This is a genomic window from Micromonospora sp. WMMD1082, from assembly GCF_029626175.1.
Lineage (GTDB): Bacteria > Actinomycetota > Actinomycetes > Mycobacteriales > Micromonosporaceae > Micromonospora.
In genome coordinates this window covers 1-57286 of sequence record NZ_JARUBM010000002.1, presented here as the reverse complement: position 1 = coordinate 57286, position 57286 = coordinate 1, and the positions used below count along the sequence as shown (strand labels likewise).

53 protein-coding genes (1 of these 53 cut by a window edge) are annotated in these 57286 nt (G+C 72.2%); 24 read left to right on the top strand and 29 right to left on the bottom strand.

Features of this window, described 5'->3' with window-relative positions:
- Positions 1–777: the 3' portion of a hypothetical protein gene (locus tag O7615_RS00320; protein WP_278175089.1), read on the top strand. The gene continues 1047 nt to the left of window position 1, outside the view; the window shows 777 of its 1824 coding nt (coding positions 1048–1824); the start codon falls outside the window, past its left edge; the stop codon is at positions 775–777.
- 38 nt (positions 778–815) lie between these two features.
- On the opposite strand, the gene O7615_RS00315 is transcribed toward O7615_RS00320, so the two are convergent.
- Entirely contained in the window at positions 816–2690 is a 1875-nt protein-coding gene (locus tag O7615_RS00315) for a hypothetical protein (RefSeq protein ID WP_278175088.1), read from the bottom strand.
- A gap of 78 nt (positions 2691–2768) precedes the next feature.
- Between O7615_RS00315 and O7615_RS00310 the strand changes: the two genes are divergently transcribed.
- From O7615_RS00310 to O7615_RS00295, 4 genes are all read left to right on the top strand, one after another.
- Complete coding sequence (locus O7615_RS00310; protein WP_278175087.1) at positions 2769–4100, top strand: PQQ-binding-like beta-propeller repeat protein; 1332 nt, start codon at positions 2769–2771, stop codon at positions 4098–4100.
- Between the two features lie 94 nt (positions 4101–4194).
- Positions 4195–4863 carry a response regulator transcription factor gene (locus O7615_RS00305; RefSeq protein WP_278175085.1) on the top strand — a complete coding sequence of 223 codons (669 nt, stop codon included), beginning with the start codon at positions 4195–4197 and terminating at the stop codon, positions 4861–4863.
- Between the two features lie 26 nt (positions 4864–4889).
- Positions 4890–6077 carry a HAMP domain-containing sensor histidine kinase gene (locus tag O7615_RS00300; protein ID WP_278181924.1) on the top strand — a complete coding sequence of 396 codons (1188 nt, stop codon included), beginning with the start codon at positions 4890–4892 and terminating at the stop codon, positions 6075–6077.
- 129 nt (positions 6078–6206) lie between these two features.
- On the top strand, positions 6207–6602 hold the full coding sequence (locus tag O7615_RS00295; protein ID WP_278175084.1) for a VOC family protein: 396 nt from the start codon (positions 6207–6209) through the stop codon (positions 6600–6602).
- Between the two features lie 72 nt (positions 6603–6674).
- Here O7615_RS00295 and O7615_RS00290 read toward each other — a convergent pair whose 3' ends face one another.
- From O7615_RS00290 to O7615_RS00275, 4 genes are all read right to left on the bottom strand, one after another.
- The gene (locus O7615_RS00290) at positions 6675–8744 is read right to left on the bottom strand and encodes a 3-hydroxyacyl-CoA dehydrogenase NAD-binding domain-containing protein (protein WP_278175083.1); all 2070 of its coding nucleotides are present in this window, start codon (positions 8742–8744) and stop codon (positions 6675–6677) included.
- Positions 8741–9961 (bottom strand): thiolase family protein, encoded by a 1221-nt coding sequence (locus O7615_RS00285; protein WP_278175082.1) that lies wholly within the window; start codon positions 9959–9961, stop codon positions 8741–8743. Before O7615_RS00285 ends, O7615_RS00290 begins: the two co-directional genes overlap by 4 nt.
- Before the next feature lie 223 nt (positions 9962–10184).
- The gene (locus O7615_RS00280; RefSeq protein WP_278175081.1) at positions 10185–11504 is read right to left on the bottom strand and encodes a ribonuclease D; all 1320 of its coding nucleotides are present in this window, start codon (positions 11502–11504) and stop codon (positions 10185–10187) included.
- 75 nt (positions 11505–11579) lie between these two features.
- The gene (locus O7615_RS00275; protein ID WP_278175079.1) at positions 11580–12152 is read right to left on the bottom strand and encodes a DUF3000 domain-containing protein; all 573 of its coding nucleotides are present in this window, start codon (positions 12150–12152) and stop codon (positions 11580–11582) included.
- A 149-nt stretch (positions 12153–12301) separates the two neighbouring features.
- On the opposite strand from O7615_RS00275, the gene hemE reads away from it, so the two are divergent.
- The 4 genes from hemE (at position 12302) to O7615_RS00255 (ending at position 17155) form a co-directional block, all read left to right on the top strand.
- Entirely contained in the window at positions 12302–13396 is a 1095-nt protein-coding gene (hemE, locus tag O7615_RS00270; protein WP_278175078.1) for a uroporphyrinogen decarboxylase, read from the top strand.
- Between the two features lie 5 nt (positions 13397–13401).
- Positions 13402–14808, top strand: a complete 1407-nt coding sequence (hemG, locus tag O7615_RS00265) for a protoporphyrinogen oxidase (protein ID WP_278175077.1) — start codon at positions 13402–13404, stop codon at positions 14806–14808.
- Positions 14805–15506 (top strand): hydrogen peroxide-dependent heme synthase, encoded by a 702-nt coding sequence (gene hemQ / locus O7615_RS00260; protein WP_278175076.1) that lies wholly within the window; start codon positions 14805–14807, stop codon positions 15504–15506. Before hemG ends, hemQ begins: the two co-directional genes overlap by 4 nt.
- Before the next feature lie 254 nt (positions 15507–15760).
- Complete coding sequence (locus O7615_RS00255; protein ID WP_278175075.1) at positions 15761–17155, top strand: family 43 glycosylhydrolase; 1395 nt, start codon at positions 15761–15763, stop codon at positions 17153–17155.
- Positions 17156–17260: 105 nt separating this feature from the next.
- On the opposite strand, the gene O7615_RS00250 is transcribed toward O7615_RS00255, so the two are convergent.
- From O7615_RS00250 to O7615_RS00240, 3 genes are all read right to left on the bottom strand, one after another.
- Positions 17261–18370 (bottom strand): lytic polysaccharide monooxygenase, encoded by a 1110-nt coding sequence (locus tag O7615_RS00250; protein ID WP_278175074.1) that lies wholly within the window; start codon positions 18368–18370, stop codon positions 17261–17263.
- Between the two features lie 174 nt (positions 18371–18544).
- Positions 18545–18985 (bottom strand): GNAT family N-acetyltransferase, encoded by a 441-nt coding sequence (locus O7615_RS00245; RefSeq protein WP_278175073.1) that lies wholly within the window; start codon positions 18983–18985, stop codon positions 18545–18547.
- Between the two features lie 57 nt (positions 18986–19042).
- Positions 19043–19303, bottom strand: coding sequence for a Prokaryotic metallothionein (locus O7615_RS00240; RefSeq protein WP_278175072.1), 261 nt, complete (start codon positions 19301–19303; stop codon positions 19043–19045).
- Between the two features lie 196 nt (positions 19304–19499).
- On the opposite strand from O7615_RS00240, the gene O7615_RS00235 reads away from it, so the two are divergent.
- Positions 19500–20246, top strand: coding sequence for a lytic polysaccharide monooxygenase (locus tag O7615_RS00235; protein WP_278175071.1), 747 nt, complete (start codon positions 19500–19502; stop codon positions 20244–20246).
- Entirely contained in the window at positions 20231–20908 is a 678-nt protein-coding gene (locus O7615_RS00230) for a DUF305 domain-containing protein (protein WP_278175070.1), read from the top strand. The genes O7615_RS00235 and O7615_RS00230 overlap by 16 nt, the downstream gene beginning before the upstream one ends.
- A gap of 27 nt (positions 20909–20935) precedes the next feature.
- On the opposite strand, the gene msrB is transcribed toward O7615_RS00230, so the two are convergent.
- A complete protein-coding gene (gene msrB, locus O7615_RS00225) occupies positions 20936–21346 on the bottom strand; it encodes a peptide-methionine (R)-S-oxide reductase MsrB (protein ID WP_278175069.1) in 411 nt (136 codons plus the stop codon).
- A gap of 47 nt (positions 21347–21393) precedes the next feature.
- Here msrB and ligD point away from each other — a divergent pair, with 47 nt between their 5' ends.
- A complete protein-coding gene (gene ligD / locus O7615_RS00220; RefSeq protein WP_278175068.1) occupies positions 21394–22419 on the top strand; it encodes a non-homologous end-joining DNA ligase in 1026 nt (341 codons plus the stop codon).
- A 33-nt stretch (positions 22420–22452) separates the two neighbouring features.
- On the opposite strand, the gene O7615_RS00215 is transcribed toward ligD, so the two are convergent.
- Together O7615_RS00215 and O7615_RS00210 are read right to left on the bottom strand one after the other, a co-directional pair.
- On the bottom strand, positions 22453–22650 hold the full coding sequence (locus O7615_RS00215) for a DUF397 domain-containing protein (RefSeq protein WP_278175067.1): 198 nt from the start codon (positions 22648–22650) through the stop codon (positions 22453–22455).
- On the bottom strand, positions 22643–23509 hold the full coding sequence (locus tag O7615_RS00210; RefSeq protein WP_278175066.1) for a helix-turn-helix transcriptional regulator: 867 nt from the start codon (positions 23507–23509) through the stop codon (positions 22643–22645). Before O7615_RS00210 ends, O7615_RS00215 begins: the two co-directional genes overlap by 8 nt.
- A 249-nt stretch (positions 23510–23758) precedes the next feature.
- Here O7615_RS00210 and O7615_RS00205 point away from each other — a divergent pair, with 249 nt between their 5' ends.
- A complete protein-coding gene (locus O7615_RS00205; RefSeq protein ID WP_278175065.1) occupies positions 23759–24046 on the top strand; it encodes a hypothetical protein in 288 nt (95 codons plus the stop codon).
- Here the strand turns inward: O7615_RS00205 and O7615_RS00200 are convergent.
- Positions 24036–24488 carry a GNAT family N-acetyltransferase gene (locus O7615_RS00200; RefSeq protein WP_278175064.1) on the bottom strand — a complete coding sequence of 151 codons (453 nt, stop codon included), beginning with the start codon at positions 24486–24488 and terminating at the stop codon, positions 24036–24038. The two genes, O7615_RS00205 and O7615_RS00200, sit on opposite strands and share 11 nt — an antisense overlap.
- Positions 24489–24606: 118 nt before the next feature.
- On the opposite strand from O7615_RS00200, the gene O7615_RS00195 reads away from it, so the two are divergent.
- Positions 24607–24870 carry a hypothetical protein gene (locus O7615_RS00195; protein WP_278175063.1) on the top strand — a complete coding sequence of 88 codons (264 nt, stop codon included), beginning with the start codon at positions 24607–24609 and terminating at the stop codon, positions 24868–24870.
- A gap of 47 nt (positions 24871–24917) precedes the next feature.
- Here O7615_RS00195 and O7615_RS00190 read toward each other — a convergent pair whose 3' ends face one another.
- The 3 genes from O7615_RS00190 to O7615_RS00180 all read right to left on the bottom strand — a co-directional run bounded on the left by O7615_RS00190 (position 24918) and on the right by O7615_RS00180 (position 29045).
- Positions 24918–26159: an ATP-binding protein gene (locus O7615_RS00190; RefSeq protein ID WP_278175062.1), complete on the bottom strand. Its 1242-nt coding sequence runs from the start codon at positions 26157–26159 to the stop codon at positions 24918–24920.
- A gap of 156 nt (positions 26160–26315) precedes the next feature.
- Entirely contained in the window at positions 26316–27899 is a 1584-nt protein-coding gene (locus tag O7615_RS00185; protein ID WP_278175061.1) for an alpha/beta hydrolase, read from the bottom strand.
- A gap of 33 nt (positions 27900–27932) precedes the next feature.
- The gene (locus O7615_RS00180) at positions 27933–29045 is read right to left on the bottom strand and encodes an ATP-dependent DNA ligase (RefSeq protein ID WP_278175060.1); all 1113 of its coding nucleotides are present in this window, start codon (positions 29043–29045) and stop codon (positions 27933–27935) included.
- Positions 29046–29181: 136 nt separating this feature from the next.
- On the opposite strand from O7615_RS00180, the gene O7615_RS00175 reads away from it, so the two are divergent.
- A complete protein-coding gene (locus O7615_RS00175; RefSeq protein ID WP_278175059.1) occupies positions 29182–29394 on the top strand; it encodes a hypothetical protein in 213 nt (70 codons plus the stop codon).
- Between the two features lie 30 nt (positions 29395–29424).
- Here O7615_RS00175 and O7615_RS00170 read toward each other — a convergent pair whose 3' ends face one another.
- The 11 genes from O7615_RS00170 to O7615_RS00120 all read right to left on the bottom strand — a co-directional run bounded on the left by O7615_RS00170 (position 29425) and on the right by O7615_RS00120 (position 43458).
- On the bottom strand, positions 29425–30342 hold the full coding sequence (locus O7615_RS00170) for a DNA-3-methyladenine glycosylase 2 family protein (RefSeq protein ID WP_278175058.1): 918 nt from the start codon (positions 30340–30342) through the stop codon (positions 29425–29427).
- 90 nt (positions 30343–30432) lie between these two features.
- The gene (locus tag O7615_RS00165; RefSeq protein WP_278181923.1) at positions 30433–31089 is read right to left on the bottom strand and encodes a hypothetical protein; all 657 of its coding nucleotides are present in this window, start codon (positions 31087–31089) and stop codon (positions 30433–30435) included.
- Between the two features lie 235 nt (positions 31090–31324).
- Positions 31325–32104: a zf-HC2 domain-containing protein gene (locus O7615_RS00160; RefSeq protein ID WP_278175057.1), complete on the bottom strand. Its 780-nt coding sequence runs from the start codon at positions 32102–32104 to the stop codon at positions 31325–31327.
- Positions 32101–32793, bottom strand: a complete 693-nt coding sequence (locus tag O7615_RS00155; RefSeq protein WP_278175056.1) for a sigma-70 family RNA polymerase sigma factor — start codon at positions 32791–32793, stop codon at positions 32101–32103. Before O7615_RS00155 ends, O7615_RS00160 begins: the two co-directional genes overlap by 4 nt.
- An 82-nt stretch (positions 32794–32875) precedes the next feature.
- Positions 32876–33733 (bottom strand): fused MFS/spermidine synthase, encoded by an 858-nt coding sequence (locus O7615_RS00150; RefSeq protein ID WP_278175055.1) that lies wholly within the window; start codon positions 33731–33733, stop codon positions 32876–32878.
- On the bottom strand, positions 33733–34701 hold the full coding sequence (locus tag O7615_RS00145; RefSeq protein ID WP_278175054.1) for a hypothetical protein: 969 nt from the start codon (positions 34699–34701) through the stop codon (positions 33733–33735). Before O7615_RS00145 ends, O7615_RS00150 begins: the two co-directional genes overlap by 1 nt.
- A complete protein-coding gene (locus tag O7615_RS00140; RefSeq protein ID WP_278175053.1) occupies positions 34698–37172 on the bottom strand; it encodes an SMC family ATPase in 2475 nt (824 codons plus the stop codon). The genes O7615_RS00145 and O7615_RS00140 overlap by 4 nt, the downstream gene beginning before the upstream one ends.
- Positions 37172–38320 carry an exonuclease SbcCD subunit D gene (locus O7615_RS00135; RefSeq protein ID WP_278175052.1) on the bottom strand — a complete coding sequence of 383 codons (1149 nt, stop codon included), beginning with the start codon at positions 38318–38320 and terminating at the stop codon, positions 37172–37174. The genes O7615_RS00140 and O7615_RS00135 overlap by 1 nt, the downstream gene beginning before the upstream one ends.
- A gap of 12 nt (positions 38321–38332) precedes the next feature.
- Entirely contained in the window at positions 38333–40108 is a 1776-nt protein-coding gene (locus O7615_RS00130) for an ATP-binding protein (protein WP_278175051.1), read from the bottom strand.
- Between the two features lie 176 nt (positions 40109–40284).
- Positions 40285–42567 (bottom strand): hypothetical protein, encoded by a 2283-nt coding sequence (locus O7615_RS00125; RefSeq protein WP_278175050.1) that lies wholly within the window; start codon positions 42565–42567, stop codon positions 40285–40287.
- A 144-nt stretch (positions 42568–42711) separates the two neighbouring features.
- A complete protein-coding gene (locus O7615_RS00120) occupies positions 42712–43458 on the bottom strand; it encodes a pyrimidine reductase family protein (protein WP_278175049.1) in 747 nt (248 codons plus the stop codon).
- A gap of 151 nt (positions 43459–43609) precedes the next feature.
- On the opposite strand from O7615_RS00120, the gene O7615_RS00115 reads away from it, so the two are divergent.
- From O7615_RS00115 to O7615_RS00075, 9 genes are all read left to right on the top strand, one after another.
- Complete coding sequence (locus tag O7615_RS00115; protein ID WP_278175048.1) at positions 43610–44155, top strand: plasmid pRiA4b ORF-3 family protein; 546 nt, start codon at positions 43610–43612, stop codon at positions 44153–44155.
- A gap of 272 nt (positions 44156–44427) precedes the next feature.
- Positions 44428–45714, top strand: a complete 1287-nt coding sequence (locus tag O7615_RS00110) for an extracellular solute-binding protein (protein ID WP_278175046.1) — start codon at positions 44428–44430, stop codon at positions 45712–45714.
- Positions 45715–45823: 109 nt separating this feature from the next.
- Complete coding sequence (locus O7615_RS00105) at positions 45824–46792, top strand: sugar ABC transporter permease (RefSeq protein WP_278175045.1); 969 nt, start codon at positions 45824–45826, stop codon at positions 46790–46792.
- A 10-nt stretch (positions 46793–46802) separates the two neighbouring features.
- Complete coding sequence (locus tag O7615_RS00100) at positions 46803–47645, top strand: carbohydrate ABC transporter permease (protein ID WP_278175044.1); 843 nt, start codon at positions 46803–46805, stop codon at positions 47643–47645.
- Positions 47642–49075, top strand: coding sequence for a GH1 family beta-glucosidase (locus O7615_RS00095; RefSeq protein ID WP_278175043.1), 1434 nt, complete (start codon positions 47642–47644; stop codon positions 49073–49075). Before O7615_RS00100 ends, O7615_RS00095 begins: the two co-directional genes overlap by 4 nt.
- A gap of 82 nt (positions 49076–49157) precedes the next feature.
- Positions 49158–50204 carry a LacI family DNA-binding transcriptional regulator gene (locus O7615_RS00090; RefSeq protein ID WP_278175042.1) on the top strand — a complete coding sequence of 349 codons (1047 nt, stop codon included), beginning with the start codon at positions 49158–49160 and terminating at the stop codon, positions 50202–50204.
- A 224-nt stretch (positions 50205–50428) separates the two neighbouring features.
- Positions 50429–51130: an amino acid-binding protein gene (locus O7615_RS00085; protein WP_278175041.1), complete on the top strand. Its 702-nt coding sequence runs from the start codon at positions 50429–50431 to the stop codon at positions 51128–51130.
- 108 nt (positions 51131–51238) lie between these two features.
- Entirely contained in the window at positions 51239–52300 is a 1062-nt protein-coding gene (locus tag O7615_RS00080; RefSeq protein ID WP_278175040.1) for a GNAT family N-acetyltransferase, read from the top strand.
- A 477-nt stretch (positions 52301–52777) separates the two neighbouring features.
- Positions 52778–55852 (top strand): glycoside hydrolase family 9 protein, encoded by a 3075-nt coding sequence (locus O7615_RS00075; protein WP_278175039.1) that lies wholly within the window; start codon positions 52778–52780, stop codon positions 55850–55852.
- Between the two features lie 34 nt (positions 55853–55886).
- On the opposite strand, the gene O7615_RS00070 is transcribed toward O7615_RS00075, so the two are convergent.
- The 3 genes from O7615_RS00070 to bioB all read right to left on the bottom strand — a co-directional run.
- Complete coding sequence (locus tag O7615_RS00070) at positions 55887–56390, bottom strand: GNAT family protein (protein WP_278175038.1); 504 nt, start codon at positions 56388–56390, stop codon at positions 55887–55889.
- Positions 56391–56395: 5 nt separating this feature from the next.
- Complete coding sequence (locus tag O7615_RS00065) at positions 56396–56614, bottom strand: hypothetical protein (RefSeq protein ID WP_278175037.1); 219 nt, start codon at positions 56612–56614, stop codon at positions 56396–56398.
- A partial coding sequence (gene bioB, locus O7615_RS00060) for a biotin synthase BioB (RefSeq protein WP_278175047.1) occupies positions 56614–57286 on the bottom strand: 673 nt, incomplete at its 5' end. The genes O7615_RS00065 and bioB, both read right to left, overlap by 1 nt.

Sequence of the window (57286 nt, the reverse complement as noted above, 5' to 3'; positions counted from 1 at the left end):
TGGCATCGCCCACTGGTGCGGGCGCTTGCCGCGTGCGGGGTGGTGTTCGCCCTGCTCTCCCTCGGTGCGCGGGTACGCCTCGACGGCGCGGTGACCGACCTGCCCGGACCGTACCGGCTGGTCGCCGGGCTGCCGCTGCTCGACCACGTGGTGCCGGCCCGGTTCTCGCTGGTCTGTGTACCGGTGCTGGGCATCCTGGTCGCGCTCGGCGTCGACCGGGTCCGCCGGCAACCGGCCACCGGCACGGCGGTGCGGCTGCTGCTGGCCGGGGCGGTGGCCGCCGCGCTGCTGCCGCTGGCGCCGACACCGATCCGCACCGTCCCGGCCTGGCCGGTGCCGGCGTTCGTCGCCGACGGGACCTGGCGGGCGTACGTGCCGGCGGGGCGGACGCTGGTGCCGGTGCCGCCGGTGACCAACGCGGGCCGCAGCCCGGCGATGCTCTGGTCGGCCCGCACCGGGCTGGCCTTCACCGCCCCGGGCGGCTTCTTCATCGGCCCCCGCGCCCCGGACGACCCCCGGGCGCGCTGGGGTGCCCCGGACCGGCCCACGTCGCTGCTGCTGCGGCGGGTGGCCGAGACCGGCGAGATGCCGCCGATCAGCGACGTCGACCGCCGGCAGGCCGTGGCCGACCTGCGGCACTGGCGCGCTGCCGTGGTGGTGGTCCAGGGTGGACTGCCGCACGGTGAACCGGTGCGGCGCACCGTCGAGGCGCTGCTCGGTCCGGCCCGGGAGATCGACGGAACGCTCGTCTGGGACGTACGTCCGTTGGTCGGCTGAGCCACCGCCGGCAACGGTCCGTCGATCACGCCCGCGCGTCACACCCGGTCGCGCACGTCCCAGAGCCAGACGTCGTCCACCCGCTGCGGGTCGCCGAGGAGCGCGGTCAGCAGCTCGCGCAGCACGGGCTCGCGGGGATGGGCGCCGAGCACCACCACCGACGCCCGCCAGAAGCGCAGGTCCTCCACCGCCTGCCGGCGGTTCTCGTCGGTCAGCTCGTCGGGCAGGTGCCCGGCGTCCATGGTGCGGTAGATGAGCGTGCTGGTGGGCCGGTTCGGTGCCCCGAAGACGCCCTCGCCGTCGAGGTTGGGGCCGATGAAGTAGCCGGCCGGGATCGGGAACTCGTGCCCGGTCAGTGCGCTCCACCGCAGCGTGGACAACCCGTGCACGTTGCTGGGGATGGGCACCGGCACCAGCGTGCGCCCCTGCGGCACGTACGGCCGCCAGGCGCCGGAGGTGATGAAGGTCGGCGGCGGGTCGATCGGCTCGGCCGGCAGCGGGCTGGGCAGCAGCGGCAGCACGGCGAGCGTGATCGCGGCGTACCCGATCGGGCGTTGCCAGCGGTGCCGCAGCCGGGTGGCGCTGCCCGGTGTGCCGGCCGTGCCCGGCGCCTCGGCGGTGCGCTGCGCCGGCACCGGCGGCCGCTGGTTGCCGGCCACCGTGTCCCAGGCCAGCGCGAGCAGGACGCCGAGCGCGGCGGTGGTCACCAGGGTCAGCCGGGTCGGCATCATCATCTCGACCAGCGGCAGGTCCTCCGGGATGTACGACCACGGGCCGGCGATGCCGGTCAGCTCGCCGTCGAACCGGATCTCCGGGCCGAGCGATGCCACCGAGAAGACCACCGCCAGCACGGCGAGGATCCGGGCCACCAGCGAGCGGCGTACCAGCAACGCCAGGGCCACCACGGACAGCAGCACCAGCGGCCAGCCGAACCAGGTGTTCTGCTCGGTCCGCCCGATGGTCGCCTCCACCGCCTCGTTGCCGACGATGGTGTCGCGGGCGAAGGTGACGAAGGCGACGACATCCTCACCCCAGCTGTGGAACACCCCGCCCTGCAGGCCCCGGTAGGACTGCGGGCCGTTGAACTGGAACCAGATCGGGTAGGCGGCCAGCAGCAGGGCCACCCCACCACCGGTGCCCAGCCCGGCCGCGAACGTCCCGGCCCGCGCCCACGCGGCGCGCGGTCTCAGCACCGCGTACGCGACCACGACGACCAGGCAGGCCAGCGCGGTGAGCAGCAACATCTCCTCGTTGATGAAGATCTGGTACGCCACCAGCAGCCCCAGCACCAGCCCGTTGCGCCGCCACCGGCCGGGCTCGGCCAGCCGGAACACCCGCACCACGATCAGCGGCAGCAGGAAGTTGGAGACGAAGTTGGGCTGGCCGTTGGCGTGGTGCACGATGCCGGGGGCGAAGCCGAGGAAACCGCCGCCGACGAAGGCCGCCGCCCGGGACCGCACCAGGTGCCGCGACAGCATCCAGTACGACGTGCCGGCGGTCGCCGCCAGCGCACCGCCCAGGTAGAGCGCGTAGACCACCTGGGGGCCGAGCAGCATGGTGAGCGGGGCCAGCGGCAGGGTCACCCCGAGCAGCGAGGTGTTGGCCATCATGTTCACCCCGTCGGGGGCGTTCTGCTGCGTACTGAACAGCGGGTTCTCCAGGTGACGCACCGAGTACGCACCGTGCGAGAAGAGCCACTCGAACCAGCTGTGGTCGGTGGGCAGGTGCGACGAGACGCGGTTGTTCACGTCCACCCAGTAGTTCAGGCAGACGACGACGCCGAGCAGCACGTAGGCTCCGATGGCCAGCACGTCGGCGCGCACCGGTCCGCGTCGGGGGCGTCGTGTCGTCGCGCGCGTCTCGACGGTCTCGGAGACGGGGTTCAGCGAGGGATCTACCACCGGCACAGCCACGACGGGCCATCGTACAGGCGGGCGCCGGGGCACCCGACGGCCTGCGGGCGCGTGTCGGGCGCGGCGGGGAGGACGAGCGTGACGGTGATCGACCTCGGTGAGCTGAGCGGGCCGACGGAGCCGGAGCCGCCGCCTCGCCAGCGCCCGGCCGGGCGACGCCGCCCGGCCGGTAACGGTAACCGGTGGTGGCGGGTGGGGCTGGTGGCGCTGGCCGCGCTGGTGGCGCTGACCGGGGCCGCGCCGCCGGCAACACGGGTGCACGCGACGGTGCCGGCCGGCCTGGGGTCGGATCTGTTCTTCACCGAGGAGTACCTCTTCACCGCCACCCCGGCGCGCGGGGTGACCGACGGCAGGCAGGAGTTCGTCGCCTACCGCCGGCCGACCCGGGCCACCGTCGCGCCGCAACAACTGACTCCACTGTGGAAGATTCCCCTCCCGCACGGCGTCCGGCTCCTCCGGGTGGAGGCCGTCGCCGACGGCGGCGTGTTGCTCGCCATGATGCTGTCGGAGAGTACGGGCGGCGACAGCCGGACCCTGCTGCTGGACCTGCGGACCGGGCAGGAGCGTTGGCGGACCGCCGGGATCGGCACCCCCGACGCGTCGGGCCGGGTGCTGCTCGAGACGTTCTCGTACGACGAACCGATCAGGCTGCGCGCGGTGGAGCTGGCCGACGGCCGCGAAGTGTGGTCGACCATGTCGCCGCCGAGCTGGGTGGCATACCACCGGCGCGACGGGGTGATCGACGCCATCGTGCTGTCCAGCTACGCCGGTGACGTCGAGGTGCGCGACGCGACCACCGGGCGCGTCCGGGACCGTCTCGCCCTGTCCCACGACGACCCGGACGGCTACCAGCGGTCGTCGCTCATCGGCGACCTGGTGCTGGTGGTCCGCAACTCGCAGGTCGTCCACGCCTACAGCATCGACGGGCTGGTGCCGCGCTGGCAGACCACCCTGCCGCTGGCCGACCACGTGAGCCAGTGTGGGGCGTTTCTCTGCGTCCAGGCGAGCGGTGACGGTGCGTACGCCCTCGACCCGGCGACCGGGGCGGTACGGTGGCATACCGCCGAGGATGTCGAGGTGCTGCGGGTGGCGGCCACCAGCGCACTGGCGCAACTGCGGGCCAGTCCTCGTGGCGTGGCGCTGGTCGCACTCGATGCGGCGACCGGGGCGGTGGCGACCGACTACGGCGGCTGGGACGCGGTCTCCTTCTACGAGGACGAGCCATGGCTTCTCGGGGTTCGCCAGATCCCGGACGTGGGGGTGGTGCTGGCCCGGCTCGACCCGGCCGAGTCACAGCCGCGACGCCTCGACGTGCTGCCCGGCGTCGTCCGCGCCTGCCACACTCGCTTCGGCCTGATCGCCTGCCCCCGACAGGACGGCAGCTTCGGGGTGTGGCAACTGCCGGACTGAGCGCGGTCACCAGCCGGGCCGGGCCGGCGCGGCGGGTCGGCTTGGCAGCCGACGCTAGGTTGGCGGATGGTCGCCGGCGAACAAGGGGCGTGACATGCGGATACTGGTGGTCGAGGACGAGCGCAACCTCGCCGACGCGATCGCGCGGGGGCTGCGCAAGCGCGGCATGGCGGTGGACGTCGCCTACGACGGCGACAGCGGCCACGAGATGGCCTTCGTCACCCGGTACGACGTGGTGGTGCTCGACCGTGACCTGCCGGGCATGCACGGTGACCAGATCTGCGCGGAGTTGGCCGCGTCCGGCGCGCTGACCCGGGTGCTGATGCTGACCGCCAGCGGCACGGTCGCCGACCGGGTCGAGGGGTTGCAGCTCGGCGCCGACGACTATCTGCCCAAGCCGTTCGCCTTCGACGAGCTGGTGGCGCGGGTGCAGGCGCTGGGCCGGCGGGCCACCCCGGCGGCGCCGCCGGTGCTGGAACTCGCCGACCTGGTCGTCGACCCGGCGCGGCGGGTGGCCACCCGGGGTGGGCAGCAGGTGGAGCTGACCAACAAGGAGTTCGGCGTGCTCTGCGAGCTGCTCAAGGCGCGCGGTGCGGTGGTATCCAGCGAGGAACTGCTGGAACGGGTCTGGGACGCCAACACCGACCCGTTCACCACCATCGTCCGGGTCACGGTGATGACCCTGCGCCGCAAGCTCGGCGACCCTCCGCTGATCGAGACGGTGGTCGGGGCCGGCTACCGCACCGCCGGGGCGCCGGCGTGACCCGCCCGCCGTGGCTGCCGCCCACCCTGCGACTACGCCCGAGGCCCCGGCCCAACCTCCGGCTCCGGCCCACCCTGCGGCTGCGGCTGACCCTGCTCAACGGCGTCCTGCTGGTGGGTGCGGGCGCGATCCTGGTGCTGCTGGCCTGGCTGCTGGTCCGCGACGCGCTGCGGCCCACCGACGAACTGCTGCCCGGCACCACCGTGGTGCTCGCCGACGGGCGCTCGCTGGACGCGGCCACCTGGCAGCGACAGCTGGTCGACTCGGCCTCCGGGGAGCTGCTGGCCAAGGGACTGGCCGCGCTGCTGGCGATCGGCGCGGTCGGCGTCGTCGGGGCGTACGCGGTCGCCGGGCGGGCGCTGCGCCCACTGCACCAGGTCACCGCGACCGCGCGCCGGCTCGGCGAGACCACCCTGCACCAGCGGATCGGCTACTCCGGGGCGGACGACGAGGTGGCCGAACTGGCCGACACCTTCGACGCCATGCTGGACCGGATCGCCGCGGCCTTCGACGCGCAGAAGCGGTTCGTCGCCAACGCCTCGCACGAGTTGCGGACGCCGCTGGCCGTGATGCGTACCGAGATCGACGTGACGCTCAGCGACGACGAGGCGGGCACGGCCGACTACCAGCGGATGGCGACCGTGGTGCGCGACGCCTCCGAACGCGCCAACGGTCTGGTCGACGCGCTGCTGGTGCTGGCGCGCAGCGAGGCGCAGACGGGTCGCCGCCTGGGCCGGCGCACCGAGTGCGACCTGGCCGCCGGCACGGTCAACGCGCTCTCCGCCGTACGCCGGGAGGTGGAGCGGATCAAGCTGGCCGTGCAGACGTCACTGGAGCCGGCGCCGGTGGTCGGCGATCCCGGGCTGCTGGACCGGCTGGCCGGCAACCTGATCGAGAACGCGGTCCGCTACAACCACCTGCACGGCCGGCTCTGGGTGCGGACCGGCTCGGACGGGCAGCGCTCGTGGCTGGTGGTGGGCAACACCGGCTTCGAGGTGGACCCGGCGGATGTGCCGGGGCTGTTCGAGCCGTTCCGTCGGGGTGGCCGGGAGCGGACCGGTGCGCGCGGGTCGGGTCTCGGCCTGTCCATCGTCCGGGCGGTCTGCGACGCGCACGGCGGCACCGTCGCCGCCGTGGCACAGCCCGGCGGCGGCCTGGAGGTGACCGTGAACCTGCCGGCGGCCGACGCGTCCGCGCCGGACCTGGGCCGGTGAGCCACCTCACGATGTCGGAACAGACCGCCGCCCACCGCGTCGTCGGCGGTCGTGCGGGTGGGCCGCGTACGACCCATCGGGTTTCCTGCCGTCGGATATCTACTTGATCGTTTGTGAGAGGTAAGAACCATGGTGTCGAGAGTGCGCTGGATCGATTTCTACTGCGCGGATCCGTTCACACTGGCGAGTTTCTGGTCCGAGGTCACCGGGTTGCGGCACGACCCGGATGGCAAGCCCGGTGATGAGGAGTGCGCCCTGTTGTCGGGCGCGGACATCGTCGAGGGCGGCATGCTCTTTCAGCGGGTGCCAGCGGGCACGGTGACGAAGAACCGGTTGCACCTGGACATGCAGCCGACCGACCGTACCCGCGACGAGGAGGTCGAGCGGTTGCTCGGCCTGGGCGCGTCGTTGGTCGCCGATCACCGCAAACCGGACGGCACCGGATGGGCCGTCCTCGCCGATCCGGAGGGCAACGAGTTCTGCGTGGAACGTGGCACGGCGGAGCGCGCCACCACCGGCACCTGACCGCTCCGGAGAGGAGTTCGCGGTGGTCACCCGGCCGGGTGACCACCGCGATCCTGCTCGTTGCGCGCCTGCTCAGCCGGCCAAACTGGCCACTCCACGGGGCAGGAACCGCTGGCCGGTGACCCGCTCGCTGGTGCCGGTCCGGTCCAGGTACGGCGTCACGCCGCCCAGGTGGAAGGGCCAGCCGGCGCCGAGGATCATGCACAGGTCGATGTCCTGCGCCTCGGCGACGACGCCCTCGTCCAGCATCAGCCGGATCTCCTGGGCCAACGCGTCGAGCGCGTTGCGGCGTACCTCCTCCTCGGTGAGCGGTTGGTCGCCGACGACCAGCAGCTTCGCCGCCTCGGCGTTGATCTCGTCGTCCACCACGATCGGCTGACCGGAGTCGGCGATCCGCTTGAGGTTCTCGCTGACGCCGTAGCGGTCCGGGAACGCGGCGTGCAGGGTGCCGCCGACGTGGTACGCGACCGCCGGGCCGACCAGCTGGAGCAGCGCGAGCGGGCGCATCGGCAGACCCAGCGGGTCCAGCGCGCGGTTGGCGACCTCGAGCGGGGTGCCGGCGTCGACGGCGGCGAAGACCGTGCCGAGAAACCGGGTGAGCAGCCGGTTGACCACGAACGCCGGCGCGTCCTTCACCAGCACCGACGACTTCTTGAGCTGCTTGCCGACCGCGAAGGCGGTGGCCAGCGTGGCGTCGTCGGTCCGCTCGCCGCGGACGATCTCCAGCAGTGGCAGCACCGCGACCGGGTTGAAGAAGTGGAAGCCGACCACCCGCTCCGGGTGCGCCAGCTCCGCCGCCATCGCCGTGATCGACAGCGACGAGGTGTTCGTCGCCAGCACCGCCTCCGGCTTGACGATCTTCTCCAGCTCCGCCCAGACCTGCTTCTTGACGGTGAGGTCCTCGAAGACCGCCTCGATCACGAAGTCGGCATCCGCGAAGACGGACGTGTCGACCGAGCCGCTGACCAGGCCGTACAGCTTCGCGGCCGTGCCCTTGTCCATCCGGCCCTTGCTGACGGCCTTCTCGATCTGGGCGTGCACGTAGCCGACACCGGAGTCCACCCGGGCCTGGTCCAGGTCGGTCAGCACGACCGGCACCTGGAGGCGGCGGGCGAAGAGCAGCGCGAGCTGGCTGGCCATCAGGCCGGCGCCGACGATGCCCACCTTGGTCACCGGCCGGGCCAGGCCCTTGTCCGGTGCGCCGGCCGGCCGCTTGGCCCGCCGCTGCACCAGGTCGAAGGCGTACAGGCCGCTGCGCAGTTCCTCGGAGAAGACCAGGTCGGCCAGGGCCTCGTCCTCGGCGGCGGTGCCGGCCGCGAAGTCGGCGTCCTTCGCCGTCTCCAGCAGGTCCAGCGCCTTGTACGCGGCCGGTACCGCCCCGTGCAGCCGCTGGTCCAGGGTCTGCCGGGCGAAGTAGAGCACCCCCGCCCACATGTCCTTGTCGACCTCGGGGCGGGTCACGGTGACCTCGCCCCGGACGACGCCGGCGGCCCACTCCAGGGAGCGCTCCAGGAAGTCGGCCGGCTCCAGCAGCACGTCCGCGATGCCCAGCTCGGCGGCCTGCTTCGGTTTGAGCATCTTGTTCTGCATCAGCGGGTTCTGGATGATCACCTGGGTCGCCGCCGGAATGCCGATCAGGTTCGGCAGCAGCTGGGTGCCGCCCCAGCCCGGGACCAGACCGAGGGAGACCTCGGGCAGCGCCAGGGCCGCCGCGCCGGCCGACAGCGTCCGGTAGTGGCAGTGCAGGGCCAGTTCCAGGCCGCCGCCCATCGCCGCGCCGTTGACGAAGGCGAAGGTGGGGACCTCGCTGTCCTTCAGCCGGGCGAAGACCCGGTGGCCGAGCCGGCCGATCTCCAGCGCCTGCGCGCGGTCGGCCAGCTGCGGCAGGCCGGTGATGTCCGCGCCGACACAGAAGATGTACGGCTTGCCGGTGACCGCGATGAACGCCGGATCCGCCGCGAGGGCGGCGCTGATCGCCTCGTCCAGGCTGGTCAGGCCGGCCGGGCCGAAGGTGTTCGGCTTGGTGTGGTCGAATCCGTTGTCCAGGGTGATCAGGGCGGCCGGGCGGTCCAGCCCCGGCACGTTCACCTGGCGCAGCAGCGCCTTCGTGACCACCTCGTTCGGTGCCGCGAGCGCGCTCACTTGTCTCCCTCCCGCTGAGCCGGCTGGCTGGACTCCGTCCAGTGTGGGTTCTCCCAGATGACCGTGCCGCCCATGCCGATGCCGATGCACATGGCGGTGAGGCCGTAGCGGACCTCGGGGTGTTCGGCGAACTGCCGGGCGAGCTGGGTCATCAGCCGTACGCCGGAGGAGGCGAGCGGGTGGCCGATCGCGATGGCGCCGCCCCACGGGTTGACCCGCGGGTCGTCGTCGGCGATGCCGAAGTGGTCGAGGAAGGCGAGCACCTGCACGGCGAACGCCTCGTTCAGCTCGAACAGCCCGATGTCGTCGATGGTCAGGCCCGCGATGCGCAGCGCCTTCTCGGTCGACGGGATCGGGCCGACGCCCATCACCTCGGGCTCGACGCCGACGAAGCCGTACGACACCAGCCGCATCGCGATCGGCAGGCCCAGCTCGCGGGCGGTGGCCTCGTCGGCCAGCAGGCTGGCGGTGGCGCCGTCGTTCAGGCCGGCCGCGTTGCCCGCGGTGACCCTGCCGTGCGGGCGGAACGGGGTCTTGAGGGTGGCGAGCTTCTCCAGCGAGGTGTCCCGGGGGGCCTCGTCCACTCCTGCCAGGCCCCAGCCGGTCTCGGGGTCGCGGATCGCCACCGGCACCAGGTCGCCCTGGAGCTTGCCGTTGGCGTACGCCTTCGCGGTCTTCTGCTGCGAGGCCAGCGCGAACGCGTCGGTGCGCTGCTTGGTGATGTGCGGAACCCGGTCGTGCAGGTTCTCCGCGGTGGAGCCCATGACCAGCGCGGACGGGTCGACCAGCTTCTCGGCGACGATGCGCGGGTTCGGGTCGACGCCCTCGCCCATCGGGTGGCGGCCCATGTGCTCGACACCGCCGGCGATCGCCACGTCGTAGGCGCCCACCGCGATGCCGCTGGCGACGGTGGTCACGGCGGTCATCGCCCCGGCGCACATCCGGTCGATGGCGAAGCCGGGAACGGTCTTGGGCAGCCCCGCCAGCAGGGCGGCGGTCCGGCCGATGGTCAGGCCCTGGTCGCCGATCTGGGTGGTGGCGGCGATCGCGACCTCCTCGACCCGTTCCGGCGGCAGCTGGGGGTTGCGGCGCAGCAGTTCGCGGATGCAGCGGATCACCAGGTCGTCGGCGCGGGTGTTGGCGTACATGCCACCCGCCTTACCGAACGGGGTGCGGACGCCATCGACAAAGACGACATCCCGAACTTCACGGGGCACTTGACCCTCCTTCTCGACCACAAAGGCCGCCGGCACAGGCGTCCCCAAATGCTACTCGCCAGTAATAACCCCCGCCCCCACCCCCCGCTGTGGCCCACCCCACACCCACCCGCCCCCGCCCCCCGGGGTTTCTCCCGTTGATCATGAAGTTAGCGGGCGGTTTGATCTCTAAAACACCCGCTAACTTCATGATCAACCGGGTGAGGGGTGGGGTGGGTCGGGGTTAGGGGGTGGGGGTTAGGGCGGTGGGGAGGTGGGGGAGGAGGAGGGTGAGCTGCCATTCGCGGGCGTGGTGGGCGCGGAGGGCGTCGGCGACGGTGGTCTCGGTGATCTCCTCGGGGGGTTGCCAGGCGACGCGGCGGATGGTGTCGGGGGAGATGAGGTTCTCCGGGGGCAGGTGGTGCTCGCCGGCCACCCGCAACACCACCTCGCGGCAGCGGGCCAGGCGGGCGGCGGCGGCCGGGTCCCGCTCGGCCCAGCGGTGCGGCGGCGGCGGGCCCTCCACCGTCGGCGTCGCCGGCAACGCGTCGTCCGGCAACTGCCGCGCGTCGTCCAGCGCCGTCAGCCAGGTGCGGGCCAGCCGCCGCACCGAACGACCACCGAAGCCGGGCAGGGTGAGCAGCGTCTTCTCGTCTTTCGGATCCAGCTCGGCCGCCGCGACGATGGCCGAGTCGGGCAGCACCCGGCCCGGCGCCGTGTCCCGGCGGGCGGCGATCTGGTCACGCGCGTACCACAGGGACCGGACCCGGGCCTGCGCCCGCGCCCCGCGTACCCGGTGGATGCCGGAGGTCCGCCGCCACGGCTCGGCCCGCACCCGGGGCGGCCGGGCGCCGGTACGCACCAGCGCGGCGAACTCCTCCGCCGCCCACTCGGACTTGCCCTGCCGGGTCAGCTCCTCGGCGAGCGCGTCGCGCAGGTCGGTCAGCAACTCCACGTCCAGCGCGGCGTAGGTCAGCCAGGATTCCGGCAACGGCCGGCTCGACCAGTCCGCCGCCGAGTGGTGCTTCTCCAGGCTGAAGCCGAGCAGCTGCTCGGTGAGCGCGGCCAGTCCCACCCGTTCGAAGCCGGCCAGCCGGGCGGCCAACTCGGTGTCGAACAGCCGGCGCGGGCGCAGCCCGAGCTCGGCGAGGCAGGGCAGATCCTGGTTGGCCGCGTGCAGCACCCACTCCGCCTCGGCGATCACGGCGTCGAGGGCGCTCATGTCGGGCAGCGGCAAGGGATCGATCAGCGCGGTGCCGGCGCCGGCGCGGCGCAGCTGTACGAGGTAGGCCCGCTGGCTGTAGCGGTAGCCGGAAGCGCGTTCGGCGTCCAGGGCCACCGGCCCCGCACCGGCCGCGAACCGGGCCACCACCTCGGCGAACTGCTCCGGGGCGGCCACCGGCTCGGGGGTGCCCTCACGGGGCGCGGTCAGCGGCACGGACTCGCCGCTGGTGGGCTCGGTCCCCGCGTCCGACGGCTCCGGCCGCGCCGACCGCGGGTGGTGCGTGTCGTTTCCCGTACGGCTTGCGGCGGCCCGACGGCGCAGGGGTGGTTCGTCGGTCACCTGACAACCCTAGTGCGCGAGCCGTTCACGCGGCGCGCACCCGCCCCCGCCGCGTGTCGGCCGCGGCGAACCTGCTCAGCCGGTGGTGGCCCGGCGGTGCTCGGGCAGGGCGGTGATGCCGGGCGGGGGCAGGCCGGCGGTGGAGGCGAGCAGGGTGCACCAGGCGTACAGGTGCGGGGCGAGGCCGATGCCGGTCGGGGTCCACGAGGCGCGGATCTCGATGTCGGCGGCGGCGGGCGGGCCGGCCAGCTCCCCGAACCGGGTCGACATCGTCTGCGTGATCGTCCCGCCGATGGCCCGGTGCCCCGCCTCCTGGGCGTCGAGGGCATCGGTGAGCCACGTCCAGCCCACCCCGGGCAGCAGCGGGTCGGCGGCGAGGTCGGCCTCCAACTCGGCGGTCACGTAGGTGACCAGCCGCAGCGTGCCCTGCCACGCCTCGTGCCCGGCCGGGTCGTGCAGCAGGATCAGTCGCCCGGTGGCCACCTCGTCGCCGTCGCGTAGCACGGACGCGGAGAGCGCGAAGGAGTACGGCGCCAGCCGCTGCGGTGCGCCGACCTCCTCCAGCAGGATCTCCGGTCGCGGCGTCGCCGACCGGAGCCCGGCGACCGCGCGGGCGAAGGTGTCCGGAAGCGCGATCGGGGCGGCCATGACCGCAGCCTAAGCCGCCGCCCGGTTCCCGGCCCGGACGGCGCGCCGACGATCGACTGGCCGGTGATCGCCTGTCCCAACGAGGAGCCCTTCCTGTCACGTCACAAAGGTGGCGGTGGGCGTGGGGGCGGGACGGGGCGCGTGGCACGATGGCCGCGATGACCACCGACACCACGGGCACCGCCGCCCGAGACGACGAACCCCGCCCCGGTGGGCCCGCCGACTCGCCCTTCGTGCGGGCATGCCGGCGCCGGCCGGTCCCGCGTACCCCGGTCTGGTTCATGCGCCAGGCGGGCCGGTCGCTGCCGGAGTACCGCGAGATCCGGGCCAACGTGGCGATGCTGGAGTCCTGCCGCCGGCCCGACCTGGTCACCGAGATCACCCTCCAGCCGGTGCGCCGGCACGGGGTGGACGCGGCGATCCTCTTCAGCGACATCGTGGTGCCGGTCGCCGCCGCCGGGGTCGACCTGGACATCGTGCCGGGCACCGGGCCGGTGGTGGCCGAGCCGGTGCGCACCGCCGCCGACGTCGAGCGGATCCGTCCGATCGGCCGCGACGACGTCGGGTACGTGGACGAGGCGGTCCGGATGCTGGTCAAGGAGCTGGGCGACACCCCCCTGATCGGCTTCGCCGGCGCCCCGTTCACGCTGGCCAGCTACCTGGTGGAGGGCGGCCCGTCGCGTACCCACGCGAAGACCAAGGCGCTGATGTACGGCGAGCCCGAGCTGTGGCACGCGCTGGCCAGCCGGCTGGCCGAGGTGACCCTGGCGTTCCTGCGGGTGCAGGTCGAGGCCGGGGTTTCCGCGGTGCAGCTCTTCGACTCGTGGGCCGGCGCGCTCTCCGAGGCCGACTACCGCCGGTTCGTGCTGCCCCACTCGACGACCGTGCTCTCCGGGCTCGCCGACGCGGGGGTGCCGCGGATCCACTTCGGGGTGGGCACCGCCGAGCTGCTCGGCGCGATGGGCGAGGCCGGGGCCGACGTGGTCGGCGTCGACTGGCGTACCCCGCTGGACGTGGCGACCCGCCGGGTCGGGCCGGAGCGGGCCGTGCAGGGCAATCTCGACCCGTGCGTGCTGCTGGCCCCCTGGCCGGTGGTGGAGGCCGAGGTGCGCCGGATCCTGGAGCAGGGGCGGGCCGCACCGGGGCATGTGTTCAACCTCGGCCACGGCGTGCTGCCGGAGACCGACCCGGAGGTGCTGACCCGGGTGGTCGCCCTGGTACACGAACTCACCGCCGGAGGCTGACCGGCATGGCGAGGCGGCGGGTGGCGGTGGTCGGCGGCGGCATCGCGGGGCTGGCCGCCGCGCTCCGGCTGCGCGACCGCGCCCCCGAGGGCACCGAGATCACCGTGTACGAGCAGTCCGGCGCGCCCGGCGGCAAGCTGCGTACCGGCGAGCTGGCCGGCGGGCCGGTGGAGTTCGGCGCCGAGTCGTTCCTGATGCGCGACCCGGCGGGCGGGGAGTCCGCCGCCGTGGCTCTGGTCCGCCGGCTCGGGCTGGCCGGGCGGATCGTGCACCCGACCGTCGGGCAGGCGGCGCTGGCCGTCGACGGCGGGCTGCGCCCGATACCCGGCGGCACGCTGGTCGGCGTACCCGGTGATCTGGAGAAGGTGGCGGCGGTGGCCCGGCCGACGCCCACGGCCGACCGCGACGGCGGCGGGCCGCTGCTCGGCGGCGACCAGGACATCGCGGTCGGCGCGCTGGTCCGCGCCCGGTTCGGCGACGAGGTGGTCGACCGGCTGGTCGACCCGATGCTCGGCGGGGTGTACGCGGGCCGCGCCGACGACCTGTCCCTGGTCGCCACCATGCCCGCCCTGGCCCGGGCCGCCCGGGTGGAACACACGCTGCTCGGCGCGGTACGCGCGGCGCAGGCGGCCGCCCCCCGGGCCCCCGGCGAGCCGGTCTTCGGCACCCTCGACGGTGGGCTCAGCACCCTGGTCGACGCGGCCGTCGCGGCCAGCGGCGCGCGGGTGCGGACCAACGCGACGGTACGCGAACTGGCACCGGTCGCCGCCGGCTGGCGGCTGACGGTGGGCCCGACCCGCGACCCCGAGCACGTCGAGGTCGACGCGGTGGTGCTGGCCGTGCCGGCGCGGCCGGCGGCCCGGCTGCTCGCCGAGATCGTCCCGGCGGCGGCGAAGGAGATCGGCGGGCTGGACTACGCCAGCGTCGCGCTGGTCACCCTGGCCCTGCCCGAGCCGGCGCTGCCGGAACTCGCCGGCTTCCTGGTGCCCGGCACGGAGGGGTTGCTGATCAAGGCGTCCACCTTCTTCACCACCAAGTGGGGGCACCTGCGCCGGCCGGACGGGCTGGCCCTGGTGCGCGCCTCGGTCGGCCGGTACGGCGACCAGGCCCAGCTCCAGCGCCCCGACGAGGATCTCGCCGCCACCGTGCACCGGGAACTGTCCGCGGTGCTGGACGTGCCGTTGCCGGCACCGGTCGACGGGCACGTGCAGCGGTGGGGCGGCGCGCTGCCGCAGTACACCCCCGGTCACCTCGATCGGGTGGCCGCCGCGCGGGCGGCGCTGCGGGCGGCCCATCCGACCCTGCGGCTGGCCGGCGCCGGCTACGACGGGGTCGGCATCCCGATCTGCGTCCGCTCCGGCGAGACGGCGGCCGAGGAGATCATCACAGCACTGGAAGGATCGGGGACATGAGCGAGCAGAGCAACGCGGCCCGGCTGCGGGAGCTGAACTCCACCATCCGCTACACGATGTGGTCGGTGTTCCGGGCCAGCGCGCCGCTGCCCTCGCTGCGCGACAACGTCACCGGCGAGGTGGAGTCGCTGATCGAGGAGCTGGCCGGCAAGGACGTGGTGGTCCGGGGCACGTACGACGTGGCCGGCCTGCGCGCCGACGCCGACCTGATGATCTGGTGGCACTCCTCGTCGAGCGACGCGTTGCAGGACGCGTACCTGCGGTTCCGGCGGACCACCCTGGGCCGGGCGATGACCCCGGTCTGGTCGCAGATGGCGCTGCACCGGCCGGCCGAGTTCAACAAGAGCCACGTCCCGGCGTTCCTGGCCGGTGAGGAGGCCCGCGCCTACCTCTGCGTCTACCCGTTCGTCCGCTCCTACGACTGGTATCTGCTGCCCGACGCCGAGCGGCGGGAACTGCTCGCCGAGCACGGCCGGATGGCCCGGGGCTACGCGGACGTACGCGCCAACACCGTCGCCTCGTTCGCGCTCGGCGACTACGAGTGGATGCTCGCCTTCGAGGCCGACGAGCTGCACCGGATCGTGGACCTGATGCGCGACCTGCGCGGCTCGCGTGCCCGGCTGCACGTGCGCGAGGAGGTCCCCTTCTACACCGGCCGTCGCCGCGCGATCGCCGACATCGTCTCCGCCCTCGCCTGAGGCATACCTCGTCCCTGAGGTCCAGGAAGGTTCCCGTCCTTGGTGGATCGATATCTGTCGAGGGGTTGACAGGCATTGTGTTACCGCTAACATTCGTGCGTAACGCGGCCTTAACATCTGGGTCGTCGCCCACGATGGTCGGCTGACCTACCGCGCCGCGTCCTTGTTGGGCATCACGTCGACGCATCGTGTTAGCGCTCACACGGCTGGCCGGCGCCTCGGCGCCACCGACGAAGCGACAAGGGAGCCCTGTGATGCGTCTTCGCCATGTCCTCGCGCTATCCAGCCTGGCCACGAGTTTCCTCGTGGTCATCTCCGGCTCGGCCGCCCAGGCGGCGCCGTTACCGACCGGCGCCCGGTCGCTGGAGTCGGTGAACTATCCCGGGCGGTACGTCCGGCACCTCGACTTCCTCGGCCGAGTCGACCCGGTCACCGCCGGGAGCAGCGAACAGACCAAGCGGGACGCCACTCTCACCGTCGTCAACGGTCTGGCCTCCCCCGCCTGCTACTCGTTCCAGAGCAGGGAGGGACTGTTCCTGCGACACCGGGACTGGCGGCTGCGGGTCGATGCGAACACCGGCGATCCCACCTTCCGGGCGGACGCCACCTTCTGCGCGGTCGACGGCTCGGTCGCCGGCTCGGTCTCGCTCGTCTCCTACAACTACCCGGATCGCCGGATCCGGCATCGGGACTTCGCGCTGTGGCTGGAGACCTACCAGGACACCGCGATCTTCCGGGCGGACAGCTCGTTCCGGCTCACCGCGCCCTGGTCGCCCAAGACCAACAGGGGACCGGTCATCCCCGGCCTCTTCGCCGACCCGCACCTCACCACGTTCAACGGCCGCTACTACCTCTACCCCACCACCGATGGGTACGCGAGCTGGAGCGGTACCTACTACAAGGCGTTCTCCTCCACCGACCTGGTGAACTGGACCGACCACGGCGTGATCCTCGACCATGGCCCGGACGTGTCGTGGGCGGACAACTCGGCCTGGGCGCCGGCCATCGCGACCCGCAACGGCCGCTACTACCTGTACTTCAGTGGTGGCGCCGCGACCGGCAACACCGCCAAGCAACTCGGCGTCGCGGTGGCCGACACACCCACCGGACCCTTCCGGGACGCGCTCGGGCAGCCGTTGATCCGCAGCGGCCAGTTCTCCGGCCAGGCCATCGACCCGATGGTCTTCACCGACGACGACGGCCAGTCCTACCTGTACTGGGGTCAGGGCGCGGCGCGCGTCGTGCGGCTCAACCCCGACATGATCTCCTTCGACCCGGCACAGGTGCGGGTCATCACCCCGCCCGGCTACAACGAGGCGGCCTTCGTGTTCAAGCGCAACGGCATCTACTACTTCATGTGGTCGGAGAACGACACCCGCAGCGAGGACTACCGGGTCGCGTACGCCACCGGCAGCTCACCGTTGGGGCCGTGGACCACCCGCGGCGTCGTGCTGCAGAAGCGACCGGACATCGGCATCAAGGGCCCCGGTCACCATTCAGTGGTCCGGGCGCCGGGGACCGACACCTGGTACGTGGCCTATCACCGGTTCGCCGTACCGGCGGGCAACGGCACCAACCGGGAGGTCGCCATCGACCGGATGGAGTTCAACGCCGACGGCACCATCCGTCCGATCGTGCCGACTCCGTAGGGAAGGCCCGCGCCGCGCCGGGCCGAGCGAGCACGCCGGGCCGGGCGGGGGCGTCGGGCCGGGCGGGGCCGCGCCCGAGGGAGAGAGGCGCGGCCCCGACCGGGGTCAGGTGGTCGCCGAACAGGTCAGCGTCGGTGTGTTGTTCGTGCCGCTGGCCGAGGCCAGGAAGCCGAACGTGGTGCTGGCCCCGGCGCCGAGACCGCCGTTGTGGCCGGCGTTGCGGGCGGTCACCGTCGTACCGCTGGAGGTGACGGTGGCGTTCCAGGACTGGCTGATCTGTTGGCCGTTGGCGTACGTCCAGGTCACCGTCCATTCCCGGATGGCGGCGTTGCCCGCGGTCACCTGCACCTCACCCTGGAAGCCACCGGACCAGCTGTTGGTGACCCGGTACGTCGCCGAGCAGGCACCCGCCGGCGGGTTGGTCGGCGCCGGAGTGCTGGGCGGGGGAGTGCTGGGCGGCGGCGTGGTCGGCGGGGGAGTGCTGGGCGGCGGGGTGGTCGGCGGCGGCGTCGTGGGTGGCGTGGAGCCTCCGCCGAACTGCACGTCGCTGCAGATGTAGTACGACTGGTCGGCGTGGCTGGCCTGCCAGATGGTGTAGATGACGTGCCGGCCGGTGCGGCCGGACGCGTTCACCGGGACCTCGATGGACACCCCGTCGACCTCCCGCTGCCACTGGGAGGCCGGCGTGTTGCCGATCTGGCCGACCAGTTCCAGGTGCGACCAGGCCAGCGGCGTGGTCAGCGCGTCGTAGCCCTGCCGGGAGGCGTACACCCGGATGTAGTCGGCGCCGTGACTGGCCTGGTCGAAGAACTTGAGCCGGAAGTTGTTGGCGACGGAGGTGGTCCGCCAGGCACCGGCGGTGTCCAGCGCCCGGTAGCGCCCGTTCTCGGTGCGCCCGCCGGAGCAGAGCTGGCCGTCGGGGATGGCGGCCTGGTGGTTGCCCCGAACGCCCTCGCGGTACAGGCCGTTCCAGTTCCACATGGCGTTCGTGTCGGTCTGCCACGCCTGCCAGCACATCGGGTCCTCGGTGGCCATCCGCGGGTTCTGGAAGTCACCACCCCAGCGCTGCCAGCAACCGTAGTTGCGGGAGACGGGATTGGCCACGGAACCATGCGCGGAGACGGGGTCGACCAGCGCCGTGGTGAGCAGCAACGTCGCGACGGCCGCGACGGCCAGCGCCCACAACGCGCGCGATGATCTGAGGGGGTGGGACATGGAGCCTCCAGGGGAGAACGTCGGATCGCGACATCGCCCGGAGCACCGGGAGTTGCCCCCTCCCGCGCCGGCCGCCTGGCCCTGTGTGCTGGCTCCGACGGAAGAGTGGCACACACCATCGTCATGCGTCAATGCGGGCTCTCCGGCTGGTCAGTGCCGGATAAGGCGCGCCGGTCAGTGCCGGCGGCGCATCGGGGTGTGCGGGATGCCGTCCTCGACGTACTCCGGGCCGCTGACCGTGAAACCGTGCCGGGCGTAGAGGTCGACCAGGTGCGACTGGGCGTCCAGCACGCACGGGCGGTCGCCGATCTCGGCCAGCGCCGCCGCCATCAACCGCCCGGCGTGTCCGGCGCCCCGGGCCGCCGGCGCCACCACCACCCGTCCGATCCTGGCGACCCCGCCGGGGTCGGCCAGGATCCGCAGGTACGCCACCGGAGCGCCGTCGTGGGCCAGCCAGAGGTGCCGGGTGCCGGGTTCGACGTCGCGCCCGTCGATCTCCGGGTACGCGCACTCCTGCTCGACCACGAACACGTCGACGCGCAGCCGCACCAGGTCATGGAAGGTACGGGCGTCCAGGTCGGCGAAGCTGGCGACCCGCAGCTGCGTGCTCGGCATTCGGCCAGGCTAGGCCGTCACCGACCCGGCGGTCGCGCGCGGGTGGCGGGTGGACCGTCAGGCGGGGCGGGCGCCGACGGTGTCGCGGATCTGGGCACCCTGCTCGGTCTCCACCGCGCGGGCGCAGTGCGCGCAGCAGAAGAACCGGCCGGAGACCTCGACCCCGTGCCCGACGATCCTGACCTGGCAGTGCTCGCAGATCGGTGCCAACTTGTGCACGGCGCACTCGAAGCTGTCGAAGGTGTGTACGTCGCCGCTGACCGTACGCACCTCGAACGCCAGCCAGTAGTCGTTACCGCAGACCTCGCACGTCGCCACGACCGTTACCTCCGCAAAGTAGATGTTATGCGCCATATTGGCGCAGATCAGCGGTGGAGTGTGGCGGAACCGGCCAGGTCGTCCGGTTGGGCAGCGGGTGAGCACGCTTTTATCGACGATGGTCTTTACTGTTAACAAGGTTTAAATTATGTTGGTGGCACCTCACCAGGCAACACGCCGAGAAGGAGCTGCCGTCATGCGCCGAAGAATCACCCTTCCGCTCGTTGCGACGGGCGCCATGCTCTCCACCCTGGCCATCGCCGCCCCGGCCCACGCCCACGGCTACGTCTCGTCGCCGCCGAGCCGCCAGGCGCTCTGCGCCCAGAACCGCGTCCCCGACTGCGGGCAGATCAGGTGGGAACCGCAGAGCGTCGAAGGCCCCAAGGGGCTGCGCAACTGCCACGCCAACATCTCGCACTTCGCCGTCCTCAACGACGACAACCGCGGCTGGCCGGCCACCTCGGTCGGCAGCACGGTGACGTTCACCTGGGTCAACACCGCCATGCACGCCACCCGGGACTGGGAGTACTTCATCGGCAACAACCGGGTCGGGGTGTTCAGCGGCGGTGGGCGCCAGCCCGGCGCGACCGTCTCGCACACCGTCAACCTGTCCGGGTACTCCGGCCGGCAGAAGGTGCTGGCCGTGTGGAACATCTCCGACACCGCCAACGCCTTCTACGCCTGCGTCGACCTCCAGATCGGTGGTGGCGGCGGCAACCCGCCGCCGAGCCCGAGCCCGACCACCCCGCCCGCCCCGTCGCCCACGCCGACGGTCGCTCCCACCACCAACCCGCCGGCCGGCGGCACGTGGAGCGCGGGTCGTTCGTACGCCGTCGGGGACCAGGTCACCTACGGCGGCAACACCTACCGCTGCCGGCAGGCGCACACCGCCATCGCCGGGTGGGAGCCGCCGAACGTACCGGCGCTGTGGAGCCAGGTCTGACCAGCGGGGGGTGCGGTCGGGCCCGGCCGCACCTCCCGCCGGCCCTTACCCGCCGCGCGGTACGCCCGCTGCCCGCCCTGCCCGCCGTGCCCGCTCTGCTCGCCGTGCTGCTCGCCGCCGGGTGCGGTGGGGCGCCGGCCCGGTCGCCGGAGGGCAGCCCGCCGGGTGGTACGCCGCCGGCGGTCGCCGCTGGCACGACGCCGGCCGCCACCACCGAGATGACCGGCATCGACCTGCTGTTCCTGTCGATGATGGCCGGGCACACCGAGCAGACCCTGGAGATCGTCCGGCTGGTCCGGGACCGGCTCGCCGACAACGAGTTGCAGACCCTGGTCGCCGCCGTCGAGGTGACCGAGTCGGACGAGTTGACGACCGCGCATGCCTGGCTGGCGCAGGCCGGGCGTAGTGCCCGCGCCGACGACCACGCCGGGCACGGCAGCGGCCCGGAGCAACTGGCCCGGCTGCGCGACGCCCCGGCCGGCCAGGTCGACCGGGTGTTGATCGAGGTGCTCAGCGCCCACCAGCAGGCGGCGGCGGACCTGGCCCGGGCACACCTGGCGGCCGGCATCGACGAGCGGGTACGCGATCTCGCCCGGCGCGTCGAGCAGTCGCGTACCGCGCAGGTGGCGTTGCTGGCCGACCGGCCGGCGGCCAAGGGCTGACGCCGGCATGGTGGTGCGGCGTGGCCGTCAGGCGGCGCTGGGGTCCAGGCGGATGGAGAGCGAGTTCACGCAGTGGCGGGTGTCCTTCGGGGTGAAGCCCTCACCGTGGAAGACGTGCCCGAGGTGGCTGTCGCAGCGGGCACAGCGGATCTCGGTACGCCGCATGCCGAGGGAGTTGTCCTCGATCTCCCTGATCGCGCCCGGGATGGCGTCGTCGAAGCTCGGCCAGCCGCAGTGCGAGTCGAACTTGGTGTCGCTGGGGTACAACTCGGCACCGCAGGCGCGACACCGGTACATGCCGGGCGTCTTGGTGTCGACGTACTCGCCGGTCCAGGCGGGCTCCGTGCCGTGCTCGCGCAGCACCCGGAACTCGTCGGGGCTGAGCCGGACCCGCCACTCGTCCTCGGTGCGGGGCAGTTCGCTGTCGGGAACAGTCACCCGTCAACGGTACGCCGAAGGTCGGACCCATCGCATAAGGTCACGCAATGGGTGGCACGAGGGCGGCGGCTGAGCAGATCGAGGTGGCCGGGCAGACCGTACGGCTGTCCAGCCCGGATCGCGTGATCTTCCCGAGGCGCGGCTTCACCAAGTCCGACGTCTTCCACTACTACCTGAGCGTCGGCGACGGCATCATGCGCGCGCTGCGCGACCGGCCGACGACCCTGCAACGCTTCCCCGACGGCATCGAGGGGGAGATGTTCTTCCAGAAGCGGGTGCCGACCCGGGGCGTACCGCCCTGGGTGCGTACCGCGGAGATCAGCTTCCCCAGCGGGCGCAAGGCCGCGGAGCTCTGCCCGGCGGACCTGGCCCACGTCGCCTGGGCGGCGCAGATGGGCACGGTGGTGTTCCACCCGTGGCCGGTCCGCTCCGCCGACGTCGACCACCCCGACGAGCTGCGGGTCGACCTGGATCCGCAGCCCGGCACGGACTTCGCGCACGCCGCCACGGCGGCCGGCGAGTTGCGGGCGATCCTCGACGAGCTGGGCGTGACCGGCTGGCCGAAGACCTCCGGCGGCCGGGGCGTGCACGTCTACCTGCGCATCCAGCCCCGCTGGACGTTCGTCGAGGTACGCCGGGCCACCATCGCGCTGGCCCGGGAGCTGGCCCGCCGCCGCCCCGATCTGATCACCACCGCCTGGTGGAAGGAGGAGCGCGGCGAGCGGGTCTTCGTCGACTACAACCAGATGGCCCGGGATCGCACCATCGCCTGCGCATACTCGCTGCGCGCCAACGCCCGGGCGACCGTCTCCACCCCGGTCGCCTGGGACGAGTTGCCCGACGTCGACCCGGACGACTTCGACCTGCGTACCGTGCCGCAGCGGCTGGCGCAGCAGGACGACCCGCACGCCGGCATCGACGACGCCGGGTGGGACATCACGCCGCTGCTGGAGTGGGCCGAGCGGGACGCCGCCGCCGGCGAGGGCGACCTGCCCTACCCGCCCGACCACCCGAAGATGCCCGGCGAACCCAAGCGGGTCCAACCCTCCAAGGATCGCGACCGCCCCCGCTGACCGATGCCGGCGAACGCCTCTACGAGACGCCCCTTAGCCGAGACGGCTGGCCTTGAGGGTCTCGACAAAGGCACGCCACTGGAGTGCGTCGAACAGCAGCGCCGGCCCAGTCACGTCCTTGCTGTCCCGTACCCCCACCACGCCGACGAGATTGCCGGCCACCTCCACGCAGTTGCCCTGGTCGCTGCTGCGGCTGGCCTTTCGCCAGTTTGCACACGTTAGATCAGTCATGATGATTCCCCTTGATTCGTAGCATCAGCGCGCACGATGCCTGCACGCTCAATGCCGCAGCCCCGAGCTGGTTCCACACTTCGGCATACGCCCGAACCTCGTCCAGACGATCTAGGTATAGGGCGCCGGTCAGACTCTCGTGATAAACGGTGGTCGGCTCGGCTGAGCGTGCACCCTTGACAGGATAATCCAGGATGACGAAGCTCCCCGCGACGGCAGCACGATTGAGCCTCGCGGCGAGCGGCACAACTCTGACCGACATGTTGGACGTCTCGTTGGCCCTGATCAACTTCTCGATCTGCGCGCCCATGCCGGTTACACGCCGGTGGAGCAGGCCCTCGTCCAGGATCGCGTCGATGACGGGCGGGGCCGGACGTTGCCTGGTGAGAATGCGCTGACGTTCCAGCCGCAGCTCGATGAGCTTAGCTACCTCTTCATCGGTGATGCCCGGTCGGCATCGAGCCACTTCTGCGGTGTACTCGGGTGTCTGCAACAGGCCAGGAACAAGACCTTGCTCGTAGGTGCGAATATGATTAGCGGCTGACTCAAGCCCCACGTATAGCTGAAACCACCGGGGGATCACCTCACCGTAGGCGTGGTACCAGCCCTTGCTTTTGGACTCCTTGGCGAGACTGATGAGTACCTCAGTCAGCTCCGGCGGGGCGCCGTATAGCCGGCACATCTGCTCGACGTCCAGTGAGCGGATCGGAGTCTGGCCCGATTCGATCCGGTACATCTTCGCCCGCGACCACTCAAGATCGGCGCCAGCGGCTTCCAAGCCGATCCCCGCCTGCTCCCGCGCCTGGCGAAGCAGCCGCCCGAGTTCCCGCCGAGGCACTGTCGAGCCGACTTCAGCCATCGGCCGTCCTCCCTGTCTCGTCCTGACGCGCCATTGGGCTCGTGGCGAGACGGCTTCCGCATCCTCAAGTGATTGAAGCGTCTCTATCTGACTGTCTCACGGAGAGTGTGGCGCAGTCCAGCTTGCTTCCCGGATCGTGGCAGGTCAGGAGGCGTTGGACGCTGGCGTTAGGAGGCTCGGGGTGGCTCGATCGATGTGGTTCCAGGGCAAGGCTTGGTACTTCCGCCTCGTGGTGAGGCGGAGCCGCCGGTGAGCGGGGAGCATGGATTGTGGTCCGTGGAGGTGACGGACCTGCCCGAAATCGAGGTCGACAGCAAGCCGGAACTGCTGGTTCTCGTGACGGAGGACGACGGTCCGATCGGCTGGGCGATTGTCTTTCCCGAGGGTGACTTCTGGCTGGTGCGGAACTCCGCGCGGAGCCTGACCCACGGTTCCAGCCTCTCGATGCTGACGACCTTCTGGGCCACCGTCTTCGGGTGCGAGGTAGGGCGGCCCCGGCTGGTCGAGCCGGCGGCCGGCGACAGGATCAGAGACTGAGTTTCATGCCCTCGTGGCTGGCGACGAAGCCGAGGCCGAGGTAGAAGCGGTGCGCGTCGTGGCGGCTCTTGTCGGTGGTCAGCTGCACCAGGCCGCAGCCGCGCTGCCGCGCCTGTTCGATCGCCCACGTCATCATCTGCCGCCCCAGCCCGCGACCGCGCTGGTCCGAACGGACGCGGACGGCCTCGACCAGCAGCCGCTCGGTGCCGTGCCGCCCGAGTCCGGGGATGTAGGTGAGCTGCATGCAGCCGAGCACCTCGCCGCCGGCCTCGGCGACGACGAGGTGGTTGCGCGGGTCGGCGGTGATGTCGGCGAACGCCTTCTCGTACGTGGCGTCGACCTCCCCGACGTCGCGGGTGCGCCCGAGCATGTCGTCGGCCAGCAGGTCGAGCATGGCCGGCAGGTCGGCCCGGACCGCCGCACGGAAGATCGCGTCACTCACCCCGCGAGCGTCGCACACCGGCGCGACCCGATGCGCGGGAGCCACGACCCGATCGGTTCTGCCTGGTCGCCTAGGCGGCATCGTGCCGCTACAGGAGCAAGGCAGGAGGACAGGCCAGTTGAAGAGGGCACTGGCTGTCTCGGCCACTCGGTTGTTCACCGAGACCACGCCGGCATTGAACTGGCTGGAGTTGGAGGCGGTCGCCGAGACCGTACGGCTCGGGCACGACCGTACGTCACCGGCGCATCTGATCATGGGGGTACTCGTGCTTGAGGAGGAGATGCAGGCCGGGAACCTGCGGCCCGCCTCGCCATCCGATGTCGCGAACGACGTTCTAAGTTTGGGTGGTTGCTCCAGCCGTGAACGGGGCCGACTGGCGTAGGAGAGAGAGGTAGCTTTTCCTGGGGAAGGAGTCTGGAAGGCCCAGCGTCAGCCTGTTGTCCAGAGGGCCGAGATGGGGAGAGCGGTCAGGCCCTTGCCGAAGCTGAGCGAGTCGGTACCGCAGTGAAGGACGAAGCCGGCCCGGAAACGGTCGCCGAGGCGGCGCTGGAGTAGTCGGATACCTCGGAAGTCCTCGCTTCGAATCGTCTCGGATGCCTTTACCTCGACTCCGACTACATTGCCTGCGTTGTCCTCCAGGACCGCGTCCACTTCGTACTGGTCCCGGTCGCGATAGTGGTAGAGCCGAAGGGAGTTCCCTGCCCACGTCAGTTGACGGGCGACCTCGCCGAGAACGAAGTTCTCCAGGAGCCCGCCGAGCGGCCCGTCCGCGACCGCTCCGGAGGTGAGATAACCGGCCAACCCGGAGTCGACAAAGATGACCTTAGGCGTTGCGGTGGCTCGGGTCGTCGAGTTGGCCGACCACGCCGGGACCAGCCGAATCAGAAAGATGGTCTCCAATATACGCAGGTAGCTGCGTACAGTAGGAGCGGTGATGCTCAGCTCGCTGGCGAGCCGGTTCACATTGACTAGCCCAGCTGTTTGGGCGGCGAGCAGGGAGAGCAGCCGACGCATGTCGCCGATCCGTTCGATCTCCGCCACCTGCTTGACGTCGCGGGCGATCAGGTCGGCCAGGTAGCCCTCGAAGAACCGTTCCCGGCGGCGAGGTGCCTCCCGCCGGATCGCCTCGGGGTAGCCCCCGCGGACGGCTCGGGCAACGTAGTCACGCCGTCGAAGTTCGGTCAGCGGTGCCCGTAGATCCGCACCCACGGTGAAGGCGGCATCGACGAAGCTGTCGTAGGTACCGTCGATCTCGCCCTGCGACAGCGGCCACAGCTCGATGGTCTCGGAACGCCCCGGGAGAGCGTCCGGCAGACTCTGTAGGCCGAGCAGGCGGGCCGAGCCAGTGAGCAGGAATCGTCCTGGCCGAGGGTTCCGGTCAACCAGATTTTTGATCGCGAGCCAGAGATCGGGGACCCGCTGTACCTCGTCGATCAGCATGAGGCCGTCGTGACGGATGAAGCTGACCGGATCTGCCGCTGCGGCTGCGCGAGTGGCTGGATCATCCAAGAAGCGGGCGATACCACCTGATTCGTGCCTTAGTACGATCTCGGCGAGGGTGCTCTTCCCTACCTGGCGGGCGCCGTTCAGGACCACCACCCTGGTGTCGGTCAGTGCCTCCAAGACCAGGTCGGCCGCACGTCGAGGCAGGTAGTCGCCAGCTTTACGCATGCGGCGATCATACGCTCCGGCTTTATATCTGACGACTGGTCGGCTTTCCATCTGCCGATGGTCCGGCTTTCGTTTTGCCGGGCATGGCGGCTTCGATCTGCCGAGGTCAGTTGTTCACCTCCGGCCGTACGGGAGGCTCGGCCCGGAACAGACTGGTCAGCGCGCTGGGCAGCGCTTTCCCTCGGCGGGGACGGTCAGATCGATGAGGTAGGCATCGACGGCTTCGGTGATGCAGGTGGTCTGTGGATAGGCGGTGTGGCCCTCGCCCTCCCAGGTGAGCACCCGGCCCACGCCGAGCATCTCGGCCAGCGCCGGGGTCTGCTCGTAGGGGGTGGCCGGGTCGCCGGTGGTGCCGACGACCAGGATCGGCGGGGCGCCGTCGGCGCGGCCGGTGGGGTAGGGGTCGCTGCCGCCCGGCCACTCGGTGCAGGAGATTAGCCCGGACGCGAGCGCCGGGCCGAACAATGGGTACTGCCCGCGCCACTGGGACTGCAACTGGCGGATCCGTTCCAGGCTGGGCCGCTCCTCCTCGTCGGCGCAGTTGATCGCCAGGTTGGCGTCGAAGAGGTTGGTGTAGCGGCCGTTGTCGTCGCGGTCGGCGTAGTTGTCGGCGAGGCGGAACACGTCGCCCGGGTTGCCCTCGTTCAGCCGGTCGATGGCCTGGGCGAGTTGCTGCCAGCCGGATTCGGAGTAGAGCGAGGAGACGATCGCGTAGAAGATCCAGCCGGGGGTGGCCTCCCGGCCACCGGCGGAGCGGGTGGGGGAGACCTTGGCCTTGTCGATGGCCGAGGTGACCGCCGCTCGGGCGTCGGGCGCGATGGGGCAGCGGGCGGCGTTGGCCGCGCACCAGCGGGTGAAGTTGTCGAAGGCCCGTTCGAAGCCCTTGGCCTGGCCCTCCGAGCCCTCGATCAGGCCCTGCCGGGGGTCGACCGCGCCGTCGAGCACCAGCGCCCGCACCCGCTGCGGAAACAGCTGGGCGTACGTGGCGCCGAGCAGGGTGCCGTAGGAATAGCCGAGGTAGGTCAGCTTCTCGTCGCCGACAGCGGCCCGGACCGCGTCCATGTCCCGGGCGGCCTGCTCGGTGCCGTACAGCGGCAGCTGGTCACCGTACTTGTCGCCGCAGCCCTGGCCGATGCGCCGGCTGAGCGCCACGAGATCGTCGAAGGACTCCTGGCTCTCCGGGTCGGGGTCGTAGCCGAAGACGGCGTCGAGGTCGGCATCCGGAATGCACTCCACCGGGCTGGACCGGGCCACCCCGCGCGGGTCGAAGCCGACGATGTCGAACCGCTCCATGATCGAGTCGGGTAGGCCGCCGTACTGCTCGCCGAAGGAGAGGTAGACGGCGGTGTCCACCCCCGACCCACCCGGCCCGCCGGGGTTGACCAGCAGCGTGCCGATCCGGTCGCGCTGATGGGTGGAGCGGGCCCGCAGCAGGGCGATCTCGAAGGTCTGCCCGGCACCGGGGCCGGCCGTGGCGCCGCTGCCGCCGGCCCAGTCCCGGGGAACCTGGATGCGGGCACACTCGTACCGAATCTCCGGCGCGCTCCGCCCCACCACCTCGTCGGGCACCTCCGGGCAGGACCGCCAGGTCGGCGCCGCCCCCGGCGCCGCAGCCTCGCCCTCCGCGTCGGTGCGTGGCGCGAACGCCGGCAGCGTGCACCCGGCGGCGACCACCGCGGCGGCGACGAGGCCGGCCACGGTGAGCCGGAAACGGCGGATCCGGTCGGAAGTACGGGTCACGAGCGAGCCTCCGTGATCGGGTCGACGGCCAGGCTACGCGGAGTCGGGCGCGGACCCGGCCGGCATCGCCGGGTCTCCTCGCAGGACCTGGTCCACGTCGAACCGGACCGGCCGGTCAAGCTGATCGTATCGGCAGGAGAGCGGGTCGCGGTCGGGCCGCCAACGGGCGAAGCGCGCGGTGTGCCGGAACCGGTCGCCCTCCATCGCGTCGTACGCCACCTCGACCACCAGCTCCGGGCGCAGCGGCTCCCACTCCAGGTTCTTCGTGCCGGTCCACCGGCTGACCCCGCCCGGAATGCGCTGGCCCCGCTCGTGGTCGCCGTGCACCCACGGGTGCTCCGCCCCCACGTCGCGGTAGGGGGCCAGCTCGTCCAGCAGCTCGGCCCGGCGGGCCATGGTGAACGAGGCGCTCACCCCGACGTGATGCAGCACCCTGGCGTCGTCGTAGAGGCCGAGCAGGAGCGAGCCGACCACCGGCCCCGACTTGTGCCAGCGGAACCCGGCCACCACCACGTCGGCGGTGCGGGCGTGCTTGACCTTGGACATGAGTCGCTTGCCCGGCTCGTACGGCAGGTCGGCGGGCTTGGCGATCAGCCCGTCCAGCCCGGCGCCCTCGAAGACGTCGAACCAGCGGCGGGCGGTGTCGGCGTCGGTGGTGATCTGGGTGACGTGCACCGGGGGGCGCACGTCGGCCAGCGCCTGCTCCAGCCGGGCCCGGCGGGCCGGGTAGGGCGCGTCGAGCAGGCTCTCGTCGTCGAGGGCGAGCAGGTCGAAGGCGACGAAGTCGGCGGGGGTGGTCTCGGCGAGCAGCTTCACCCGGGAGGCCGCCGGGTGGATGCGCTGGGCCAGCAGCTCGAAGTCGAGCCGGGGCTGCCCGTCCGGGCCGTCGCGGCGGATCAGGATCAGCTCGCCGTCGACCGCGCAGCGCGGTGGCAGCTGCCGGCGGGCCTGCTCCACCACCTCGGGGAAGTAGCGGGTCATCGTCTTGCCGCCCCGGCTGGCCAGCTCCACCTCGTCACCGTCGCGGAAGACGATGCAGCGGAAGCCGTCCCACTTGGGCTCGTAGGTCATCCCCGGCCCGGTCGGGATCGACGCGACGCTGCGGGCGAGCATCGGCTCCACGGGCGGGTTGATCGGGAGGTCCACGGCGACCAGTCAACCAGACGGCACCGACAGCGGTGAGCCAGATCACGGCCGCCCGGTGGGTGGCGTGTCCGCCCCACGTCCGTGCCGTCCCGCCTGAGCGAATCGGAAAACCGCAGGTCGGAGCTACTTTCGCGGCATGCCGGAGTTGGTGTGCGGGTGCTGCGGACGGTGGCGGGTCAGCGTCGAGCTGATCCGGGGACGGTATGTCTACCGGCTCGTCCACCGCTATCCCCGTCGCTTCGGCGGCGGCAAGGACGTGCTCGGCGAGGCGGGCTCGGTCGCCGAGCTGGCGGAGCTGCTGCGCCGGCGTACCCCGGTGAGCCTGGCCGACCTGCGCGAGGCCGCCTGAGGCCCGCCGCCACCCGGCGGGCGGCGACGTTCAGAACCGGGCGAAGGATCGGATGGGGGCGCGGGGGCCGTAGCGGGGCGCCTGGACGGCGGCGGCCTCCAGCAGCCGGCAGACCCGGCCCCGGTGGCCCCGGAACGGCTCCAGCAGCTCCAGCATCCGGGCGTCGTCGCCGCGCGGTTCGCCGGCCAGGGCCCAGGCGACCGTGTTCGGTATGTGGTAGTCGCCGACGCTGACCGCGTCCGGGTCGCCGTACGCGACGCGGACCACCTCGGCGGCGGTCCACGGACCGATGCCCGCGATCGCGGTCAGCCGACGGGTGGCCTCGGCCGAGTCCGCGCAACGTTCCAGCCGGTCGGCAACCGCGGCGGCGCGGCGCAGCGTCTCGGCCCGGCGCTGCTCCACGCCGAACGGGTGGTAGACCCAGTAGGGGGCGGCGGCCACCGCCGCCGGCTCGGGCGGCAGCAGCAGGCGCACCGGCCCGGGTGCCGGCTCGGCGAAGTGGCGGACGGTCGCCGCGTACGCCCGGTAGGCCTCCGTGCCGGTGACCTTCTGCTCCAAAACGGCCCGCAGCACCCGGGGGAAGACCAGCCCGGTCGTCGGCATCCGCAGCCCGGCGTGCTGCGCGGCGAGCCGGGCCACCACGGGATGCGTCGCGGCGAGATCCGCGAACCCGGTCAGGTCGTCGCGCAGCCCGGCCACCGAGTCGGCGCGTTCGACGACCCAACCGGCACCCGGCCCGTACCCCTCGGCGACCAGGTCGCCGGCCTCCGGCCGCAGGGCGAGGGTGGCCGGTCCGTCGGGCGTGCGCGTCGCCCCCCAGAAGATGCCCGCGACAACCCGCGCGCAGGGGTCGTACGCGCTGAAGGTGAGCGGGCGGACCGACGCGGCCAGGCGGTAGCCGGGTGGTGGCCGCAGCACCCGACTCGCGGTGGGTTCGTCTCCGAGCACCGCCCTACTCTGCCACCTGGTCGGTGCCGGAACGCCGATGGCCGGCCGCGGCCCGACAGGGCGCGGCCGGCCAGCCACCGGTACGCGGGATCAGTAGTTGTAGTCGGGGGTGCTCGTCTCGGTCTTCGTCTCGGTCTTCGCCGGCGGAGCGACGGCCTTCGGGGTGCCCTTGGGCAGGCACTCCAGATTCTTGCTGCCGTCGGGGTTGACCACGAACCAGGTGCCGCCGACGCCCTGGCCCTTCCACTGGCCGGCCTTCTTGTCACCGATGTAGGTGTAGAGCGGCCAGCCGTCGAGGGTGATCTGGCGGGTGCCGTCCTCGCGGCTGATGGTGCCGACGGCGTCGTCGGAGACGCCCTTCAGCTTCGGGTCGCCGTCGGTCACTGCCGGCGGCCACACCTCGGCGCACTGACCGTCACAGTTCGACGACGGCGGGTCGTTGGTGTCGCGGTCGAAGCGGTACAGGAGGAATCCCTCCTGGTTCACCACGGCGCTGCCCATCCGGGGGAACTTCTTGCCGGTCAGGCTCGTGGTCGCCTTGACGCCGTCGGGCAGGGCAGCGGTCTCGGCCTCGGCGCCCGGTGACGCCGAGGCGCCCGGCTCCGCGCTGGCCTCGGGGTCCGGGGTCACGGTGGGCTCGACCGCGGCGACGGCGGCCTGCTCCCCGCCGTTCGTTCCGTCGTAGCCCGCGGGGGCGCAGGCCGTCAGCGCGACCATGGCGCTCACGGCGATGATGGTCCGCTTCATCTGTGCCACGTGCCCTCCTCATGCTTTGACAGTCACGGGGAAATACGCGGGAAGTGCTGTCAAGGTTGAACCCGAAAGGGTGGCTAAGTTCACAGGGTGCCGTTGAACCGTCTGAGCCCTCTGTGCGTGTGAGTCCGTATCCCCGGGCGTGTGCGGTCCGCACCGGCGTAGCGCAGTCTGCAGCCGGGACGGCGAAGGCCCGCCTCCACCGAGGCGGGCCTTCCTGCGGTGCAGGTCAGGGGGTGGGGATCGTCACCAGGGTGGTGGCGGCACCCTTGGCGTTGACCTCCTGCACCTCGAAGCGCTTGATGTCGTCCAGCTTCGTCGACGTGCTCGCGGACAGGGTCAGCATCTGCGGGTTGGCGTTGGTGCCGTACCCATCCGCCGGCACCGACCAGGTGGAGAGGACCTCGGTGGAGCCGTTCTCCCGCAGCACGGCCAGGCGGCAGGTGCGTGGACCCGGTAGCCGGCCGAGGCTGAAGTCCACCTTGGTGCCGAAATCCTTGGAGATGAAGAAGAACGTCGCCTCGACCCCGGTGCTCGGGTCGGTGACGTTGACCTGCTCGCCCTCCTGCTCGTTGCCGCCGACGTTCGGCCCACCGGGGTTGCCCGGGCGGGTCTCCGGCGGCTCGACCGGGGGGATGCTCGGCCCGGCATGGTTACTCGGCGGGTTGCCGCTGTCGGCCAGGCTGGCGAACCCGACGCCGGTCAGCCCGCCGAAGACCACCACGGCCGCCGCGGTCGCCAGGACCTGCCGGAACCGTGCCCGCCGCCGATGCGTACGCATCGCCACGAGCGTACGGTCCAGCAGCACCGGATTCGACTGGGTCTGCTCCAGCGCCGTGATCGACTCCTCGTCGATGTCGGAGAGCAGCCCGACCACCGGCACCATCGACTCCAGCTCGGCGGCGCAGGTCCAGCAGGTCGCGAGGTGTTCCTCGAACCGCTCCATGTCCTGTGCGTCCAGCACGCCGAGCGCGTACGCGGCGACGTCCATGTGGTCTACCCGGCTCATTCCGTCACCCCCCTCTCCTGCAGAGCTGTGCGCAGCGCGCGCAGCGCGTAGTAGACCCGCGACTTCGCGGTGCCCAGTGGCAGACCGAGTTCCTCGGCCGCCTCCGGCACCGTGCGGCCCCGGAAGTACGTCGCCACCAGGATCTCCCGGTGCGACTGACTCAACGTTCGTAGCGCGTCCGCCACCGTCATCGAGCGCAGCACCCGGTCGGTGCTGTCCGCCTCGGCGAACGCGGTCAGGTCCCGGTCGTACGTCTCGGCCGGGCGGGCCTGCTCGCTGCGGTGCTCGTCGATGGCGATCCGGCGCGCCACCGTCACCAGCCACGGCCGTAGCGATCCCTGCCCCTGCGTACCCAGCCGGTGGGCGTTGCGCCAGGCCCGCAGCAGCGTCTCCTGGACGATGTCCTCGGCCCGTTGCCGGTCGCCGCCGGTCAGCCGCATCACGAACATCAGCAGCGGACCGGCATGCTCGGCGTAGAGCGTGCGGACCAGTTGGTCGGAGTGGGCGGCCTCGGTGGTGGAGGCTTGGTGGCGGCCAGGGGCGGGTCGGGGCGTCACCGGGCTATTCTGGCGAGACACCGCGCGGGAGTCGACCCCGCGGGTGGATGCGGTCGGCTGCGACTGGGATCGAGCGGACATCCAGTCCACCCGCACCCGGCCGCCCTGCCAACCGACCGCCAGTGCGTGCATGCAGACCTCCGAAATCCCTGGACAGAAGCCGTCCCCCCACGGGCATGGCTGCTCAGTGGTACGGACGGTCCCGCCGAACGGATCAACGGCGGACGGAAAAAATCCCCGGCGGGGGTGGCGTCGAGTCGGTGGCGTCGCCGTCGTGCACCGCCGGGGCGCCCCCGGTGAACCGGTCAAGTTCCGCGCCGGCGAGCACCCGGCCGGGAAACCAGTCGCCCGCCGCGCGGCGGGTCAGCTCGGCCACCGGCGGTTCCTGGCGACCGGCGACCAGCACCAGATTGCCGTAGCGGCGGCCGCGCAGCACGGCGGCGTCGGAGACCAGGCAGGCCCGGGGCAGCACCGTCCGCACCGTGGCGACCTGCCCCCGGGCGTGGCGCAGCGGCGGACCGTCGGCCAGGTTGGCGAGATACCAGCCCGTCGGGGGCAGCACCCGGGCGGCCTCGGCGGCGTACTCCACCGAGGTCAGCCGGGCCGGCGTCCGGGCACCGGCGAAGACGTCGGCGACCACCACGTCGTAGCTGGCGTCCCGGGACGCCGCCAGCACCGCCCGGGCGTCGCCCACCCGCACCTTCAGCCGGGGATCGGGCCGCCACGGCAACGCCCGCCGGACCAAATCGACCAGCGCGCCGTCGATCTCGACCACCCGCTGCGTCGAGCCTGGTCGGGTGGCGGCGACGTACCGGGGCAGCGTCAGCGCGCCGCCGCCGAGATGCAGCACCCGCAGCGGCGTGCCGGCGGGCGCGACCAGGTCGATCGCCGAGGCCAGCCGGCGGACGTACTCGAACTCCAGGTGGGTCGGGTCGGTCAGGTCCACATGCGACTGTGGCGCACCGTCGAGCAGCAGCGTCCACGACCCGGACCGGTCCGGATCCGGTACCAGCTCGGCGATGCCCGTGTCGACCCGCTCGGTGATCCGGTCGGCGGCGCGCCGCCGACCCATCAGCGGCCGCCCCGGCTGGCGGCGCCACGGGCGGCGGCGGTCAGCGCGCGGTGCAGCAGCCGGGCGTCGCCCAGCCGGGATCGCAGCAGGCGCTCCAGCCCGGAGATCGGGACCAGATTCTGCGGGGCCCGGGGGTCCTTGTACGGGGTGGAGGCGAACCGGGGCAGGGTGACCAGCGACAGGTCGGCCAGGCGCACCGCGTCGGCGATCTCCAGGTCGGCCGAACACTCCAGCCGTACGATTCCCGCCCAGGGCGCTCCCGGAGTTACCGGCAGCCGTAGATACCACGACCAGCCGCCCCAGGCGGTGCCGAGCCGGAACACCGGCGAGCGGTGGCCCGGCGCGAGGCCGGTGACCACGGCGGTGAGCCGGGCGTCGAGATACTGGCTGTGCTGGGTCTTGATGTAGCCGAGCGTGCGCGGCAGCTGCCGCCGGTTCCGCAACGGCCCGTCCACCACCAGCAGGTCGCCGTCAGTACGGGCGGCGGTCGAGACCTCGACCTCCAGGGCGGTCAGCGGCCCCTGCACCGCCGCCGGCAGCTTGGCCAGCTCCCCGCTGCCATTGACCCGGTGCACCGGGTAGCGGATGGTGCCGGCCACCACGTCGGTCGCCGACGGGCTGGCGGTGAACAGCCCCCGCCCCACCGTCGCACCGGCCAGCTGCGCGGCGCCCCGCTCCAGGTCGCAGCGGACCACCCCGGCGGCGTACGAGGCGGCCAGGCCGGGGAACGAGCCGCCGTCCTCCTCGGCCGTCCAGACACTGGCGTCGATCCGGCGCACCCCGTCGACCAGCAGCACCACCTCGGGGGCCCGGACGCCCGGACGGGGACCGATCGCCCGCCAGTCCACCACGGGCAGCTCGTGCTCCGCCTCCACCCGGGCGCTGCTCGGTGCGGCCGGACCGCCCGGCGACGCCTCGAACGACGCCCCGTAGGCCGGATCCCAGGCGTCGACGAAGAACCGGCTCACCGGCCCGTCCGTTCGACGCGGGCCGAGCGGGCGTCCTTGCGCACCTCGAAACGCACCGGGATGCGCTCGGCCAACGCCGGCACGTGGGTGACCACGCCGACCATCCGGTCGCCCCGGGCGGCCAGATTCTCCAGGGTGGCGGCGACCGTGTCGAGGGTGGCCGCGTCGAGGGTGCCGAAACCCTCGTCCAGCACGATCGACTCCAGGCTGGCCGCGGTGGTGGACATCCCGGCCAGCTGCTCGGACAGGGCCAGCGCCAACGCCAACGACGCCTGGAAAGTCTCGCCGCCGGAGAGCGTCCGCACCCCGCGGCGCAGGCCGGCGTCGTGGTGGTCGACCACGAAGAACTCGCCCTTGTCGTGGACCAGGTCGTACTGGCCGCCGGAGAGTTCCCGCAGAATCCCCGAGGCGCCGTCGACCAGCAGATCCAGCGCCTCCGCCAGCAGCCACCGCTCGAAGTTGTTGGCCCGCAGATGCCCGGCCAGCGCCCGGGCCACCTGCGCCTCGCGTTCGTGCTCCGCCCGCTGCTCCCGCAGTGCACCGGCCTGCTCGCGGCGCTCGGTCAGCCGTCGCAGCTCGGCCTCGGCCCGCTCCACGGCGACCGTGGCGGCGCGGACCGGATCGTCGGGGGCGGGCAACCCGGCGGCGGCGAAGATGCCGGCGATGCGGGCCGTCACGTCGGTCGCCACCGCCTCGGCCTCGGCGACCGCCGCCACCGACCCGGCCCGCGCCGACCGGCGGCGCTCCGCCTCGGCGTCGGCCCAGCCGGAGAGCGTGCTCCACGCGGCGGCGACGTCGTCCCGGTCGGCGGCCGGCGGCCCGAACCGGGCCACCGCGTCACGGGCGCCGTCGAAGCGCCGCCACGCCGCCCGCAGCCGCTCCTGTGCCGTTTCCGCCGCGCCCCGGGCCCGCCGTGCGGCGTCCCGGCCGGCGCGCACCGCCGCGGTCGCCTCGTCCAGCTCCTGCCGCAGCCGGGCCTGCTCGGCCAGCGTCGCCCGCAACGCCTCGACGGTGGCCGCACCGGCGAGGCGCTCGTCCAACTCCGCCAGGCGGGCCCGGAGCCCGTCGTGCTCGGCGCGGGCCCGCAGCAGCACCCGGTCCAGTTCGCGGGCGGCCGCCTCGCGCTCGACCACCACCTTCCGGGCCGCCTCGCTCGCCGCCCGGGCCGTCTTGCCGGCCGCCACCGCGCGGGCCACCGCCGAACCGGCGGGGATCGCCGGCACCCGGGCGACGGTCTGCTCGCAGACCGGGCAGGCGTCCCCGTCGACCAGGTGCGCCCGCAACGCCGTCGCCTGGTCGGCGGTCTTCGCCTCCTCGTGGGCCTGGAACGCCGCCGCCAGCTCCCCCTCGGCCCGCTCGGCCGCCGCCCGCGCCTCGGCCAGCGCACCCTCCGCCGCCTCGTGTTCGGCGCCGGCCGTCTCCACCGCCGCCCGCACCCCGTCGGCCTGGACGGCCAGCCGCTCCCGGTCGGCGTACGCCCGCAGCAGCAGCCGCAACGCGCTCTCGTCACCGGCGGCGGCCAGCTCACCGCGCAGCTTCTCCTCGCGCTCCTCGGCCAGCGACACCGCACCCGCCGCCGCGTCGGACTCGGCCCGCGCGGCGGTCACCGCCCGGGCCACCTCGGCCACCCCGTCCGGCGCCCGGACCTCGCCCAGCACGGCCAGCTCGGCGTCGAGCGCGGCCAGCGTCGCGGTCGCCTCCCGCGCCGTCGCGCGGGCCGCCTCCAGCTCCGGTACCGCGGCGGTCACCGACCCGACCAGCTCCCGCATCCGGTCGACCTGCCCGGCGGCCCGTTCCAGCGTGGCGTCGTCGACGTCGGCGAGCCCGGCGAGCAGCTGGTCGACCGCCTCCAGCTTCGCCTCGGCCTGCCCGGCCCGGGTGGTGGCCCGCTGCTGCACCCGCTCGTAGACGCCGAGCCCGAGCAGGTTGACCAGGATCTGCTGCCGGGTGGCGGGCCGGGCGTGCAGGAAGTCGGCGAACTGCCCCTGCGGCAGCACCACGCAGCTGGTGAACTGCTCGTACGGCAGGCCGACCGCCTCCAGCACGGCGGTGTCCATCTCGGCCGGGGTGCCGGCCACCACCTCGCCGAGATCCTCCGGGCTGAGCCCGGTGTCCAGCTTGGTGGCGTCGAAACCCTCCGGCATGAGCTGCAACCCGGCGTTCGCGGTCTTCGCGTTGCCCCGGCTGTCCCGGCGGACCACCCGGGTCGCGACGTAGCGGGCACCGCCGGACTCGAAGACCAGCCGCACCCGCGCCTCGGTCGCCGACGGGGCGAGGGCGTTGCCGAGCCCGCGGGTGCCACCCCAGCGGGGCACCGTGCCGTAGAGGGCGAAACAGATCGCGTCGAGCACCGTCGACTTGCCGGAGCCGGTGGGGCCGACCAGGGCGAAGAAGTCGGCGTCGGTGAAGTCGACGGTGGTCTCGTCGCGGAAGACGGTGAAGCCGGCCATGTCCAGCCGCATCGGTCGCATCAGTGATCAATCTCCTCGAGCAGCTCGTCGAAGAGTTCCCGGACGCCCTCGTCGGCGTGGCCCCGGCTGTCCAGGTAGTCGCCGAACAGCTGCCGGGGCGAGCGACCGGAGCGCTGGGCGACCCGGGTGCCGCTGCCGGGAGCCGGGACCAGCTCCGGGTCGATCCGGATCTCCAGCGCGCGGGGGAGCAACTGCTGCACCTCCTCGCGCAGCCCGGCCCGGGGCTGCTCGCGGACGAACACCCGCAGCCAACCCTCCGGCGGAGTGACCTCGGCGAGCTGGGCGAGCGTGCCGCGCACCGTGCGCAGGGTGGTCGCGGCGGTCACCGGCTCCTCGCGGACCTGCGCCGCCGTCGTCGCGGTGACCTCGACCAGGGTCACCGACGGGACGTTCTCCTGCTCGCCGAAGTCCACCGCGAGGGGTGCTCCGCTGTAGCGGATCGGGCACGGCCCCTGCACCCGCTGGGCGCGGTGCAGGTGGCCCAGCGCCACGTAGTGCGCGGTGCCGGGGAAGACCGAGGCGGGCACGGCGTACCCCATGATGGTGTGCGCGTCCCGCTCGCCGCCGCCGGTGGCCGCGCCGACCACGGTCAGGTGGGCGGTGACCAGGTGCACCCGGTCGGGCTCGGTGAAGCCCTCGGTCAGCCGGGTGAGGATGCGGCCCAGGTGGTCGGCGTACGTCTGGTTGGTCTCGGCGGCGGTCAGTGCGTACATCTCCACCGCGCGGACGGCGTACCGCTGGGACAGGAACGGCAGCGCGGCCAGTCGCCAACGCTCCCCGCCAGCGGTGGTGCCGTCGATGACGTGCTCGGCCGGGTCCTCCCGCACGCCGCCGCGCAGGGTGATGCCGGCGGCCTCCGCCCACGGCCGCAGCGCGTCCAGGGCCGGGCCGTTGTCGTGGTTGCCGCCGATGGCCACCACGTCCGCGCCGGTGCGCCGCAGCGCGGTCAGCGCCCGGGTGACCAGGCGGGTCGCCTCCGGGGTCGGCGCGGCGGTGTCGTAGAGGTCGCCGGCGATGACGACCAGGTCGGGCCGTTCCCGCCGGGCGATGTCGATGACGCCGGCCAGAACCTGCTTGTGCTCCTCGGCCCGGGACTGGCCCTTGAGGACCTTGCCCACGTGCCAGTCGGAGGTGTGCAGGATCTTCACAGTGCCAGCCTCTCAGAACGGGATGTCGTCGTCGGCCGTGCCGCCGCCGGACCCGACCACCGCGAACGGGTCGGCGGACTGGGTGATCGAACGGAGGGTCTGCGACGGCGCGGCCCCCGCCTCGGAGACCCGGGTGGCCCAGGCCGGGAAGGGAAACTCCAGGCAGAGCGGTACGGGGATGTCGGGCTGGTTGACGAACATGGTGCCCGGCTTGGCCAGCAGCGCCCGCTGCCGCTGTGCCGGGGGGAGGAAGCCGTATTCCGGGCGGGACGCCTCGGCCGGGTCGAGCCGGCCCACCACCCGGACGGCCGAGTTCGTCACGATGCGCCGCTCCACCTCGCTGGCGGTCTGTTGCGCGCCGATCAGGATCACGCCGAGCGAGCGGCCCCGCTCGGCGATGTCGAGCAGCACCTCCTTGATCGGCGAGGAGCCCTCCCGGGGGGCGTACTTGTTCAGCTCGTCGAGCACGACGAAGAGCAGCGGCTTGGCGGAGCCGGCCTTCTCCTTGCGCTCGAACTCGCTCTTGAGCGTCACGCCGACCACGAAGCGCTGCGCGCGATCCGGCAGGTTGTGCAGGTCGACGACGGTGACCTGAGCGGACTCGGCGGTGTTGATCGAGTGTGGACGCCGGCTGGCCAGATCGCCGCGGATCAAGCGGGACAGGTCCCGCTTGCTGCCGATCAGCCGGCGGGCGAAGGCGTTGACCGTGCCCAGGCCGACGGCGCTGCCCGCCCAGTCACCGCGGGTCTCGTCGTCGCTGAGCTGCTCGACGACGTGGTCGACCAGGTCGGCGTAGGTGCCGAGCCGCACCCCGTCGATGCTCACCCCGCCGTCGGCGGGCTGGGCGTAACGGGCCAGGTGCGCGGCGACCGAGTGGACCACCATCGTGTACTGCTGGCGCTCGTCGTCGGCGTCCGCGAAGACGTACGGCAGGAGGCGGTCGGCGCAGAACTCGCTGAGCGTCCAGTAGAAGCTGTCCACCCCGGTCAACCGGCTGCTCACGTCCGGCGTGCCGGAGGAGTCGCCGACCCGGGGCGGGGCGTAGACCCGCACGTCGGGGAAGGCGTCGGCGACCAGACCGAGCCGGGCGTACGCCGCGCGGGTGGGATCGTCCAGCCGGGCGTTCGGGTGGTCGAGGAAGAGGAGATCCTCGCCCTTGACGTTGAAGATCAGCGCCTTCGCGTTGACCGCGTCACCGCCGAGCTGTCCCGAGCGGAACACCGAGTAGAGCAGGAAGGTGGCGAAGCTGGTCTTGGTGGCCACCCCAGAGATGCCGGAGATCGACACGTGGGCGCCCCGGGTGCCGTCGAGGAAGTCGGCGTTGAGGTAGACCGGAACCCCGTCGCGCCCGGTGCCCATCGGGATCCGCCGTTCCATCCGGTCGAAGTGCAGCGCCCGGGCGCGGGCGTCGCCCTCCGCCCGGTGCACCACCGCGCCGGGCTGTGGCGGCACGTAGAACTCCGGATCGACCCGGGTGGTGGTGATCTCGGCGGCCTCCTGCACCTGCGCCGGCAGCGTGCCGTCGGCGATGGCGAAGACGTCGGAGTCGAACTGCGCGCCCTCGTGCCGCGCCCGGACCTGGGTGACCACCCCGGCGATGGTCACCGGCTCCCGGTCGGGCAGGTCGCGGCGGGTCACCACCACGTCGTCGAGTTGCAGGTAGCTGCCGGGGGAGACCGCCGTCCAGAACTGCAGGGGAGTGGCGTCGGCGGTGCCCAGCACCCGGCCCACCCCCTGGCCCGGGCCGGCCAACCCCTCGCCCGGGCTGTTCAGCCCCTGGTCAGTCATCGGGCAGCTCCGGTCGGCTCGTCGTCGCGGTCGGCACACACGCCCTGCATCCTGCCGGAGGAGTACGACAGGCCGCCACGCGACGCGGCGCAGACCACGCCACGGTCTCGCGTCGACCCCGTACGGCGACGGCACCCTGACGGGTCGTGATCGTCGCCGACGCGTCGCGGGCCCGCTCAGGCGCCGCCCGGCGCGGTCGGTGCCCGCCCGCCTCCGGTGGTCAGTTCGAGCCGCCCCACCAGCTCGCGAACCGCCGCCTCGTACGCCTCGTCGGTGTGGTACGGCCAGTGCCGGTTGATCGGCGGCGGGACCGTGTCGTCGGGTGGCACGGTGATGCCGCGCGGGTCGACCAGCCGCCGGTCGACCGTGCCGGCCGGCCCCCCGACCCGTGGCGACTCTCCCGGGCGGTGCGGCGAGAAAAGAGGGCCGCCGACCGAGTCGGTGTCCCGCCACAGGTTCACCCACCGCCAGCCGATCCGCTCGCCCACCTCGTGCAGGGTCGGATCGCCGAAGAAGGCCGGGCAGAGCCGCGCGTACACCCGGTGCAGCGGGCTGCCGTGGGTCAGCAGTGCCACTCGGGGCAGCACCTCGGCCGGCAACTGGAGCAGGGTGGCGGCGGCGAGGACCGAGCCGTGACTGTGCCCGGAGAGGATCACCCCGCCCCGGCGGGCCAGTGCGGTGATCCGCTTGGCGAGTTCCGGCACCGCCCGCTCCGCGTAGCAGGGCGGCGCGAACGGGTGCACCGTACGCGGCCAGAAGGTGCCCAGGTCCCAGATCACCGCCACGGTGCGCCGGGTCTCGTCCGACCGGTAGGAGAACAGCCCGAGCACGATGATCCCGAGCGCGACCAGACCGATGACGTACATGCCGACGTCGGTCAGCAGCGCCACCCGGGTGGTCGTCGTGCCGTCGCTGCCGGTCAGTCGCCGGGCCAGCTCCGACGGCCCGATGCCGATCAGGTCCAGCGCCACGGTGGCGACGCCGAGCACCGACAGCACCAGGAACACGGTGAAGACCGGTCCCAGGTGTTCGGCGATCGCGGCCCGGGCCACGATCTCCCGGACGTCGACGCGCCGGGACAGGGCCTCCGGCGGCGGGTCGGGAAAGTCGCGCCGGACGATCCCCTCGGCCATCCGGCGCCGCCGACGCCGGGTCACCGCGATCCGCCAGAGCACCGTCGCGGCGACGACCAGGACCGTTACCAGCCCGGCCAGCGCCGCCCAGCGGTAGGAGACCGGTGGCTCCAGCGGCGGCGCGCCGGGGTGGTCGGGCCGGGCCGGGTTCGGGATCTCTCCCCGGTCGAGCAGGTCGGCGATCCGGTAGACGAGCGCCGCGGCGAACCCGTACGAGGCGGCGACCGCCATGGCGGCGAAGATCGGCGCGGCGAGCCCGCCCAGCCACGACGTGCCCGCGGTCGGGCTGCGTCGGCGCTGGTGCAGGACGGCCCCGACGAGCGCGACGAGCAGGGCGGCCTGGACGGCGACCAGTCCGGCCACCGCTCCCTGGTATCCGGGCAGTTGCCCGTGCGGCGGCTCCGGCTCCAGCGGCACCGCGCTGTAGGCGAGGGTCAGCAGGGTGACCACGGTGGCGGCCACCCGCAGCGGCCGGATGCCGCGCAGGTCCACCGGCCCCCGGCCCGGGCCGTCCGGCGCGGTCCGGGCGGGCCAGCAGAGCAGGACGGCGCAGGCCGCCAGCAGCACCCAGGCCGCGCCGAAGAGAAGGTAGGCGACCGGCGTGGGATAGACGTAGATCAGCGTACCGAGCAGGCTCGCGTCGAGCACGCCGAGCCCGACCGCGACGTGGATGGCGCGTAACCGGTGCACCACCAGCGCGTCGTTCCAGAACCCCGGGGTGTCGACGCGGTCCTCTCCGCCGCTGGTGCGGTCCTGCCCGTGCGCGGCCGGGAACGCCTCGAAGGCCCGCGCGGACCGCTCGCCGAGCCACCAGAGCAGCCGCAGCGCGGCGACCGGCACCAGCGCGAGCAGCGCCAGGCGAGGCCCGAGGGGCAGGTCGGAGAGCCAGGAGAGGTATCCGCGCCCCGCCAGGCAGGGCTGGTAGGGAACGCACTGCCAGCCGATGATGTCGATCGTCACGCCCACGAAGGAGAGCACGAACGCGGCGGTCAGGGTGGCGGCGAGCAGCCGGCAGATCGGGCCGACCAGCCCACCCGCCCCGCCGGTCGCCGGCCGCGTCCAGACGGCGAGGTTGACCAGCATGAACGGCAACAGGAAGAGCAGCGACAGGGTACGCACGGCACCGCCGGCGGTCAGCGCGCCCCAGCGGTACGCCTCCACCCGCAACGCCTGCGGCCGGTCGCTGATCCCGAAGCCGGGCCGGGGCCGGTAGAAGCCCGCGTTGTCGTCGCCGGCGACCCGGATCACGACCGGGTGGTCCAGCAGCGCCTCGGCGGAGGCGCCGGAGACCCCGTGGATCCGTAGCTCGACCACCTCGTGCGCCAACGCCCCGCCCTCCGGCAGCTACCGATCCCGGTCCACGGTAATGAGCTGACCTGCGGTCAGGCGTTGGATTCGGTCAACTCGGCGGCATCGCCAACCCGGGCTGCGCTCGCGGCGCGGGCCGCACGGTCGGCGCGGGCCGCGTCGTCAGCGCCGGGCGTAGCGCAGCAGCAGGGTGCCGTCGCCGGCGAGCAGGACGTGACGCAGCGGCAGGCCACGGGGCGGGCTCGGGTCGCCGGCGGTGATCCGGTCGGGGCCGGCACCGGCGAGCAGCGGGGCGACCGAGAGGCACACCTCGTCGACGAGGTCGGCGGCGGTGAGCGTGCCGAACAGTCGCGGGCCGCCCTCGCAGAGCACCTGGGCGAGCCCGCGGCGGCGCAGCTCGGCGAGGCCGGTGGCGAGGTCCACCCGGCCGTCGCCGCAGCGCACCAGGTCGGCCACGGCCGCCAGCCCGGGCGGCGCGGGCGCGTCGTCGCGGGTGAGCACCACGGGGCGTACCGGCGCGTCGGCGAAGGCCGCCTGGGTCGGGTCGAGGTGTGCGGTGCCGGAGACCACCACGAGCGTCGGATACTCGGCCAGCCCGTGCGCGCGTCGCCAGGCCCGGCGTCGCTCGTCGAGTCGGACCGCCCGGTAGCCCTCGTGGCGCAGCGTGCCGGCGGCCACGAGGAGCGCGTCGCAGAGCATCCGCAGCAGCCCGAAGACCCGCTTGTCGGGCGGGCCGGACAGCCCGGCGGAGTAGCCGTCGACGCTGACCGCGCCGTCGACACTGGTCACGAAGTTCATCCGCAGGTGTGGCAGCTCCGCGCGACCGTAGAGGGTGGTGAGCGTGTCGTCGTCGACCGGCTGAGGTGACGGGTCCGGCCAGAGTAGGGAAATCGGAAGCCCGACGCTCATTCGCTGGCCGGACCGGTGACCGGAGGGGTGGGTCGGGGGGTACGGTGCTGACAGTCGCACCAGTTCCGGCCCGGGCAGTCGTCGTGCCGCCGCGCCCGGCACGCTCGGCAGATCATGCTCGCAGCCTATGCCGAGGGAGGATGGGACACCCATGTCGCGTCAGATCTTCCAGCTGAGGATGTCCCTGTCCGGGATACGGCCCGCGATCTGGCGCCGGGTCCTGATCCCGGGCGGTTACACCCTGGATCGGGTGCACCGGGTGGTGCAGCACGCGATGGGCTGGCGCGACTGTCACCTGCACTCGTTCGAGATCGACGGCGTGCAGTACGGCGAACCCGACCCCGACGGTGAGCTGGCCCTGCACGACGAACTGGACGTCCGGCTGGACGCGGTGGTCGGCAAGGGAAGCCGGTGGCACTACACCTACGACTTCGGCGACTGGTGGGAGCACGACCTGCTGGTGGAGGATGCCTTCACCGCCGAGGCCGACGAGCGCTACCCGAGCTGCCTCGACGGGGAGAGGGCCTGCCCGCCGGAGGGCGTCGGTGGGCCGCAGGGCTACCGGGTGCTGCTCGCCGCGCTGGCCGACCCGAGCCATCCGGAGCACCGGTCGATGCGGGACTGGGTGGGCGCCGGGTTCGATCCCGCGGCCTTCGACCCCGGCCGGGCCGACACGCTGCTGCGCCGTTTCTGCTGACCCTGAGCCATACGCACCCGGTCTCGGGCCGCGCGTTCCACAGTGCAGCGCCATTCACACCATTTTCGCGGTAACGATCTGGGATCGCTCCCATCGGACTATTGACACTCCTGACACCTCCCGGCAATCTCATGGGAGCGTTCCCAAGAGGCGTGGATCACAGTTCCCGCCATCCGGGGCGCCGACGCCGGCTGTCCGAGTCGACGCCGGCAGGCGCTGCGGCACCCCCCACCACACGTAAACGAAGCCTCACCACCGAAAGAGGGGTCAGGATGAGCCTCACCACGCGGCGTACCCGCATGGCGGCGATCGCCCTGGCCGCGGTCACCGCCAGCGGTGTTCTCGCGGCCTGCGGCAACGACGACGACACGACGACCGCGGACGGCAAGCCCGCCAAGCTCGTCGTCGACACCTTCGGCGAGTTCGGCTACGACGAGCTCGTCAAGCAGTACGAGCAGCAGACCGGCATCAAGGTCGAGCTGCGCAAGACCGCCCAGCTCGGCGACTACCGGCCCAAGCTGGTCCGCTACCTGGCCACCGGCAAGGGCGCGGCCGATGTGACCGCCCTGGAGGAGGGCATCCTCAACGAGTTCAAGGCCAACCCGCGCAACTGGGTGGACCTGACTCCGCTGGTCGACGACCACTCCACCGAGTATCTCCCCTGGAAGTGGGAGCTGGGCAAGGCGCCGGACGGGCGGCTGATCGGTCTGCCGACCGACGTCGGCAGCCTCGCCGTCTGCTACCGCAAGGACCTGTTCGGGGCGGCCGGCCTGCCCACCGAGCGGGACGAGGTGTCGGCGCTCTGGCCGGAGTGGAGCGGCTTCCACGCGGCCGGCCAGAAGTACAAGCAGGCCACCGGCAAGAACTTCATCGACTCGATCACCGCCGTCTCCAACGGCGTGCTCTTTCAGCAGGGCAGCGACCTGTTCTACGACAAGGAGAACAACATCATCGCGGACAGCAGCCCCGCGGTGAAGGCGGCCTGGGAGACCGCGACCTCGATGGCGGACATCTCCGCCAAGACGGCGACCTGGTCGCCCGAGTGGTCGGGCGGTTTCAAGCAGGGCACCTTCGCGGCGACCTTCTGCCCGTCCTGGATGCTCGGCATCGTGGCGGACAACTCCGGTGAGGCCAACAAGGGCAAGTGGGACGTGGCGGCCGTGCCGGGTGGCGGCGGCAACTGGGGCGGCTCCTGGCTGGCCGTGCCGGAGCAGAGCGCGCACCAGAAGGAGGCGGCGAAGCTCGCCGAGTTCCTGACCAACGCCACCAGCCAGGTGGAGGCCTTCAAGCTCAAGGGCCCGCTGCCCACCAGCCTGGAGGCGCTGCAGAACGAGGCGTTCCTCAGCTACACCAACGAGTACTTCAGCAACGCGCCGACCGGCAAGATCTTCGGCGAGAGCGTCAGCAAGATCGAGCCGGTGCACCTGGGCCCGAAGCACCAGGCGGTGAAGGAGAACGCGCTCGAGCCGGCCCTGCGGTCGTTCGAGAACGGGCAGGCCAGCAAGGACAAGGCCTGGGAGCAGTTCGTGAAGGACGCCGGTGTTCAGGGCGCCTTCTGAGTGATTCCCAACCGGTGGCGTTCGGGGACTACCCGGACGCCACCGGTCGGTCCCCTTCTGGGTTGCCCCTGCGCGAGGGCCCCCGGCCTCGCCGGAAAAGGAAAACAGCATGAGTCTGTCGGCCACGACGGCGCCGCCGTCGCCAGCACCACCACCACCCGATGCTGCGCCCCGGCGTCGTCGCGGGTACCTGCTCAACCGCCTGGATCTCAAGTACTCGCCGTACCTCTACATCGCGCCGTTCTTCCTGATCTTCGGCGTGTTCGGGCTGTACCCGATGCTGCGCACCGCCTGGATGTCGCTGCACGACTGGGACATGATCGGCGATCACTCGTTCATCGGATTCGACAACTACACCCAGCTGGTCTCCGACGAGTACTTCTGGAACGCGCTGGTCAACACCTTCGGCATCTTCGCCCTGTCGACCATCCCGCAGCTGCTGCTGGCGCTCTTCCTGGCGAACCTGCTCAACCGCACGCTGCTGCGCGCCAAGACCTTCTTCCGGATGGCCATCTTCGTCCCGAACGTGGTCTCGGTGGCTGCGGTGGCGATCGTCTTCGGCATGCTGTTCCAGCGCGAGTTCGGCCTGTTCAACTGGCTGCTCAGCTTCGTCGGGGTGGACCAGATCGACTGGCGGGCGCAGCGGTGGAGTTCCTGGACGGCGATCGCCACCATGGTCAACTGGCGGTGGACCGGCTACAACACCCTGATCCTGCTCGCCGGCATGCAGGCCATCCCGAAGGACCTGTACGAGGCGGCCGCGATCGACGGCGCCAGTCAGTGGCGGCAGTTCTGGCGGATCACCCTGCCGATGCTCAAGCCCACCTTCATCTTCGTGGTCATCCTCTCCACGATCGGCGGCATGCAGCTCTTCACCGAGCCGCTGCTCTTCGCCAACGGGCGCATCCTCGGTGGCAATCAGCGGGAGTTCCAGACCCTGGCCATGTACATGTACGAGAAGGGCATCGACAACCTGAGCACCGCAGGCTACGGGGCCGCGGTGGCCTGGGCGATCTTCATGATCATCGTCTTGATGTCGCTGCTCAACTTCGTTCTCGTCCGCCGCGCGGCCAAGTGAGGAGAGGTCTGTGTTCTCGGCTTCCCAGCGCCTGTGGCGCACCAGTCCATTGACCTACATGGCCCTCGTCCTGGCGGCCCTGTTGTCGATCTACCCCTTCTACTACATGCTGGTGATCGGCAGCCGCACCCTGGACGCCATCAACGACGTGCCGCCGCCGTTCACCCCCGGAAGTGCCTTCGGCGACAACTTCGGGCGGGTGCTCGACAACGACGCGGCCAACTTCCTCACCGGCCTGACGAACTCGATCATCGTCTCCTCGGTGGTCACCGTGTCGGTGGTGCTCACCGGCTCGCTGGCCGGCTTCGCCTTCGCGAAGCTGCGATTCCGGGGCCGCAACATCCTGCTGCTGGCGATCATCGTCACCATGATGATCCCGACCCAGATGGGCCTCATCCCGCTCTGGGGCATGATGCAGGAGCTCGACTGGCATGGCACCCTCTACGCGGTCACCGTGCCGTTCCTGGTCACCGGCTTCGGCGTGTTCATGATGCGGCAGTACGCCAGCCAGGCGATCTCCGACGAACTGATCGAGGCCGGCCGGGTCGACGGCGCCAGCACCTTCCGGATCTACTGGAACATCGTGCTGCCCGCGTTGCGTCCGGCCGCCGGCGTGCTGGGTCTGTTGACCTTCATGGAGAACTGGAACTCGTTCCTCTGGCCGTACGCGATCCTCACCCCGGAGAACCCGACCCTGCAGGTCTCGCTCTCCTTCCTGTCGTACGCCTACTACACCGACTACTCCCAGGTCTTCGCCGCCACGGCGGTCGGCACCCTGCCACTGGTCCTGGTCTTCATTCTGTTCGGCCGCCAGATCATCGGCGGGATCATGGAAGGTGCAGTCAAGTCGTGAGTAACCCCGCCACCCCGCCCGCCGTCGGCGTCCTGGACGAAGACGCGCCGCTGACCTTCCCACCCGGCTTTCTCTGGGGTGCGGCGACCGCCGCGTACCAGATCGAGGGCGCGGCGGCCGAGGGCGGCCGGACCCCGTCGATCTGGGACACCTTCAGCCACACCGAGGGCCGGACGGTCGCCGGGCACACCGGCGACGTCGCCTGCGACCACTACCACCGGCTCGGCGAGGACGTTCGCCTGATGGCCGAGCTGGGGTTGAAGTCGTACCGTTTCTCGGTTTCCTGGCCCCGGGTGCAGCCGGGCGGGTCGGGCCCGGCGAACGCCGAGGGGCTCGACTTCTACCGGCGGCTGGTCGACGAGCTGCTGGCCAACGGGATCGAGCCCTGGCTCACCCTCTACCACTGGGACCTGCCCCAGGAGCTGGAGGACGCCGGTGGCTGGCCGGCTCGGGACACCGCTTACCGGTTCGCCGACTACAGCCAGCTGGTGGCGGACGCGCTGGGCGACCGGGTGAAGTACTGGACCACGCTCAACGAGCCCTGGTGCTCCGCCTTCCTTGGCTACGGCTCCGGGGTGCACGCCCCCGGCCGCCGCGCCGGGGCGGACGCGGTCCGCGCCGGGCACCACCTGATGCTCGGGCACGGGCTCGCCGTGCAGGCGCTGCGCGCGGCCCGGCCCGGCCCGCAGCTCGGGGTGACCGTCAACCTGTACCCGGTGACCCCGGCCACCGACGCGCCGGGTGACGTGGACGCCGCGCGACGCATCGACGGGCTGGCCAACCGGTTCTTCCTCGACCCGCTGCTGCGCGGAAGCTACCCCGCCGACCTGGTCGCCGACCTGGCCAAGGTGACCGACTTCGAGCACGTCCACGACGGGGATCTGGCCACCATCGCCACGCCGCTGGACCTGGTCGGGGTCAACTACTACAGCCGGCACGTGGTGGCCGCACCGGTGCCCGGGGAGAAGCCGGAACCCTACTGGCGGGCGTCGTCCAGCTGGCCGGGTAGCGAGGACGTCCGATTCGTCACCCGGGGGGTGCCGGTCACCGACATGGGCTGGGAGATCGACTCCCCGGGTCTGCTGGAGACGCTGCGCCGGGTGCACGAGGAGTACACGGACCTGCCGCTGTACGTGACGGAGAACGGGTCGGCCTTCGTCGACGTGGTGGTCGACGGTCAGGTCGACGACGCCGACCGGCTGGCCTACTTCGAGGCCCACCTGCGCGCCTCGCACGAGGCGATCAGCGCGGGCGTCCCCCTGCGGGGATACTTCGCCTGGTCGCTGATGGATAATTTCGAGTGGGCCTGGGGTTACACCAAGCGGTTCGGCATGATCTACATCGACTACGACAGCCAGACCCGTATCCCCAAGTCCAGCGCCAGGTGGTACGCGGAGGTGATCCGACGCAACGGTCTGGCCGCACAATAGGGCGACGGCCAGCCAGTAACGGGCGGCCCGGCACCGACGCTGAAGCAGGTGCCGGGGCCGCCTGACGTCGGAGGAGCAGACGATGACAACGCAGCGCACCCGGTCGCTCGGGCGCCCGACCCTCGACGCGGTCGCCGCCCGCGCCGGTGTCGGCCGCGGCACGGTCTCCCGCGTGGTCAACGGCTCCCCCCAGGTGAGTCCGGAGGCCCGGGCCGCCGTCCAGCAGGCCATCGCCGAGCTGGGGTACGTGCCGAACCGCGCCGCCCGGGCACTGGTCACCCAGCGGACCGACTCGGTGGCCCTGGTGGTCAGCGAGTCCGGCGAGCGGATCTTCGCCGAGCCGTTCTTCGCCGGCATCGTCCGGGGGATCAGCTCCGCCCTGCTGGAGACGCCGTTGCAGCTCTGGCTGGCCATGGCGCAGTCGCCGCTGGAGCGGGAACGGGTCGAGCACCACCTGACCAACCAGCACGTCGACGGGGTGCTGCTGCTGTCGTTGCACGATGCCGATCCGCTGCCCACCCTGCTGGAGGAGCGCGGCCTGCCCACCGTGCTCGGTGGCCGTCCCGCGCGGATGCTGCACCCCGACGCGCAGCCCGCCTCGTTCGTCGACATCGACAACGCCGGTGGGGCGCGGCAGGCCGTGGAGTACCTCGCCGGACGGGGGCGGCGGCGCATCGCCACCATCGCCGGGTCGCAGGACATGGGCGCCGGCCTGGCCCGGTTGTCCGGGTACCGGGATGCGGTACGCACCGCCGGGTTCGGCGTCAACCCCGATCTGATCGCGTACGGCGACTTCAGCGAGGAGAGCGGGGCGACGGCCATGCGGCAGTTGCTGGACCGCTGTCCCGACCTGGACGCGGTCTTCGTCGCCGCCGACCTGATGGCCTTCGGCGCGTTGCGGACGCTGCGCGAGGCGGGGCGCCGGGTGCCGGAGGACGTGGCCGTGGTCGGCTTCGAGGACGCGCCGATCGCCCGGCAGGCCGACCCGCCGTTGTCGTCGGTGTTCCAGCCCACCGAGGAGATGGGGCGGCAGATGGCGCGGCTGCTGGTCGCCCGGATCCGGGGCGACGAGATCCCCGCGCCACACATCGTCCTGGACACCCAGTTCGTCGAGCGCGCCTCCGCCTGACCCCTCGGCCGCCGGGCCGGTCACGGCTTGCGGCGCCTCGGGCTGTCGGCCCGACCAGCGGCGCTATCTGCCCGCATGTCGCGATCTCAGCAGCTCGGGCGGGGTGTCAAGGTCAGGTTTGACCCTCGGGTCATGCCACCGCAACAGGGACGAAATGGTCATCTGACAGGCTGGGGATCAGCCTGTCGGCCACCGTGCCGGCCCGCCGAGCGGAGGGGTTAGAGATGTTGTTGCGCGTGCGGGTCACCCTGCCGGACCGCCCGGGCACGCTCGGCCAGGTGGCGCGCACCCTCGGGGTGTCGGGCGCGGACATCGTCCAGGTGGTCGTGCTGGAACGCCTCGGCGGCCGGGCGGTCGACGACTTCACCGTGGTCTGGCCGGGCGCCGCCCGGGTGGAGCGGCTGTTGGCGGGCCTGGCGGCGATCCCCGGAGTGCGGGTGGACGGCGTGTGGCGGGCGATCGGCGCGCCCACCACCACCGGCCAGGACGCCGAGCTGCTGGCACAGGTCGCCGGCAACCCGGTCGACGGGCTGGCCACCCTGGTCGACGCGGTGCCGGGGCTGCTCGCCGCCGAGTGGGCGGTGGCCGCCATGGTGCCCGTCGACTGGGCCTCCCGCAGCGGAGGCGGCGGCGCGACGGTGGGGCACGCCAGCTGGCGTACGCCCGTACCGCCGCAGTTGCCGGAGGTGACCCCGCTGCGCGCCCGGTCGATGACCATGCCCGACGGCGGCCACTTCGCGGTCGCGCCGTTCGGTCGGGCCGGGCTGGTCCTGGTGGTCTGCCGCGAGCACAGCGAGACCCTGGCGCCCGCCGCGTTCCACTCCACCGAGGTGGATCGGCTCGCTCAGCTGGTCCGGGCCAGCGCGGTGATCCTCGGTGACCGGCTGGACCTGGTCGGCACCCCACCGGTCAGCGCGAACCCGTGACCGGGCCCCAGCTGTGACGCAGACCGCACGGCTGGTCACGGCTGGACATGGTGGGGCAACCGGCTGGCAACAGCGGCAGGCGAGGGTGGCACGGGAAGGGAGGCAACGATGACGCTGTGGCGGATCCGAGCCACCGTGGACGACCGGCCGGGCTACCTGTCGGTGCTCACGGCGAGCCTCGCGTTGCGCGGAGTCAACATCCTCACCGTGCAGGTGCACACCACCGAGCGCGGTGCCGTCGACGACTTCCTCGTCGACGCGCCGGACACTCTCGACGAGGCGGATCTCCTCGCCGCCGTCGAGCGGGGGCGGGGTCGGGACTGTTGGGTGGCACGCAGTGAGGCGCGTGGTTTGGCCGACCAGCCCACCCGGGTGCTCGGGCTGGCCACCCGGCTGGTGCACGACCCGGACGCGACCGGCGAGGTGCTCCGGGCCCTGCTCGGCGCCGACGAGGTGACCTGGCGGCCCGCACCCGCCGCCGCCCGCCCGGGGATCGACGATCTGACCATGTCGCTGGCCGATCCCAACGGCGGGTCGTATCTGCTGCGCCGGGTCGCGCCGAGCTTCACCCCGGCGGAGTACGCCCGGGCGCAGGCGCTGCTGGAGCTGGGTGCCACGGCGGCCCGTCGCAGCACCGAGCAGGTCACCGTGGTTCTGCCGGACGGTGCCGAGCTGATCGTACGCCCCGCCGTCGCGGACGACCTGACGTCGGTGGTCGAGCTGCACCAGGCCTGTTCGGCGGCCAGCCGGCAGCGTCGTTACCTGGGAGGTGCGGGCCAACCCTCCCCGGCCCGCCTGCGCCGGCTGCTGGAGCCGGTCCGTGGGCTGACCCTGATCGCCGCGACGACCGGCTCCGGCGGGGCGGCGGAGTCGGTCGTCGCGATGGCCAACCTGCTCGCCGAGGGCGACGAGGCCGAGCTGGCGCTGCTGGTGCGCGACGACTGGCAGCGGCGCGGGCTGGGCTCGACGCTGCTGCGCCGGCTCACCCGGCAGGCCGAGTCGGCCGGTTACGCGGCGCTGGTGCTGCACGTCCAGGCGGACAACGCACCGATGCTGCGTACGCTGCGCCGACTGTCCCGGCCGACCACGATCGAGCGGGACGGTGCCCTGCTGACCATGACCATGCCCCTGGCCGCCCAGGTGCCGGCACCGGCCGAGACCAGCGGCTGAGGGCGGGTTGGTCGGCGGATCAGACGACCGTCCTCCGGTGCGGAGGACGGTGAGGTGGGCAGGGCCCCCGGTGCGGGAGCCCTGCCCATCGCTTGGCCGGGGACTGGTCCGTGGACGATCGTTTGCGGTTGAGTGACTCGCACAGCGGCGCGTCGAGTCACTCGGCGGCAAACGATCAGCAAGCCCAACCGGGCGTGCCGTTAGCGCGGAACGGCAACTGTCCAAGATTTGCTCGTGCGGCGGGACGCGTGCCCCTGTGTGGCGTACGTTCCGGCGTGTGCGGCCTGGTGTGCCGGGGGCCGGTGGCGTGGCTCTTCACAAGCGGTGACTCGGGCATTACATTGCTGGGTATCCATGGGAGCGCTCCCGCTCCTGTTGAAGCCACCTCGCACCGCCACCTCCGTCGGCAGCCGTCCACTCCGACGCGCCCACGCGTCTGGTCGATGCTGCCCGCCACGCATCGACAGGAGCAGTCGCATGCATCACCACCCACGGCCGCGCCGCGCCCGCGCCAACCGGCACCGACCGAACCATCGCCCGGACCAGCCCTGGCCGCGTCGTGCCGACCAACCGTGGCCCCGGCTCCGCCGCGCCGACCAGCCTCGCCGCGCCGACCAGCCTCGCCGGGCGGACCAGCCTCGCCGGGCCGATCAGCCCTGGCCTCGCCGCCCCGACCAGCCCTGGCCGCGCCGACTGCTGGCCGTCGTCACGGCGCTGGCCGCCGGGCTCGCGCTCGCGCTCGGCGTACCCGCGACCGGCGCCGCCGCCGGGCCGGTCGGCGGGGGCGGATCCGACGGGGCCCAGCCCGCTGTCGCGCCGGCGTTCAACTACGCGGAGGCGTTGCAGAAGTCGCTGCTGTTCTACGAGGCGCAGCAGTCCGGGACGCTACCGGAGTGGAATCGGGTGTCGTGGCGCGGCGACTCCGCACTGCGCGACGGCGCCGACGTGGGGGTCGACCTCACCGGTGGCTGGTACGACGCCGGCGACCACGTCAAGTTCGGCTTTCCGATGGCCTTCAGCGCCACCATGCTCGCCTGGGGTGCGGTGGAGTACCGGTCCGGGTACGCCGCCTCCGGTCAGCTGACCCACCTGCTGAACAATCTGCGTTTCGTCAACGACTACTTCGTCAAGGCGCACCCGTCACCGAACGTCCTCTATGGACAGGTGGGTCGGGGCGACGACCACAAGTGGTGGGGGCCGGCCGAGGTGATGCCGATGGCGCGGCCCGCGTACAAGATCGATGCGAGCTGTGGCGGCGCGGACCTGGCGGGGGAGACGGCGGCGGCGTTGGCCGCGTCGTCCATGGTCTTCCGGCCCACCGACGCCGCGTACGCCGACAGGCTGCTGACCCACGCGCGGCAGCTCTACACGTTCGCCGACACGGTACGCAGGAGCTATCACGAGTGCATCACCGACGCGACGAACTTCTACCGCTCCTGGAGCGGGTGGCAGGACGAGCTGGTGTGGGGCGCGATCTGGCTGTACCGGGCCACCGGCGAGGCGGCGTACCTGGCCAAGGCGGAGAGCGAGTACGACCAACTCGGCACCGAACCGCAGACCTCCACCCGTTCCTACAAGTGGACGGTCGCCTGGGACAACAAGCAGTTCGGGGCGTACGTGCTGCTGGCGAACCTGACCGGCAAGCAGAAGTACGTCGACGACGCCAACCGGTGGCTCGACTTCTGGACGGTCGGCGTCGACGGGGAACGGGTCCGGTACTCGCCCGGCGGGATGGCCGTGCTCGACTCGTGGGGCGCCCTGCGCTACGCCGCCAACACCGCGTTCGCCGCGCTGGTCTACAGCGACAACATCACCGACGCGACCCGCAAGGCCCGCTACCACGACTTCGCCGTCCGGCAGATCAACTATGCGCTCGGCGACAACCCGCGCAACTCCAGCTACGTCATCGGCTTCGGCGCGAACCCGCCGAGGAATCCGCATCACCGCACCGCGCACGGCTCATGGTGGGACAGCATGACCGTGCCCACCGAGACCCGGCACACCCTCTACGGCGCGCTGGTCGGCGGCCCGTCCGCGCCGAACGACGCGTACACCGACAGCCGCTCGGACTACGTCATGAACGAGGTCGCCACCGACTACAACGCCGGCTTCACCTCCGCGCTGGCCCGGCTGACCCAGGAGTACGGCGGCACTCCGCTGGCCAACTTCCCGGTGCCCGAACAGCCCGACATCGACGAGCTGACCGTGGAGACCACGATCATGCAGAACGAGCCTCGGGCCACCGCGATCAAGGCGATCATCTACAACAAGTCGGCCTTCCCGGCCCGCGCGCTGACCGACGCGACGTTCCGCTACTACTTCCGCCCCGACGGCACCGGACCGGTGCAGGTGACCCCCGGCTACACGCAGGGCTGCCCGGCACCCACCACCGCCCGGCAGGCCGGCGGCGACCTCTGGTACGTCGAGGTCGACTGCACCGGGCACACCATCGCCCCCGCCGGGCAGTCGCCGCACCGGATGGAGGTGCAGTTCAAGGTCGGGGTGCCCGAGGGCGGCACCTGGGATCCGAGCAACGACCCGTCGTACCAGGCGACCACCGGGCCCAACCCGACGGTGCCGCTCTACTCCGGCGGGGCGGTGGTGTGGGGCGCCGAGCCCACGCCGGCAGCCGGCGACACCACCCCGCCGAGCACCCCGGGCACCCCGGTGGCGACCGAGGTCACCTCCCGGTCGGCGAGCCTGACCTGGGCGGCCTCCACCGACACCGGCAGCGGGATCGACCGCTACCAGGTCAGCGTCTACATGGTCGGCGGTGACGTGTACTCGTACTCCTTCGCCACGACCAACTCGCTGGTGGTCACGCTCTCGCCAACCCGCACCTACGAGATCCAGGTGCAGGCCATCGACCAGGCCGGCAACCGCTCCCCGTGGTCGGCGAAACTGACCGTGACCACACCGTTCACCGACACCGGGGACACGGTCCCGCCGACCGCGCCCGGTTCGCTGACGGCATCGGCGATCACTGCGACCGGGGCGACGCTCACCTGGGCCCCGTCGACCGACAACGTGGGCGTGACCGGGTACCGGGTCTACCGTGGGCCGGCCCTGGTCGACGTCCTGCTCGACACGGTCACCGACACGACGTACGAGGCGACGGAGCTGGAGCCGCAGATCCCGTACTACTTCTACGTGGTGGCGATCGACGCCGCGGGCAACGTCTCGCCGCCCTCGGAGCGGGTGACGGTGACCACCTCCGCGCCGCTGCCGGCCTCGCCCTGTCGGGTTTCCTACGGCACCAACGACTGGGGTACCGGCTTCACCGCGAACATCACGATCACCAACACCGGCACGGCGGCGGTCGACGGCTGGACGTTGGCGTTCACCTTCCCCGGCACCGGGCAGCGGGTCGGCCAGGGCTGGGGAGCCACCTTCCAGCAGAGCGGTACGGCGGTGACCGCGACCAACCTGTCCTACAACCGCACCCTGGCGCCGGGCGCGTCGGCCGGCATCGGCTTCAACGGTACGCACACCGGCAGCAACCCCAGACCGTCGACCTTCACCCTCAACGGCGCCACCTGCACCGCCTCCTGACGCGTCTGGTCGCCAGCCGGCGGCGAGGTGCGGTTCAGCGCAGGTCGTCGGCGAGCAGGTCCATCAGCAGACCGTCGTGCCAACGGCCGTCGTCGCCGCGCTCGTAGCGGCGCAGGATGCCGACCGGCCGGAAGCCGACCTTCGCGTACGCCCGGATCGCGGCGGTGTTCGCCGCCGCCGGGTCGATGGTGAAGCGGTGGTGGCCGTGGGCGTCGATCAGATGGCGGATCAGGGTGCGGATGGCGTCCCCGCCCAGCCCGGCGCCGCGTACCGACGGGTCGAGGAAGATGTCGACGCTGGCGTGCCGGTAGTCCGGATCGTCCTCGGCGTACGACTGGATCGCGCCGACGACCCGGCCGTCGTGCTCGATCGCGTACACCGACAGGGTTTCGTCGGCGAGATCCGCCTCGACGGCGGCGACCAGGTCGTCGCCGCCGCGCCACCAGCGGCGTACCTCCGGTTCGGCCCGGATCGCCGCGAGCCTCGCCACATCGGTGGCCGCCGCCGGCCGCAGGGTGACGACCTCTCCCCGCAGCATCGTGCTCAGCCTCGCCGTTCGCCGTGCGCGACGCAGACCGCCGCCCAGCCGACCGGCAGCACCTGCACCTTCATCCGGCGGCGGCAGTGCGGGCAGTACCGGGGTGGCTCCAACGCCCGGGCCGCCGCGCAACCGGCGTGCGGCCCCGCCGACGCGGCCTCCCCACACCGGTCGCACCAGGACCCCACCGCCGGCCCGGCCTGCTCGCGGTCGGCGGTCGGCATCACAGGGTCGCCGAGAGCGCCTTGACCGGCATCTTCAGCTCGTCGAGCAGCTTGAGATCCTCGGTCGCCGGCCGACCGAGGGTGGTCAGGTAGTTGCCGACGATCACGGCGTTGATGCCGCCGAGCAGCCCGTCACGGGTACCGAGGTCACCCAGGGTGATTTCCCGGCCGCCCGCGTACCGCAGAATGGTGCGCGGCATGGCCAGCCGGAACGCGGCGATGGCCCGCAGCGCGTCCTTGCCCTCCACCACCGGGCGGTCGCCGAGCGGGGTGCCGGGTCGGGGGTTGAGGAAGTTCAACGGGACCTCGTGCGGGTCCAGCTCGGCCAGCTGCGCGGCGAACTCCGCCCGCTGCTCCACCGTCTCACCGAGGCCGAGGATGCCGCCGCAGCAGACCTCCATGCCGGATTCGCGGACCATCCGCAGGGTCTCCCACCGCTCCTCCCAGGAGTGCGTGGTGACCACGTTCGGGAAGTACGACCGGCAGGTCTCCAGGTTGTGGTTGTAGCGGTGCACACCCATCTCGACCAGCTCGTCGACCTGCTCCTGGGTGAGCATGCCGAGCGAGGCGGCGACCTGGATGTCGACCTCGGCCTTGATCGCGGCGACCCCCTCGCGCAGCTGCGTCATCAGCCGGGCGTCCGGGCCGCGTACCGCGGCCACGATGCAGAAC

Coding starts and splice junctions, on each gene's coding strand:
- hemQ (WP_278175076.1), top strand. CDS start 14,805: ATGAGCGAGCAGAGCAACGCGGCCCGGCTGCGGGAGCTGAACTCCACC.
- O7615_RS00210 (WP_278175066.1), bottom strand. CDS start 23,509: ATGGCTGAAGTCGGCTCGACAGTGCCTCGGCGGGAACTCGGGCGGCTG.
- O7615_RS00305 (WP_278175085.1), top strand. CDS start 4,195: ATGCGGATACTGGTGGTCGAGGACGAGCGCAACCTCGCCGACGCGATC.
- O7615_RS00160 (WP_278175057.1), bottom strand. CDS start 32,104: ATGAGCCGGGTAGACCACATGGACGTCGCCGCGTACGCGCTCGGCGTG.
- O7615_RS00120 (WP_278175049.1), bottom strand. CDS start 43,458: ATGAGCGTCGGGCTTCCGATTTCCCTACTCTGGCCGGACCCGTCACCT.
- hemE (WP_278175078.1), top strand. CDS start 12,302: ATGGCCGCGATGACCACCGACACCACGGGCACCGCCGCCCGAGACGAC.
- O7615_RS00130 (WP_278175051.1), bottom strand. CDS start 40,108: ATGACTGACCAGGGGCTGAACAGCCCGGGCGAGGGGTTGGCCGGCCCG.
- O7615_RS00215 (WP_278175067.1), bottom strand. CDS start 22,650: ATGACTGATCTAACGTGTGCAAACTGGCGAAAGGCCAGCCGCAGCAGC.
- O7615_RS00090 (WP_278175042.1), top strand. CDS start 49,158: ATGACAACGCAGCGCACCCGGTCGCTCGGGCGCCCGACCCTCGACGCG.
- O7615_RS00065 (WP_278175037.1), bottom strand. CDS start 56,614: ATGCCGACCGCCGACCGCGAGCAGGCCGGGCCGGCGGTGGGGTCCTGG.
- O7615_RS00110 (WP_278175046.1), top strand. CDS start 44,428: ATGAGCCTCACCACGCGGCGTACCCGCATGGCGGCGATCGCCCTGGCC.
- ligD (WP_278175068.1), top strand. CDS start 21,394: ATGGGTGGCACGAGGGCGGCGGCTGAGCAGATCGAGGTGGCCGGGCAG.
- O7615_RS00275 (WP_278175079.1), bottom strand. CDS start 12,152: ATGGCCGCCCCGATCGCGCTTCCGGACACCTTCGCCCGCGCGGTCGCC.
- O7615_RS00115 (WP_278175048.1), top strand. CDS start 43,610: ATGTCGCGTCAGATCTTCCAGCTGAGGATGTCCCTGTCCGGGATACGG.
- O7615_RS00175 (WP_278175059.1), top strand. CDS start 29,182: ATGCCGGAGTTGGTGTGCGGGTGCTGCGGACGGTGGCGGGTCAGCGTC.
- O7615_RS00250 (WP_278175074.1), bottom strand. CDS start 18,370: ATGTCCCACCCCCTCAGATCATCGCGCGCGTTGTGGGCGCTGGCCGTC.
- O7615_RS00070 (WP_278175038.1), bottom strand. CDS start 56,390: ATGCTGCGGGGAGAGGTCGTCACCCTGCGGCCGGCGGCGGCCACCGAT.
- O7615_RS00255 (WP_278175075.1), top strand. CDS start 15,761: ATGCGTCTTCGCCATGTCCTCGCGCTATCCAGCCTGGCCACGAGTTTC.
- O7615_RS00165 (WP_278181923.1), bottom strand. CDS start 31,089: ATGAAGCGGACCATCATCGCCGTGAGCGCCATGGTCGCGCTGACGGCC.
- O7615_RS00080 (WP_278175040.1), top strand. CDS start 51,239: ATGACGCTGTGGCGGATCCGAGCCACCGTGGACGACCGGCCGGGCTAC.
- O7615_RS00150 (WP_278175055.1), bottom strand. CDS start 33,733: ATGGGTCGGCGGCGCGCCGCCGACCGGATCACCGAGCGGGTCGACACG.
- O7615_RS00295 (WP_278175084.1), top strand. CDS start 6,207: ATGGTGTCGAGAGTGCGCTGGATCGATTTCTACTGCGCGGATCCGTTC.
- O7615_RS00105 (WP_278175045.1), top strand. CDS start 45,824: ATGAGTCTGTCGGCCACGACGGCGCCGCCGTCGCCAGCACCACCACCA.
- O7615_RS00075 (WP_278175039.1), top strand. CDS start 52,778: ATGCATCACCACCCACGGCCGCGCCGCGCCCGCGCCAACCGGCACCGA.
- hemG (WP_278175077.1), top strand. CDS start 13,402: ATGGCGAGGCGGCGGGTGGCGGTGGTCGGCGGCGGCATCGCGGGGCTG.
- O7615_RS00155 (WP_278175056.1), bottom strand. CDS start 32,793: ATGCACGCACTGGCGGTCGGTTGGCAGGGCGGCCGGGTGCGGGTGGAC.
- O7615_RS00140 (WP_278175053.1), bottom strand. CDS start 37,172: ATGCGACCGATGCGGCTGGACATGGCCGGCTTCACCGTCTTCCGCGAC.
- O7615_RS00245 (WP_278175073.1), bottom strand. CDS start 18,985: ATGCCGAGCACGCAGCTGCGGGTCGCCAGCTTCGCCGACCTGGACGCC.
- O7615_RS00085 (WP_278175041.1), top strand. CDS start 50,429: ATGTTGTTGCGCGTGCGGGTCACCCTGCCGGACCGCCCGGGCACGCTC.
- O7615_RS00235 (WP_278175071.1), top strand. CDS start 19,500: ATGCGCCGAAGAATCACCCTTCCGCTCGTTGCGACGGGCGCCATGCTC.
- O7615_RS00190 (WP_278175062.1), bottom strand. CDS start 26,159: ATGCGTAAAGCTGGCGACTACCTGCCTCGACGTGCGGCCGACCTGGTC.